This window comes from Staphylococcus sp. SUC_1.2, from assembly GCF_026222585.1.
In genome coordinates this window covers 1-50,103 of sequence record NZ_JANJPM010000019.1, presented here as the reverse complement: position 1 = coordinate 50,103, position 50,103 = coordinate 1, and the positions used below count along the sequence as shown (strand labels likewise).

At 30.4% G+C, this 50,103-nt stretch carries 55 protein-coding genes, 1 tRNA gene and 1 pseudogene; 14 read left to right on the top strand and 43 right to left on the bottom strand.

Going from position 1 to position 50,103, the window contains the following annotated elements; translation table 11 throughout:
- Positions 1 to 19: 19 nt before the first annotated feature.
- Genes NR218_RS07920 through NR218_RS07900 form a run of 5 tightly spaced genes read right to left on the bottom strand, consistent with a single transcriptional unit; the run spans position 20 to position 852 of the window.
- Positions 20 to 154, bottom strand: a complete 135-nt coding sequence (locus tag NR218_RS07920) for a beta-class phenol-soluble modulin (RefSeq protein ID WP_002488710.1) — start codon at positions 152 to 154, stop codon at positions 20 to 22.
- Between the two features lie 42 nt (positions 155 to 196).
- Positions 197 to 331: a beta-class phenol-soluble modulin gene (locus tag NR218_RS07915; protein ID WP_019835726.1), complete on the bottom strand. Its 135-nt coding sequence runs from the start codon at positions 329 to 331 to the stop codon at positions 197 to 199.
- Between the two features lie 34 nt (positions 332 to 365).
- Positions 366 to 500: a beta-class phenol-soluble modulin gene (locus NR218_RS07910; protein ID WP_002488682.1), complete on the bottom strand. Its 135-nt coding sequence runs from the start codon at positions 498 to 500 to the stop codon at positions 366 to 368.
- 42 nt (positions 501 to 542) lie between these two features.
- Positions 543 to 677 (bottom strand): beta-class phenol-soluble modulin, encoded by a 135-nt coding sequence (locus NR218_RS07905; RefSeq protein ID WP_002488705.1) that lies wholly within the window; start codon positions 675 to 677, stop codon positions 543 to 545.
- Positions 678 to 717: 40 nt separating this feature from the next.
- Positions 718 to 852, bottom strand: a complete 135-nt coding sequence (locus NR218_RS07900) for a beta-class phenol-soluble modulin (protein ID WP_002449997.1) — start codon at positions 850 to 852, stop codon at positions 718 to 720.
- A gap of 661 nt (positions 853 to 1,513) precedes the next feature.
- On the opposite strand from NR218_RS07900, the gene NR218_RS07895 reads away from it, so the two are divergent.
- The 4 genes and pseudogenes from NR218_RS07895 to NR218_RS07880 all read left to right on the top strand — a co-directional run bounded on the left by NR218_RS07895 (position 1,514) and on the right by NR218_RS07880 (position 5,099).
- Entirely contained in the window at positions 1,514 to 2,506 is a 993-nt protein-coding gene (locus NR218_RS07895; protein WP_265883320.1) for a thermonuclease family protein, read from the top strand.
- Positions 2,507 to 2,756: 250 nt separating this feature from the next.
- Positions 2,757 to 3,308: an Ltp family lipoprotein gene (locus tag NR218_RS07890; protein ID WP_265883319.1), complete on the top strand. Its 552-nt coding sequence runs from the start codon at positions 2,757 to 2,759 to the stop codon at positions 3,306 to 3,308.
- Positions 3,309 to 3,358: 50 nt separating this feature from the next.
- Positions 3,359 to 4,021, top strand: coding sequence for a hypothetical protein (locus tag NR218_RS07885; RefSeq protein ID WP_265883318.1), 663 nt, complete (start codon positions 3,359 to 3,361; stop codon positions 4,019 to 4,021).
- A 53-nt stretch (positions 4,022 to 4,074) separates the two neighbouring features.
- A pseudogene (locus NR218_RS07880) lies at positions 4,075 to 5,099 on the top strand (tyrosine-type recombinase/integrase).
- Between the two features lie 300 nt (positions 5,100 to 5,399).
- Here NR218_RS07880 and NR218_RS07875 read toward each other — a convergent pair.
- Complete coding sequence (locus NR218_RS07875; RefSeq protein WP_265883317.1) at positions 5,400 to 5,591, bottom strand: hypothetical protein; 192 nt, start codon at positions 5,589 to 5,591, stop codon at positions 5,400 to 5,402.
- Between the two features lie 182 nt (positions 5,592 to 5,773).
- Between NR218_RS07875 and NR218_RS07870 the strand changes: the two genes are divergently transcribed.
- Together NR218_RS07870 and NR218_RS07865 are read left to right on the top strand one after the other, a co-directional pair.
- Positions 5,774 to 6,382, top strand: coding sequence for a hypothetical protein (locus NR218_RS07870; RefSeq protein WP_265883316.1), 609 nt, complete (start codon positions 5,774 to 5,776; stop codon positions 6,380 to 6,382).
- Positions 6,383 to 6,399: 17 nt separating this feature from the next.
- A complete protein-coding gene (locus tag NR218_RS07865; protein WP_265883315.1) occupies positions 6,400 to 7,050 on the top strand; it encodes a hypothetical protein in 651 nt (216 codons plus the stop codon).
- 122 nt (positions 7,051 to 7,172) lie between these two features.
- On the opposite strand, the gene NR218_RS07860 is transcribed toward NR218_RS07865, so the two are convergent.
- The 9 genes from NR218_RS07860 to NR218_RS07820 all read right to left on the bottom strand — a co-directional run bounded on the left by NR218_RS07860 (position 7,173) and on the right by NR218_RS07820 (position 13,564).
- Positions 7,173 to 7,712, bottom strand: a complete 540-nt coding sequence (locus tag NR218_RS07860) for a hypothetical protein (RefSeq protein WP_265883314.1) — start codon at positions 7,710 to 7,712, stop codon at positions 7,173 to 7,175.
- 18 nt (positions 7,713 to 7,730) lie between these two features.
- Positions 7,731 to 8,441: a DUF6731 family protein gene (locus tag NR218_RS07855; RefSeq protein ID WP_322873965.1), complete on the bottom strand. Its 711-nt coding sequence runs from the start codon at positions 8,439 to 8,441 to the stop codon at positions 7,731 to 7,733.
- A complete protein-coding gene (locus NR218_RS07850) occupies positions 8,438 to 8,620 on the bottom strand; it encodes a hypothetical protein (RefSeq protein WP_265883312.1) in 183 nt (60 codons plus the stop codon). Before NR218_RS07850 ends, NR218_RS07855 begins: the two co-directional genes overlap by 4 nt.
- A gap of 206 nt (positions 8,621 to 8,826) precedes the next feature.
- Positions 8,827 to 9,720, bottom strand: coding sequence for a hypothetical protein (locus NR218_RS07845; RefSeq protein WP_265883311.1), 894 nt, complete (start codon positions 9,718 to 9,720; stop codon positions 8,827 to 8,829).
- Between the two features lie 1,121 nt (positions 9,721 to 10,841).
- Positions 10,842 to 11,342: a MepB family protein gene (locus NR218_RS07840; RefSeq protein ID WP_265883310.1), complete on the bottom strand. Its 501-nt coding sequence runs from the start codon at positions 11,340 to 11,342 to the stop codon at positions 10,842 to 10,844.
- A 546-nt stretch (positions 11,343 to 11,888) separates the two neighbouring features.
- A complete protein-coding gene (locus tag NR218_RS07835) occupies positions 11,889 to 12,035 on the bottom strand; it encodes a hypothetical protein (protein ID WP_265883309.1) in 147 nt (48 codons plus the stop codon).
- 99 nt (positions 12,036 to 12,134) lie between these two features.
- Positions 12,135 to 12,296, bottom strand: a complete 162-nt coding sequence (locus NR218_RS07830; protein ID WP_265883308.1) for a hypothetical protein — start codon at positions 12,294 to 12,296, stop codon at positions 12,135 to 12,137.
- A gap of 681 nt (positions 12,297 to 12,977) precedes the next feature.
- Positions 12,978 to 13,286, bottom strand: a complete 309-nt coding sequence (locus tag NR218_RS07825; protein WP_265883307.1) for a hypothetical protein — start codon at positions 13,284 to 13,286, stop codon at positions 12,978 to 12,980.
- A 32-nt stretch (positions 13,287 to 13,318) separates the two neighbouring features.
- A complete protein-coding gene (locus NR218_RS07820) occupies positions 13,319 to 13,564 on the bottom strand; it encodes a hypothetical protein (RefSeq protein WP_265883306.1) in 246 nt (81 codons plus the stop codon).
- Positions 13,565 to 13,664: 100 nt separating this feature from the next.
- On the opposite strand from NR218_RS07820, the gene NR218_RS07815 reads away from it, so the two are divergent.
- Complete coding sequence (locus tag NR218_RS07815; RefSeq protein ID WP_265883305.1) at positions 13,665 to 14,387, top strand: tyrosine-type recombinase/integrase; 723 nt, start codon at positions 13,665 to 13,667, stop codon at positions 14,385 to 14,387.
- Between the two features lie 71 nt (positions 14,388 to 14,458).
- On the opposite strand, the gene NR218_RS07810 is transcribed toward NR218_RS07815, so the two are convergent.
- The 13 genes from NR218_RS07810 to zapA all read right to left on the bottom strand — a co-directional run bounded on the left by NR218_RS07810 (position 14,459) and on the right by zapA (position 27,903).
- Positions 14,459 to 14,532 (bottom strand) — tRNA-Arg (locus NR218_RS07810).
- Positions 14,533 to 14,755: 223 nt separating this feature from the next.
- Positions 14,756 to 15,268: a YfcE family phosphodiesterase gene (locus tag NR218_RS07805; protein ID WP_017175710.1), complete on the bottom strand. Its 513-nt coding sequence runs from the start codon at positions 15,266 to 15,268 to the stop codon at positions 14,756 to 14,758.
- Positions 15,268 to 15,849, bottom strand: a complete 582-nt coding sequence (locus NR218_RS07800; RefSeq protein ID WP_019835740.1) for an XTP/dITP diphosphatase — start codon at positions 15,847 to 15,849, stop codon at positions 15,268 to 15,270. Before NR218_RS07800 ends, NR218_RS07805 begins: the two co-directional genes overlap by 1 nt.
- A gap of 30 nt (positions 15,850 to 15,879) precedes the next feature.
- Complete coding sequence (gene racE / locus NR218_RS07795) at positions 15,880 to 16,677, bottom strand: glutamate racemase (protein WP_002450014.1); 798 nt, start codon at positions 16,675 to 16,677, stop codon at positions 15,880 to 15,882.
- Positions 16,678 to 16,852: 175 nt separating this feature from the next.
- Positions 16,853 to 17,710 (bottom strand): succinate dehydrogenase iron-sulfur subunit, encoded by an 858-nt coding sequence (sdhB, locus tag NR218_RS07790; RefSeq protein ID WP_037541368.1) that lies wholly within the window; start codon positions 17,708 to 17,710, stop codon positions 16,853 to 16,855.
- On the bottom strand, positions 17,710 to 19,476 hold the full coding sequence (gene sdhA / locus NR218_RS07785; RefSeq protein WP_019835741.1) for a succinate dehydrogenase flavoprotein subunit: 1,767 nt from the start codon (positions 19,474 to 19,476) through the stop codon (positions 17,710 to 17,712). The genes sdhB and sdhA overlap by 1 nt, the downstream gene beginning before the upstream one ends.
- Before the next feature lie 80 nt (positions 19,477 to 19,556).
- The gene (locus NR218_RS07780; RefSeq protein ID WP_017175714.1) at positions 19,557 to 20,171 is read right to left on the bottom strand and encodes a succinate dehydrogenase cytochrome b558 subunit; all 615 of its coding nucleotides are present in this window, start codon (positions 20,169 to 20,171) and stop codon (positions 19,557 to 19,559) included.
- 420 nt (positions 20,172 to 20,591) lie between these two features.
- Positions 20,592 to 22,376 (bottom strand): excinuclease ABC subunit UvrC, encoded by a 1,785-nt coding sequence (gene uvrC, locus NR218_RS07775; RefSeq protein ID WP_049382514.1) that lies wholly within the window; start codon positions 22,374 to 22,376, stop codon positions 20,592 to 20,594.
- A 96-nt stretch (positions 22,377 to 22,472) separates the two neighbouring features.
- A complete protein-coding gene (trxA, locus tag NR218_RS07770) occupies positions 22,473 to 22,787 on the bottom strand; it encodes a thioredoxin (protein WP_002449989.1) in 315 nt (104 codons plus the stop codon).
- Positions 22,788 to 22,967: 180 nt separating this feature from the next.
- Entirely contained in the window at positions 22,968 to 25,319 is a 2,352-nt protein-coding gene (locus NR218_RS07765) for an endonuclease MutS2 (protein ID WP_017175716.1), read from the bottom strand.
- A 9-nt stretch (positions 25,320 to 25,328) separates the two neighbouring features.
- On the bottom strand, positions 25,329 to 27,041 hold the full coding sequence (gene polX, locus NR218_RS07760; protein ID WP_017175717.1) for a DNA polymerase/3'-5' exonuclease PolX: 1,713 nt from the start codon (positions 27,039 to 27,041) through the stop codon (positions 25,329 to 25,331).
- A gap of 73 nt (positions 27,042 to 27,114) precedes the next feature.
- Entirely contained in the window at positions 27,115 to 27,636 is a 522-nt protein-coding gene (locus NR218_RS07755; protein ID WP_017175718.1) for a CvpA family protein, read from the bottom strand.
- Positions 27,637 to 27,903: a cell division protein ZapA gene (zapA, locus tag NR218_RS07750; RefSeq protein WP_017175719.1), complete on the bottom strand. Its 267-nt coding sequence runs from the start codon at positions 27,901 to 27,903 to the stop codon at positions 27,637 to 27,639.
- Between the two features lie 213 nt (positions 27,904 to 28,116).
- On the opposite strand from zapA, the gene rnhC reads away from it, so the two are divergent.
- Positions 28,117 to 29,043, top strand: a complete 927-nt coding sequence (gene rnhC / locus NR218_RS07745; RefSeq protein ID WP_017175720.1) for a ribonuclease HIII — start codon at positions 28,117 to 28,119, stop codon at positions 29,041 to 29,043.
- A gap of 438 nt (positions 29,044 to 29,481) precedes the next feature.
- Here rnhC and pheT read toward each other — a convergent pair whose 3' ends face one another.
- The 5 genes from pheT to NR218_RS07720 form a co-directional block, all read right to left on the bottom strand.
- Positions 29,482 to 31,884, bottom strand: a complete 2,403-nt coding sequence (gene pheT, locus NR218_RS07740) for a phenylalanine--tRNA ligase subunit beta (protein WP_049416184.1) — start codon at positions 31,882 to 31,884, stop codon at positions 29,482 to 29,484.
- Positions 31,884 to 32,942 carry a phenylalanine--tRNA ligase subunit alpha gene (gene pheS, locus NR218_RS07735; protein WP_017175722.1) on the bottom strand — a complete coding sequence of 353 codons (1,059 nt, stop codon included), beginning with the start codon at positions 32,940 to 32,942 and terminating at the stop codon, positions 31,884 to 31,886. Before pheS ends, pheT begins: the two co-directional genes overlap by 1 nt.
- Positions 32,943 to 33,293: 351 nt before the next feature.
- The gene (locus NR218_RS07730) at positions 33,294 to 34,034 is read right to left on the bottom strand and encodes a TrmH family RNA methyltransferase (RefSeq protein WP_265883304.1); all 741 of its coding nucleotides are present in this window, start codon (positions 34,032 to 34,034) and stop codon (positions 33,294 to 33,296) included.
- Positions 34,035 to 34,149: 115 nt separating this feature from the next.
- Complete coding sequence (gene rpmF, locus NR218_RS07725; RefSeq protein ID WP_001830121.1) at positions 34,150 to 34,323, bottom strand: 50S ribosomal protein L32; 174 nt, start codon at positions 34,321 to 34,323, stop codon at positions 34,150 to 34,152.
- 84 nt (positions 34,324 to 34,407) lie between these two features.
- Positions 34,408 to 34,962 carry a YceD family protein gene (locus NR218_RS07720; protein ID WP_017175724.1) on the bottom strand — a complete coding sequence of 185 codons (555 nt, stop codon included), beginning with the start codon at positions 34,960 to 34,962 and terminating at the stop codon, positions 34,408 to 34,410.
- Positions 34,963 to 35,088: 126 nt separating this feature from the next.
- On the opposite strand from NR218_RS07720, the gene NR218_RS07715 reads away from it, so the two are divergent.
- Entirely contained in the window at positions 35,089 to 36,228 is a 1,140-nt protein-coding gene (locus tag NR218_RS07715) for a nucleotidyltransferase (RefSeq protein ID WP_265883301.1), read from the top strand.
- A 46-nt stretch (positions 36,229 to 36,274) separates the two neighbouring features.
- Here NR218_RS07715 and coaD read toward each other — a convergent pair whose 3' ends face one another.
- Together coaD and rsmD are read right to left on the bottom strand one after the other, a co-directional pair.
- A complete protein-coding gene (gene coaD, locus NR218_RS07710; RefSeq protein WP_017175726.1) occupies positions 36,275 to 36,760 on the bottom strand; it encodes a pantetheine-phosphate adenylyltransferase in 486 nt (161 codons plus the stop codon).
- Complete coding sequence (gene rsmD / locus NR218_RS07705; RefSeq protein ID WP_172473727.1) at positions 36,753 to 37,304, bottom strand: 16S rRNA (guanine(966)-N(2))-methyltransferase RsmD; 552 nt, start codon at positions 37,302 to 37,304, stop codon at positions 36,753 to 36,755. The genes coaD and rsmD overlap by 8 nt, the downstream gene beginning before the upstream one ends.
- A 70-nt stretch (positions 37,305 to 37,374) precedes the next feature.
- Here rsmD and NR218_RS07700 point away from each other — a divergent pair, with 70 nt between their 5' ends.
- Positions 37,375 to 37,764, top strand: coding sequence for a hypothetical protein (locus NR218_RS07700; RefSeq protein WP_172473728.1), 390 nt, complete (start codon positions 37,375 to 37,377; stop codon positions 37,762 to 37,764).
- Positions 37,765 to 37,781: 17 nt separating this feature from the next.
- On the opposite strand, the gene NR218_RS07695 is transcribed toward NR218_RS07700, so the two are convergent.
- Positions 37,782 to 38,033, bottom strand: a complete 252-nt coding sequence (locus NR218_RS07695; protein ID WP_049335442.1) for a DUF2129 domain-containing protein — start codon at positions 38,031 to 38,033, stop codon at positions 37,782 to 37,784.
- 144 nt (positions 38,034 to 38,177) lie between these two features.
- On the opposite strand from NR218_RS07695, the gene NR218_RS07690 reads away from it, so the two are divergent.
- Positions 38,178 to 39,113, top strand: a complete 936-nt coding sequence (locus NR218_RS07690; protein ID WP_172473729.1) for a glycerophosphodiester phosphodiesterase — start codon at positions 38,178 to 38,180, stop codon at positions 39,111 to 39,113.
- Between the two features lie 167 nt (positions 39,114 to 39,280).
- Here NR218_RS07690 and NR218_RS07685 read toward each other — a convergent pair whose 3' ends face one another.
- The 4 genes from NR218_RS07685 to cyoE form a co-directional block, all read right to left on the bottom strand.
- Positions 39,281 to 39,715: a YlbF family regulator gene (locus NR218_RS07685; protein ID WP_017175730.1), complete on the bottom strand. Its 435-nt coding sequence runs from the start codon at positions 39,713 to 39,715 to the stop codon at positions 39,281 to 39,283.
- Between the two features lie 18 nt (positions 39,716 to 39,733).
- Positions 39,734 to 40,795, bottom strand: coding sequence for a CAP-associated domain-containing protein (locus tag NR218_RS07680; protein ID WP_172473731.1), 1,062 nt, complete (start codon positions 40,793 to 40,795; stop codon positions 39,734 to 39,736).
- 245 nt (positions 40,796 to 41,040) lie between these two features.
- Positions 41,041 to 41,502 carry a DUF420 domain-containing protein gene (locus NR218_RS07675; RefSeq protein WP_172473732.1) on the bottom strand — a complete coding sequence of 154 codons (462 nt, stop codon included), beginning with the start codon at positions 41,500 to 41,502 and terminating at the stop codon, positions 41,041 to 41,043.
- Positions 41,503 to 41,531: 29 nt separating this feature from the next.
- Positions 41,532 to 42,443 carry a heme o synthase gene (cyoE, locus tag NR218_RS07670; protein WP_017175733.1) on the bottom strand — a complete coding sequence of 304 codons (912 nt, stop codon included), beginning with the start codon at positions 42,441 to 42,443 and terminating at the stop codon, positions 41,532 to 41,534.
- Positions 42,444 to 42,681: 238 nt separating this feature from the next.
- Here cyoE and NR218_RS07665 point away from each other — a divergent pair, with 238 nt between their 5' ends.
- Positions 42,682 to 43,602, top strand: a complete 921-nt coding sequence (locus NR218_RS07665; protein WP_172473733.1) for a COX15/CtaA family protein — start codon at positions 42,682 to 42,684, stop codon at positions 43,600 to 43,602.
- A gap of 123 nt (positions 43,603 to 43,725) precedes the next feature.
- Here NR218_RS07665 and NR218_RS07660 read toward each other — a convergent pair whose 3' ends face one another.
- The 3 genes from NR218_RS07660 to NR218_RS07650 form a co-directional block, all read right to left on the bottom strand.
- Positions 43,726 to 47,175: a pyruvate carboxylase gene (locus NR218_RS07660; protein ID WP_265883298.1), complete on the bottom strand. Its 3,450-nt coding sequence runs from the start codon at positions 47,173 to 47,175 to the stop codon at positions 43,726 to 43,728.
- A gap of 335 nt (positions 47,176 to 47,510) precedes the next feature.
- Positions 47,511 to 48,743, bottom strand: coding sequence for a cell division peptidoglycan polymerase FtsW (gene ftsW / locus NR218_RS07655; RefSeq protein ID WP_049420385.1), 1,233 nt, complete (start codon positions 48,741 to 48,743; stop codon positions 47,511 to 47,513).
- 244 nt (positions 48,744 to 48,987) lie between these two features.
- Complete coding sequence (locus NR218_RS07650) at positions 48,988 to 49,263, bottom strand: YlaN family protein (RefSeq protein WP_017175737.1); 276 nt, start codon at positions 49,261 to 49,263, stop codon at positions 48,988 to 48,990.
- A gap of 138 nt (positions 49,264 to 49,401) precedes the next feature.
- Here NR218_RS07650 and NR218_RS07645 point away from each other — a divergent pair, with 138 nt between their 5' ends.
- A complete protein-coding gene (locus tag NR218_RS07645) occupies positions 49,402 to 49,887 on the top strand; it encodes a hypothetical protein (RefSeq protein ID WP_048681495.1) in 486 nt (161 codons plus the stop codon).
- Position 49,888: 1 nt separating this feature from the next.
- A complete protein-coding gene (locus tag NR218_RS07640) occupies positions 49,889 to 50,083 on the top strand; it encodes a DUF2197 domain-containing protein (RefSeq protein ID WP_002449988.1) in 195 nt (64 codons plus the stop codon).
- Positions 50,084 to 50,103 lie beyond the last annotated feature (20 nt).

The following is a 50,103-nucleotide window of genomic DNA, read 5'->3' as shown; positions in this document are numbered from 1 at the left end:
GAATACTTGCTATTAAGTATTAGAAACCAAATACTTTACCTAATACACTTGCACCACTTGATACAATGTCAACAATACTTGTACCTAATTTTGTCCAGTCTTGATTTTGTGCTGCTGTTACAGTATTTGCAATTGCTTCTGCTAATTTAGTCATTTGAATTTCCCCATTCTGTTTTTATTTTTAAATATTATTACGTTAGAATCCTAAGTATTTACCTAGAATGCTTACGCCACTTGATACGATGTCAACAATGCTTGTACCTAATTTTGTCCAGTCTTGGTTAATTCCTGCGTCTACTGTATTTCTGATTGCGTCGAATAATTTATCCATATTAATAACTCCTTTATACGTAATTAATAATTAATTAAAATCCGAATACTTTACTTAAGATACCTACACCACTTGATACGATGTCAACAATACTTGTACCTAATTTTGTCCAATCTTGGTTTTGTGCTGCGTCTACTGTATTTTTAATTGCTTCTACTAATTTAGTCATTTGAATTTCTCCATTCTGTTTTTATTTTTAAATATTATTATATTAGAATCCTAAGTATTTACCTAGAATGCTTACGCCACTTGATACGATATCAACAATACTTGTACCTAATTTTGTCCAATCTTGGTTAATTCCTGCGTCTACTGTATTTTTGATTGCGTCGAATAATTTATCCATGTTTGTTATCTCCTTTGTACTATTTATAATTATCTTTAAATTAGAAACCTAAATATTTACTCACTAAACCTACACCGTTTTCTACGATACTAACAATACTTGTACCTAATTTTGTCCAATCACCATTAATACCTGCAGTTACTGTATCTTTAATTGCGTTAAATAAACCTTCCATTTCATACACTCCTTAGAAATTAATTGGTAAAATTCTAAAACGATAGGTTACTGTATTGCTTGCTTTGTTTTGTTTAACTATCGTTTTGTTATCTTTACTATAAAGGGTTTATTTAGATACTTGTGTCATTTTCCGTAACTTATACTTAAATCATCAAAACTGTAAAATTTAAAAATTTATATTCACAGTTAGGAATTCAAATATGTCTATCTCGTCAAAGTTTTTTAGATTATAAAAATAAAATAATTAAAAATATTTAATACATAAATATATGATATAATCCAAAAGTGTATATTTTCATTATATTTATTCTAGTAAATTTAATTAAATGGTTATAAGGTGGTGATGTTAAAAGTAATTCCTACGTAAAATATGAGGATGCATCAATTGAATTAAAAAAAGTAAACAATAAAAGTTAGAACGTATATTATATATATTCTTTTTTACATGTTAAACATAATTAATTTAACTTATATATTTTATTTACCATTTGAACATGATCTTTTATTTACTTATTCAACAAATAAATGCATACCTTCCGATATTCAAAATCTATAATTAATAAATCTTTATTCTTAATAATAGTGTTTAATGAATACTAAAACACATAACTTAATAGTATTGTTATTTTAATAATTTAACTAATTGAGGAGTACTCATGATGGAAGTAAATCAAAATAAAAAAGAAACTAATGGCTGTTTAAGCTGCCTAGGCTGTTTTGGTATCATCTTTTTAATTTTATTATTGATTGGTGGCTGTTCTGCTATATTTTCAGATGATAATAACAACGATAATACAGATAAAATAAGTGAAGAAAAAAATAAGCCTAAAAAAACTGAAGATACAAATAAAAATAATGCTTCAAAAGAAAGTAAGAAAAATTATAAAGAAAATGAACGATCTGTATCACAAAATAATAGTATTGAGAGATCTGAAGAAAAAGATAAAGATAATGATGAAACCGACATAGGTACAACGAATAAGATACCAGTAAAATTAAGTTCTACTGTTGATGGTGATACGGCAAAGTTTATCTATAATGGAAAAACCGAAACATTTAGATTTTTACTTATAGATACACCTGAAACTAAACATCCAAGAGTTGGTAAGCAACCATTTGGTCAAGAAGCATCTGATAGAACAGCTAAATTATTAAATAAAGCTAAAAATATAGAAATAGAGTTTGACGTTGGTCAAAAAGAAGATAAATATAATCGAAAATTAGCATATATATATGTTGACGGGGAAATGCTAAATAATATTTTAATCAGAGAAGGTTTAGCAAAAGTCGCTTATGTTTATCCACCTAATACAAGATATTTAGAAACTCTAGAATCATCTCAAGAACAAGCAAAAGCTGAAAAAATTGGTATATGGAGCCTAGATTCAGCATTTAAAGAGGATAATGATGATAATAAAGAAGTGAATACATCAAACAACAACGAAAATAACACTATTGAAAATCAAGTCGATAACTCTTTATCAAATGATAGTCAATCTAACGATACTGAACAATCAACTAGCAACGTTGAAACTTTCCCTAATTGCACTGCATTAAGAAAAGTTCACCCTAATGGCGTTCCTGCTAACCACCCTGCCTATACATCAAAATTTGATAGAGATGGGGATAATTACGCATGTGAAGTTAATTAATCTTTCTATATTTTTTAGTAAGATAATTCTCAATATAAAATAATCATTATAGGAAATTGTAGTGTAAATAAATTTGGATATTGGAACTAGTTACTCTAATTATGATATTCAATTTGAGTCATTACGAGTATTTGAATATAAAGATATATGAATATTACATATTAAAGATGGTGGTTTTATAATCAATTGAGCGATGCACTTTAGAATATGAATGAATATAAAGGCTTAATCTACATATAGAAGAAAAATCATGGAAGAAAAATTTAATAACGAACAAGAAGAAAGAAAATTTAGACAGTTTCAGGAATATCAAAAACAGCAAGAAGAAGAGAAAAAGAAAAAACGTAAAAAAGGTTGGCTTTGGGGCTGTGGTGGTTGTTTAGTTTTATTAATATTATTAATTATAAGTCTTACATCATGTACTGGAGCCTTTGTCAACGAAGTAGATAAACAAATGAATGAAGATAGTTCAGAAATCAAAGAAGATAAAAATGCTTCTAAAGAACAAACTGCAGCATTAAATTCAGCTAAAAACTACGCAGATGGAATGCATATGTCTAAAGATGGAATTTATGAACAGTTAACTTCTAGTGCTAGAGACAAATTCTCAGAAGAAGATGCACAATATGCGATTGATCACTTGAAAGCCAATTACAAGGAAAACGCATTAGAAAGTGCAAAATCTTATAAAGAAGACATGAATATGTCTAAAGATACAATTTATGATCAATTAATTTCTAGTTCTGGCGATAAGTTTACAGAAGAAGAAGCACAATATGCAGTGGATCATTTAGACGATTAATTTATGGGGTAGCTTGTCTACCCTTAATTTATAAATAAGGAGAAACATATATGAAAAAGTTTTTAGTTTTAATTTTTAGTAGTGCTTTAATCTTAGGTGCGTGTGGTAATGATGACACATCTAACAAAAATTCTGATACTAAGTCGGAAAGTAAAACCGAAAAGAAATCAGAAGATTATAAATCCAAAGAGGATAAAAAAACTAAAGAAGAAAAGAAAACTCAAGAAAATGAAGATAACAAATCTACACAAGAAAATAATTCTACTGAAGAACAAAACACACAAGAAACTGCGACAAGTGAACAAGTTCAATCTCAACAACAAACACAAGAAACTGCAACTCAAGAGCAACAGCAAACACAACAAACTAATAACGGTCAGCAACAGTCTGATAATCATGAACCTACAAAAGAAGAAATATATGAATGGGATAAAGAAAATATTCCTGGAGGAACAGATTATGGTTTGATTGATCCAGAAGATGTAAACGAACAATCTGATAACTCTCAATCTAATGATTCAAATACTAATTACGATCCAAATAATCCTTACATGAATATGCCAGACCAAGAGTGGAGAAATAACACTGGTGATGGATTATCCTCAGGTGAGAAACAACTTCAATATCAAATCGAACAAGGAGAATATGATGGTAATGATGGTCAACAAATACTTGACGCTTTAGACTATTATCAAGATAAATATGGAAATTAATAACTAGGGTAGTCCACCTACCCTTATTATTTTTTACTTTTTGAGGTGATTATATGAAAACACGTTGTTATGACGATAAAAAATGGTAGTATGAATTTAAATATGAAGGTAAACGGTCTCGTAAAAAGGATTTAGAACAAAAAGAGAAGCTGATGCTGCTAGACTAGAAAGAATGAGTGAATTAAATAATGGTATTGACTACCAACCTAATCTAACTTTGAATGAATATTTTAAAACATGGTGTGAAACGTTCAAATTATCCACTGTAATCCCTAGAACATACAAATCTTATGCTTCAGCTATAAAATATATAAGTGAGCATAGTATCGGTAAAAAGTCTTTAAAAAATATTTCTAGGTATCACTATCAAAATTTCATAAATGATTTTTCTAAATCTCATTCTAAAGAGTCGATAAGAAAATCAAACGGTTATATTAGAACATCATTAGATGATGCAGTGTATGAAGGCATAATAACTAAAAACCCTACATTCAAAGTGAATTATAAAGCAAGCAACCCTAACAAAAGTGAAGATAGCAAATTTATCAACCTAGAAGATTATGAGAAATTGAAACAATACTTAAAAACTAAAGATAATGCATCTTCATTAGTTTTATATATTATGATTTGCACAGGTTGTCGTGTTAGTGGTGCGTTAAATTTAAAAAGAGAATATCTTAATCAAGTTAAAAATGAAATATATACAGACGAACACAAAACAGACTCATCACCTAGATACGTAGAAGTGAGTAAAGATGATATGAAATTTATCGTACAATCTGTTTCAAAGTTACCAGCAACGATTGACGGTAGCATTTTTGGTAATTTGACTATTAATGCAGTTAATAAAAGATTAAAAGCATATTGTAATGATCTAGGAGTAAAAGAAATAACTTTTCATACGTTAAAACATACACATTGCTCTTATCTTTTAGCAAAATGTGTATCTATTTATTACATTTCAAAAAGATTAGGTCATAAAAACATTTCAGTTACAACAGATGTATATTAACATTTACTAGAAGAACAATATAAAGAAGAAAATCAAAAAGCGGTAGAAATAATCAATGCAATGTAGTTGGGGACTTGGGTCCCTGAAAAGTCCCTAAAAATTAATAGACTATGATATTTAATTAATAGGCAAAATAAAAAGAACGCCGTCATTACAGCGTTCTTGAAATGAAAATATGCTTAATTAAAAGCTATTAGCGTCCTGGGAGGGATTTATTAACCTTTTATAACATTTGATAGTCTTTTAAAAACCTATAATATTAGTATTTTTACCTAATTCCTTTTCATAACTTTTAATATATTTTCAAATTATTTTCCCCAAATTTTCCCCAAATAATATTAAATATTTAAATTATGATTCAAAAAGTTATACATACTGAATTTCATTACCTCTAATTACCATAGTTGAATTACCAACAAATACATAATTTGCTGCATCATAGATTTCCAATTCATCTATATTATCTACTTTAATACTTGTTACTCTTTCAGAATTTGAATAAGAATATTTAACTTCTTTTACTTCTTTAGTATCAATATCCGTCTTTTTATTTCTCACTGCAACACAGAGCTTCTCTCAGCGTCTTAAAATAATTAACAACTTAATATTTTTTATACATTATACATTTTAAATTAGTAAAATGATAAAATTATTTATATATTCGACATGGTAATTAAGTTATTCAGTTTGAGCCACTACGAGTGTTTGAATATAAGGATATAGAATAAGGAGGAAGATGAATGATTTCATTTAAAGACCAGACTAAAATTAGTTGGAACGAAAGTAAATATAAGAAATCTTTAGACAAAGATGAGTTGAAAATTTTTAAATCTTTATCTAGAAAAGAAAAAGATTATTTAATTTTATTTTACATAAACGAAGAACCTGTCGATTTATCGGAAAGTGATGCTATAGAGATTTTGAGAGATAGAATAAGTAAAATTGAATTTGAAGATAAACAATTAAAAAGAGATGAAGAAATAGAAGCTAGCAATAAAAAAATTGAAAATAATAAAGAAAATGAACAGAAAAAAGATGAAAAGTTAATTAGATTCTTTAAGACACAAGGTATTAATGAGCCTACAAGTACTACTAAAAACGCTTTTGATAAACAGTCAATATTCGCTAATTTTGACAATTTTTATCACGCTCTAGGTACTTTTACTTTTAACATGGAAAAACAAGCTACATATAATTATTATATGTCTCAACAAAAACAAAACTTTGTTCAAATTGCACAACTAGATACTCTTATTAAACAACACAACGATCTATTAAATCAAAATCACAAAGTAATGCAACAAAATGATGAAATTATTGAGCTGTTAAGACAAATAGCGAATAAATAAATTAAAGGGGAATACATATGAAAAAGTTATTAGGAACATTATTTGCAGCTACACTTGTATTAAGCGCTTGTAGTCAAGATGATACAAAGGAAGATGAAAATAAAAAATCAGAAAGCACTACCGAAAAGAAAACTGACGATAAAAAAGATAAGAACACTAAAGAGGATAAAAAGTCTAAAGAAGAAAAGAAAACTCAAGAAAATGAAGATAACAAATCTACACAAGAAGATAATTCTACTGAAGAACAAAACACACAAGAAACTGCTACAAATGAACAAGTTCAATCTCAACAACCTGCAACTCAAGAGCAACAACAAGCTCAACAAAATGGCGAATACGATAGTACTAAACACAGTGATGAATATAATGCTAGCCATCCGGTTTCAACTGATGATGATTGGACGCCTGAAGAACAACAAAGATACGATGAAGGCATGAAAGAAATTGAACGATTAGAACAAAAAAACCAAGAATTATCAGATCCTACTTACGATCCAAATAATCCATATATGAATATGCCTAACCAAGAGTGGCGCAATAATGCTGGCGGTTTGTCTTCGGGTGAAATCCAAACAAGAAACGAAATATTAAAAGGCACTTATGAAGGTGAAGATGCACAACAAAAACTTGATGCAATCAATTATTACGAAGAAAAATATTCAAATTAAATAATTTTTAGGGTAGTCCACCTACCCTTATTATTTTTTACTTTCTAATTGTCAAAAAAACGCCACTCGAAAGTGACGTTTAAAATGAGATATTTAACTTGTCCGTGTGCTAATAATTCATTCTAATTAGTGTTCCTTTTTTTAATATCAGGCATTTCTTTTTCTTTCATTTCCTTATCAGGATTTTGAAATACCATATTCAATAATAATAATAAATATGTTCCGAAAAATAAAAAAAATATAAACGTCATTGAGAGTACGAAATTAAAAAAAACATGAGTTACATTAAAAGTTACATACTGACTTAAATAACTAGATATAGACTTTTGATCAGCCGTTTTCATTGTTAATAAAAGAATAGTTATGAATGCGAAAATAATTTGTAAGAAACCTAATGTTATTATACAACCATTTAAAAATTTATATTGTCTTTTTTTAGAGGTAGATTTCATGATTTCGTTATGAATATTATTATCTTTTAACCCAAAAATAAAAGTAAATACTGTAGCAAAAAAACCCATTGTTATACTAGATGTATTTAAAATTATTTCTACAGTTTTCTGTATATTATCATTACTTGTTTCCACGCACATCTCTAAAGTGACGAATACAACAATACCGATTATAAAGTATATTAAAAAAAAGAAATCAGTTATTTTCATTATTAATCTCACCGTTTTTTATTTTAATAACAAAGATAACGCATCATCGTTATCTCTATAAATTCTTAGCATATCTAAAAATATATTATTTGCATTTAGTTCTCCAGCATCTCTATATTCATAAATGATGGATCTTTTAATATTTTGCTTTAACAAATCAACTGTTTCTACATTAGAAAATTCTTTTTCTATAGCCCTCACCTTTAGCTTTTCTACCTCATCGTCATCTATCCATTCATCTAATAAATCTTTAGTAGTTTTACTGTTTAACTCTGCCTTGCGAGAACGCTCAGTTGTTACCGTTATTTCAACTGTACTAACTCCCTTATATTTTCTACCTTTCATTAAACCCGTAAGTAAATCATCGCTTTTGTCACCTTTTACTTTCAAAACTAATTGTTTAAAAGTATTAGAATTTTTTGCTTTATCAAAAGCATCATTATCAACAGCTGGAACAAGTTTAAAATTCATAATTTTCTCATAGTAATCAAATAATACACTATCTATATATTTTTCAATTCCAGATGGACTTAAAGAACTTATATTTCTTTGAATTAACATAGTATGGTTTGCTGGATCGTACAAAATGCTTATCTCATGGCCTATGTATTCATTTTTTTCTAAATCGATGTCTATTGAATCACCATATATGGTAGTTTTTTGATATCTCGTATCGTCTAATCTTTCCATAACTATATGATAATAACCACTTTTATTAGGTGGCTCTATTTTTTTATTCTTATTGGATCAAAATTATAATTTTTTACAACTTTGTAATTAGTATCGTTTTCATAGTCAATTCTTATTGCTTCAAATAAATCACTTAAAGGTAAATAAGAAGCTTCTTGTTCATTCTCTAATGAACAAGTAAAAAATAAATTAAAATTCACTATTTTTTGCTTAGGCATTTCCCCATAACCTCTTTCATGTGTAGTTATTTTTTATTATATATTTAGTTGTACAAAATAAAAAGAGTGTAAATTAAAAAAACAGCTAATATCGGGGAAAGACATTAGCTGTAACTACACACTTTAATTATACCCTATTTTAATACTAGATACTAATATAAGTTACTTAATATATTTTAAAACACATTGCTAAATTAACAAGCTTATTATTTATTGCTCTTATACTGTCCTTTCAATATTGTTTTACAGCCTTTTTTATCTAAAGTTAAATTTTTAACAATTATTTTATTATTACTTTTACAGTCTGAGATATATTTTGCTATATTTTCATCTATTTTTTTCACTGTAATTTCAAATGTTTTATATCCTGTTACCTCATCACTTATAGTTTCATATCCAAATTTAAAAAGATTTTCAAATTTTTCATCTTCAGTAATTTCATCTATTTGATCTATTACTTTAAAAAACTCCTTCCTCTCTTTTTTCATAAAATCTTCCTTATCTTTTTCACTTTGATTATATTCCCAGTGATGTTTAAGTAAAAATTTCACATACTGTCGTATTTCTTCACTATTTAAAATATTAAAGTTATAACATGAAATTTCTTTTTCTGATTTTTCTTTTTCTAATGTCTTGTTTATATTTATATTATTATTGAAATAAAAATCACTAATTTTCTTAATTAACTCTTTATAGATATAATTAGAAATCTCATCAAAATCTTTTTGCTCAGATTCTTTTATATTTTTTTTCTTATTACCCTCCACTTCATCTTTGCTTTTAGGCAAAAATCTAAGCGAAGCTAAAATTCTATATACATCTTCTAATTGTATTACTGGCTTAGCAGCAATATTCATTAATTCTTTACGCCATTCTGATTTTTGATCTAACTCATTTAATAGTTCTTTATTTTTAAGTTTTTGACTATTAAAAATAGTAAAACAAACTCCTGTTATAGCTAATATTCCTGTGTACAATGTACAAAGACCTACAAATACATCGTCGTTACTATTATTAAATCCAATAAATAAACCTATAACTGTGAAAGCAATAACGCCTAATGAGATTAGAACTAATATTGCCCAAAAAGTTTTTTTCATTCTATTTAAACTCCTTCAATCAATGATATATTTTTATTTAATATATCATTGCAAATAATTTATTTGTAGTCCTAAATTAGGACTGCACCCGTGTATTAACATATGCTTAAATTGGAAATGTGTCTATGTATCGAAGCGGTTGTTACGTTATATCTCATCTATGGGGTAGCGTTTCACGACCCCATGAATAAGGGGATAATGTTTCGTTCACTCCTTACTTAGATCAACTAACAAAGGGCGTCGTGTTTCCCTACTCCCTTTTATACATGACTGAACGAATTGTTCATGCAGCTACCGTCACGAATGGTTACGGCAGCGTATAAATAAAAAAAGAAGCTAACCAATTAAGGCTAGCTCCTATGTAGTAGAGGTAGAGTAAAAACTCTATATGTAACATAAAGACTTTAGAGGTCATCAAACCTCTTTCGCTATTATCTCATTATTTATATATTTGTCTACAACGTTTACAGTATCTGTAAAATATTTACAATCTCATTCCCAATATTTTGGGAATGAAATTCGCTATTAGATCATTTTGTTGCTGCGTACTCAATTTAGGTACGTAGATAATCTATATAAATCGTCATTTAGTTAAGAAATAGCTGCGTTGCCATTTTGACTACGCAGAGAAGCCACAAACGGCTTTTCAGAATTAGATAACCGACATTTCGGTTTTCTAATGCACTAACTTAGTGCGTTAGCTTTTTATTGATTAATAAGCTCGCTTTTGTTTTTTCTAATACGGTAACTTAACGTATCAGCTTTCTAAGGTAGCCTTAATTTGAGGCGTCCTTTATTGTCTTATCTAACCACTTCCCTAATTTAAGGTACTGGTTTACAAGCGTACTTTTAAGTCCGTTTGTAACTTTATGAAATGTAAAGTTTTGACAAGTTATAAATAAAAAGACTGCACCCAACGGATACAGTCAGTTTATTAAAGGATAATCGATTTTGAGTAGTAAGTTTAGTAGCTACATGCATTATCTTATAAACAGTTCTAAATATAAATAGAAAACGCTTACTTTTATGTTAGTAAAAAAGTTTATACATCACACTTACATTTATTTTTCATCTTAAGTATTAACATCAATACATGAATAAACTCATTTTTAAAACCAAACTCAACCTAAATATAATTTCTTAATTTTTTTCTTATCAAAACCCTTACTAAAATCTAAAAAATACGGGATTTGCCATTTTTGAGTACTAACTGCTGTTTTATTCGAATTCTGTTCCCAACTAGGATAAACACGAATAGCCATTTTTCCTTTATGGTTTTCCGAACTAATAATCCCTTTTTTAACTAATAGCTCTTTAGGAAATATAAATTGACCTTTTTTAGATCCATCTAAAATGTTAATAATTAACTTATCTTTTGATTCATCAAAATTAAAAGGTCTGTTTTTATTAATATCATTCTTGCACCAAAACGCAACAAAATAACCTGATTTTTTAGGAGTTTTTTTAGCTAATCGACTTTTAAATTCAACTCCACTAAATTCAAAATTAAAAGCCTCATATTCTTGATTCCATTGCTCAAATTCATGAGTTATCAAAGAAAATTTATAATCAAACAACGGTATTTCATTTAAAAAATCGATAGAATCATAATTACTATTCATAAAAAACTCCTTTCTAAGCAGATTAAATTATAAAGTAATAACGCTTTAATCCAGTTGTTTTATTAACTTTGAGTCTCTGAATCCTTATTAAACCAAAATCAACGAATTAATTGTCGTATAAGGCATGCTATGTCACTACACATCTGTGAATTTAGTTAAAAGTTCTTCTCAACATCAATAAATTTTCTCGTCATAAATGCGCGTTTTACTTTTTATTTTTACTCCTCCTGATAGCCAAAAATGCCATTCCAATACAAAACCACATACCTATAATCGATATCAACATAGCAGTCATAAAACCATTCCTTTTTACCAAATATTATCATGAGAGTTTTTTAAATCTAAAATACCCTTATTTGCAATTTTAAGGTATTTTTTTGAGCATTTAGGGTATTTTATACAGTTTATGAACTATTTAACGTCTCTTAAAATGTAAAAAAGCAAAGAGAAACATTGATATATCAGTATCTATTCATATTTTTAAAAAGTTATTTCTACATAGTATCAAGACAAGAAGAAACTCGTTTCAAAAAGCAAAATCAAAAATTAACCCTTTTTATCAACTTTTTCTAAACCAATAATCAATAAGACAAGAACAGACAAAAGCATAAATGGAAAAAATAAAGAAGTAACTAAAAAACCTATAATCATAATTAAGTAAAACGAATCAATTTTGTAATTTCCGAATTTCATGTAAAAACTCCTTTTGTTTTCTTCTCAAAAAATAAAATTGCTTTATTCCAAAATAGTTCCACTCAACATCAATAAATTTTCTCGACATATATGCATGACTTACATTTTTCGTCTAGCATTCCAACCTATTAACGCATTACCAATAAAACCAACAACTCCACATAATAAAGCCACAGAGAATGAGTTATTCCCTATAAAAAAAACAACTAAAAATATCAAAATTCCAACTACTAAACTTATTATCCACTGACTTATTTTCATGATTTAAATCTCTCCTTTTAAATACCCTTATTTGCAATTTTAAGATACTTTTTAGAGCATTTAGAGGAATTCATATATATTTTTATTTAATAGCTCTGAGAACGCAAATAAAAGCTAAAATTAAAAAATAGAAAAACAAATCTTTACTTTAGATACTAACAAATTAAACTCTTATTTAATACTAAATACAGAATAAAGAGTACTGCAAAATATCAATACCTTAATTATTTATTAATGAAAATAGACTCATGCTCTTCTATGAGAAATAATTTTGGTCACAAAAAAAGTCTAATCAAATAAGCTGCTACTCAAAAGGATAGACGGACTACCCGTAATATTACACAAAAAAGACCAGACGAATTAACATCTGGCCACAGGTTATCTCATCTCACAAAGTATTGCCTAGTCTTAATTATAAGCTATAAATAATCATGAAGTTACTAATACTCAATTAAATATACGCTTTTTACAAATTCAAGCTATTGCTAAAACTTCCTAAAATATAAGGTTTTGACATGTTGTAAATAAAAAAGACCGCACCTAATGAATACAGTCTTAAAATAAATACTTTGTAAAAAATATTCTCAATTGTTACTGGTTAGATCACTCATATTATGTTGTTATTTGAATAGCCTTTTTTATACCCGTCGTTCGTGTCGTTCTTTTTTATTATAAAACTGTTCAATAAAATAACTTCTCTATTGTTTCATCGAATATTTGTCTTATTCTTTGAACAGTTAGATTAAATATTTTTTCCATATCATTTAATTCCCTACCACTAATGATTAACCAAAAAACACTAACTTCTCTATCTGTTGCTATCAAATTAACTTCATCTATTAAGTTATTGATATATACATGGTTTTCTACATTTAAATTTTGCACTTCATCACTCACATTAGTATCAAGAGAGAAAAAGTCTTCTATTGATGTATCTACAACTTCTATATTACTTTGCCTTTTATTTTTCCGGTATTCTTCAATATTCATTTAACCGTTGCTATGTCATGCAGCAATAGTAGTCACGCACCTTTTGGTTTATTCATTGTGTTAATAGGCTTTCTCATACTCATAATGTTCAATATTCTTTTTCTTTCTTGTTTTTTAAAACGTTGACCTCGTTTTTGATTTGTTCTTTCAAAAATTTCTTCACATAATCTATCTATTAATTTTGTTGGTCTAAGTCGACCGTTAGAATTCATATAAGTCATTATAGCTATTTGATCTGATTTTGAGTATTTACTAATAATTTCCTTAAAAATATTCATATTAACTTTAGATCTATCTTTATACTTTTGTAAATTTTCTCTACTCTCAATAATCCATTCTACAGATAGGATACAGCAATTACACCTTTTACCTCATCACATGTCAAATAGATATGAATATGGTAAAAATCACAATAGAGAAACTGCAAGAAAATTAAATAGTTATGTAAGGAATGTATGTGACCAGGCAATACATGAAGGCTTAATTATGCGTAATCCTACATATAAAGCGACTGTCACAGGTGGTAATCCTAGCAAAAGTGAAGATTTGAAGTTTATTAGCCATACTGAATATGTGAAACTTAAGCATTATTTAGAACAAAAAGATACTACATCATCATTAGTATTGTTAATGGCATTAGTGACTGGAGGACGCTTTTCTGAAATAGCAAACATGCAGCGTGATGATTTTTACTTAGGTGACAATAAAATCCATTTACCTGGGACAAAAACAGAAACATCAGATCGTATTATCTCTATTGATACGAATACACTAAATAAAGTGAAAAAGTTTATTGAGAAAAAATCAGCCAATATTAATGGCTATGTATTTACAGTAAATGGCCATGTTATATCAAATACTGCTGTAAATAAGGTATTAAAAAAAGCATGTGTACACTTAGGCATTAAATCTATTACGATAAACGCCTTGAGGCATACACATGCGTCTGTGTTAATTCATAATGGTTATAGTCTACATTATATATCAAAAAGATTAGGTCATGCTTCTACATTGGTCACACAATCTGTTTACCTACACTTATTAGAAGAAACTTATGAACGTGAAGATAAAAATATGATTGAGTTTTTGAATAAACTTTAAATTGTTTTCACCAAATTTTCCCCAAACATAGCAAAAACCCCGTAACCACAACGGTTAACGGGGCTTATTAGCGTCCTGGGAGGGATTCGAACCCCCGACCGATGGCTTAGAAGGCCATTGCTCTATCCAGCTGAGCTACCAGGACATTATTTTTTAACACAAGTATTATTATATCTAAAGAAATCTTATTTAGCAATAGCTTTAATATAAAAAAAGTTTATATTTTCCACTAATTACGTATAATTGCAACTAATCACATACTTTCTTCGTTGCTATTTAGTTAAACTAAATAACTAAATGTTTGGTATCAAATTTGAAATTAGCTAGGACTAGACTATCTTGCATTGTAGTCCTAGCCCTTTTAATAGTTAATTAATTTCAAATTCTATTGATTGTATGACTTGATGATCTCTATTTCTAAAATTCAGCGTAGCTTTTTTACTTTCATCCTCTATAAGTAGTTCTGCGTATGTTTCTTCTATATTACTACGCGACTGTGAAATACTACCAGGATTTATAATATGGACGTCGCCTAATTTTTCATATTTAGCTATATGTGTATGCCCATAAAACGCAAATTGACAACCAAGAGATTGTGCTTTTTCAGCCAAACGCATACGTGTTTGATTTACACCATAAAGATGACCGTGGGTGTATAATGCTTTAACACTGTTCTTTTCAATGATGTCTTCATTTGGAAATTCAGGATAAAAGTCACAATTACCTTTTACACGTTGATACAAGCTTAATTCAGTATCATTATATTTAAATTCAGAATCTCCTAAATGTAAGCATATATCTGCGTCTTTATGATAGTCGTATAATTGATACAGAATTCCAGATTCTGTGTGATTATCACTTACAATTAACCATTTAGACATTATTTTTCACGCTCCAAAAATTCATTTAAAGCTTTAATTGCATTTCCACGATGACTCACATCGCTTTTTTCTTCTGTAGTTAATTCAGCCATTGTTTTGTTCTTCTCTGGAAGATAAAAAATAGGATCATATCCGAATCCATGATTTCCTTTACGTTCTGTTGTAATTTCTCCTGATACAGTTCCTTTGAACATATGTGTTGGTTCATTTGGCGCACTCATGCTAATGACACATACAAATTGTGCCTTTCTATTTGTCTCACCTTCTAACTTTTTAAGTACTTTATCAATATTTGACTCATCATTTTTCTCAAGACCAGCATAACGTGCAGAATATACACCAGGCTCACCATTTAGAGCATATACTTCTAAACCACTATCATCGGCAATCACTCTTTTATTGAGTGCTTTAGCTGCCGCTTCAGATTTTAATCGTGCATTTTCTTCAAAGGTAGTGCCTGTTTCTTCAACATCAAAGTCCTTTATAATTTCTGAAATGCCAATAACATTATCATTTGGAAAAATAGCTTTAAAATCATTTATTTTACCTTTGTTGTTAGAAGCTATAACAATGTCTGCCACTTAAATCTTCCTTTCACTTCTGTTTTAAATTTAATCTACTTTTATACGTTCAACTTCTACATCTAATTTCAGCCATTGAGAAATGATATGTTTAATATGAACCGTATCACCTGTTGCAAAAAATCGATGTTTTGGATGTTGCGTATAGCTTGCATGTTCATTACTAAACGTAAGTAATGCACTTACTTCACGTGCAGTTTCAAGCCCAGAAGAAATAACTTTTTTATTTCCACCAAAATAATCATTAATAGGTTTATATAATAATGGATAATGCGTACAGCCTAAAATAACAGTATCGGCATCTGTGTTACGCCAATGTTTTAAAGTCTGATGTATTACAATACTAGTTATTGTAGGGTCATCATAACGCATTTGTTCAACGAGTGGTACGAAACCTGGACATGCTACCCCATATACTTCGACATTTGGGTTTATTCTTTTAATATGATGGCGGTAAGCTTCTGATTTAATCGTGCCCTCAGTACCTAAAATTAAAACTTTTTGATTTTTTGTAGTCATAATAGCGGTTCTAGCACCAGGTTCAATGACTCCAATAACTGGAATTGGTAATAACTGCTGTAAATGTTCTAACGCCACTGCAGTTGCAGTATTACAAGCAATGACTAACATTTTTATATCAAATTCCATCAGTTTATTAGCAAGTTGCGTCGTAAAAGTTTTTACTTCTTCTCCAGGTCTTGGACCGTATGGACACCTTGCGATATCGCCTAAATAATATATTGTCTCATTAGGAAGTTGTCGCATAATTTCTTTAGCTACAGTTAGTCCTCCAACTCCTGAGTCTATGACACCAATGGGTTTATTCATTTACATTCATCCTTATAATACATAATACGTTTATTTTACCATAGACAAACCTAATCATTCATTAATTGATATTTTTGCGCATTTTTATTTTACTCAATAAACATTTATATCCGTATTGAATTCCCCATTAATAAAAACCAGCAAAGTATTTACTTTGCTGGCAAATATGTCATGTTTAATTTACTTGATGATCAGAACCAAAGAATGATTTAAACATATGGAATGATGTTTCACGGTTCATTGCTGCAATTGACGTTGTTAACGGAATACCTTTTGGACATGCATTAACACAGTTTTGAGAATTACCACATTCTTGTAAACCACCTTCACCCATTAAAGCATTCAGCCGTTCATCTTTAGTCATTGAACCAGTTGGATGTAGATCAAATAAACGTACTTGTGAAATAGCTTGTGCACCAATAAATTTATTATTACGTGTTACATTAGGACACACTTCTAAACATACACCGCACGTCATACATTTTGATAATTCATATGCTGTTTGACGTTTCTTTTCTGGAATACGTGGACCTGGTCCTAAATCATACGTACCATCAATTGGAATCCAAGCCTTCATACGTTTTAAGTTATCAAACATTCTTGTACGATCGACTTGTAAATCACGAATGACTGGGAATGTACTCATAGGTTCCAAACGAATCGGCTGTTCTAATTGGTCAACAATTGCTGAACAGGCTTGACGTGCACGACCATTAATAACCATTGAACAAGCACCACATACTTCTTCTAAGCAGTTCATATCCCATACTACTGGCGTTGTTTTTTCTCCTTTACTATTCACAGGGTTGCGTCTTATTTCCATTAAACAAGCAATCACGTTTAAATTCTCTTTATAAGGAATTTCAAATGTTTCTTCATACGATTTTGCTTCTTGGTTATCTTGACGTTTAACAATTAATTTAACTGTTTTTTGCGTGTCTTTTTCTTCTTTATGTGTTGTTTCTTGATTATGTTGTTCATCTGTATGACGTAATTCTTCTGGAGTTTCTTTTACTGATTGATTGTTAGCCATCATTTTTTACCTCCTTTAGATTTACTTGTATAGTCACGTTTACGTGGTGGAATTAAACTGATATCGACAGGTTCATATGTGAATTTAGGTGCTTCATATTCACCTTGATATTCAGCTAAAGTTGTTTTTAACCATTCATCGTCATTACGTTCTGGGAATTCTGGTTTATAATGTGCGCCACGAGATTCATTACGGTTATACGCACCAATTGTTATAACACGTGCTAGCTGCAACATGTTCCATAATTGACGTGTAAAGAATACAGCTTGGTTACTCCAAGTTTGTGTATCTTCCATATCAATATTTTGATAACGTTCCATTAACTCAACAATTTTTTTATCCGTTTCTAATAATTTGTCATTTTCACGTACTACTGTAACGTTAGCTGTCATAATTTCGCCTAATTCACGGTGAAGTTTATAAGCATTTTCAGTACCACGCATATTAAGTAATTCGTCGAAACGTTTTTGTTCTTCATCTACACGTTTTTGATAAATACTGTCATCTAACTCAGTATATGATGTTTCGATATTTTCAACGTATTTAATTGCATTTGGACCTGCTACTGTACCGCCGTAAATCGCTGATAATAACGAGTTAGCACCTAAACGGTTACCGCCATGTTGAGAGAAATCACATTCTCCTGCAGCAAATAACCCTTTAATAGTTGTCATTTGATCATAATCTACATATAATCCACCCATTGAATAATGTACTGCTGGGAATATTTTCATAGGTACTTTACGTGGATCATCACCAGTGAATTTTTCATAAATCTCAATAATACCACCTAATTTAACATCTAATTCATGTGGATCTTTATGAGATAAATCAAGATACACCATATTTTCACCATTAATACCTAATTTTTGATTGATACATACATCAAAGATTTCACGTGTTGCAATATCACGTGGTACTAAGTTACCATAATCAGGATACTTTTCTTCTAAGAAGTACCATGGTTTTCCATCTTTATAAGTCCAAATTCGACCACCTTCACCACGTGCTGATTCACTCATTAAACGTAATTTATCATCACCAGGAATTGCCGTAGGGTGTATTTGAATAAATTCTCCATTTGCATATTTAGCGCCTTGTTGATATACGATAGATGCAGCTGATCCAGTATTAATCATTGAATTCGTTGTTTTACCAAAAATAATACCGGGACCACCTGAAGCCATAATAACAGCATCAGAACCGAAAGATTTAATTTCAGAAGTAGTTAAATTTTGAGCAACAATACCCCTTGCTGCATTTTCATCATCTTTAACTAATCCTAAAAATTCCCATCCTTCATACTTAGTAACTAAACCATCAACTTCAAAAGAACGAACTTGTTCATCTAAAGCGTAAAGTAATTGTTGTCCTGTAGTTGCACCAGCATATGCTGTTCTATGATGAAGTGTACCTCCGAAACGTCTAAAGTCTAACAATCCTTCATTTGTTCTATTAAACATAACGCCCATACGATCTAATAAATGGATAATTTTTGGTGCAGCTTCAGTCATTGCTTTGACTGGTGGTTGGTTCGCTAAGAAATCTCCACCGTATACTGTATCGTCAAAATGAATCCATGGTGAATCTCCTTCACCTTTAGTATTTACCGCACCATTAATACCACCTTGGGCACATACAGAGTGCGAACGTTTAACAGGTACAATTGAGAATAAGTCCACATGTGCACCTTGTTCTGCAGCTTTAATTGTTGACATCAGACCCGCGAGGCCACCTCCGACAACAATAATTTTTTTCTCTGCCATAGAATTGTCACTCCCCTAAAATATATCTGAAACTAACCTATTGATTCCTTTTATAACTATGCTTTTATTACTTTCATTTTTTATGCAAAAGCTAAAATTGCAGTCACACCTATGTATGACAGAATTAAGAAAATAATTAATGAAACCCATGTGAAAATACGTTGTGATTTTTTAGATTGTAAAAATCCCCATGTTACTAAGAATGACCAAATACCATTAGAAAAATGGAAAATGACAGCAATAACACAAATAATGTACACGATAACCCAAATTGGATTTTGTAACGTTTGATGCATCATGTCATAACTGATTTCTTTACCAAAGAAAAGTTTTTGTAAACGTGTTTGCCATAGGTGTACAAAGATGAATACGAAAGCAATAATCCCTGTTAACCTTTGTAGCGCAAACATCCAGTTTCTAAATAATGAATAATGGCCGATATTTTCTTTAGCAGTAAAAGCAATATGAATACCATATAGTCCATGATATAAAATTGGAATGTAAATCAAAATAAGTTCAGTTACTAATAAAAATGGTAAAGATTCCATAAAGCCTGCAGCCTTATTAAAAGCCTCAGCTCCTTGAGTCGCTTGGTGGTTAATCATTAAATGAACAATTAAAAACGCACCAATCGGAATAATCCCTAGTAGTGAATGAAGACGTCTAAGATAAAATTCATTTTTAGACTTAGCCAAAAGGAGTCCCCCCTGTTATAAAACATAATAAATTTAAATAGCTTCTTTTTAAGATAGTACTATAAACGCATTTACTATTTTATTTAGTACTCGTATGCATAAAAATATAATAGTTATAATGATTGTAAATTTTCTGAAAATTAAACAAATCAAACATCTACTTTTTATTAGATTGAGTATTATTATTTTTCATAACTACAAGTATGTCTTAAAAAAGTAAATATAATTAAAAACAAGACGAATAAATGAGATATACAAGTATTACATGATAATTGTGTAAATACTATAAAATGATAATATTTCTCATTTAGAAAACGCTTCCATACTTTCTTAAAAAAATAAGCCTTTTGTTAACTATATTGTAACATTCTTTCTATATGTATGGGGTATGAAATTCAAAGTCATACCCCTTTTTTGAAATTAATCTTCTTTTAAAGCATATTGTAGATTTTCAGCTACCTTTTTAGGTAATCCTGCAGCTTTTAAATCTTCTATACTAGCTTCTTTCATTTTTTTAATGGAACCAAATGTTCTTAATAATTTTGTTTTTCGTTTACTTCCTATACCCTCTACTGTATCAAGAACAGATTGTAATCCAGTTTTTTGTCTAGTTTGACGATGGAAAGTTATCGCAAAACGATGTACTTCATCTTGAATTCTATGGAGCAAATAAAAGGCTTGACTATTTTTCTTTAGAGGTACAACCTCAGCATTTGTACCGTATAATAATTCAGATGTTTGGTGTTTATCATTTTTTCTTAATCCAGCAACAGGAATATCTAAACCTAGTTCATTTTCTAGTACATCTATGACACCAGACATATGTCCTTTACCACCATCAACGATAATAAGATCTGGTAATGGAAGACCTTCATTAAGTACACGCGTATAACGACGGCGTACAACTTCTCTCATCGACTTATAATCATCAGGACCTTTCACAGTCTTAATTTTGTATTTACGATATCCTTTTTTATCCGGTTTACCATCCACAAATGTTACCATTGCCGAAACAGGATCAACACCTTGGATATTTGAGTTATCAAATGCTTCAATTCTTATCGGTGTTTGAATGCCCATTCTTTCACCAAGTTCTTCGATAGCTTTTATCGTTCTAGATTCGTCTTTAGCGATTAATTGAAATTTATTTTCTAGTGCAACTTCAGCATTATGATTAGCTAAATCAACCATTTCTTTCTTTGTTCCACGCGCAGGTAGAACAATTTTTGTATCAACTACAGAGTGAATGATATCTTTATCTAAATTTTTCGGTACATGTACTTCTTTAGGTAAAATATGTTGATTTAAGCTGTAGAATTGTCCAATGAATGTATAAAATTCTTCTTCTTCTGTTTGTTGTAGAGGAATCATTGTTGCATCACGTTGAATCATATTTCCTTGTCTAATAAAGAATACTTGAATACACATCCAACCTTTAGAAACACTATATCCAAAAACATCTCTAATTGTATTATCTGAAGACATAATTTTTTGTTTTTTAGTTAAATTATGAATATGTTGAATTAAATCTCTATATTCTTTAGCACGTTCAAAATCTAACTTCTCACTAGCATCTAGCATGCGTGTTTCAAGATTATGAAGAATTGTTTTATCTTCTCCATTTAAAAAGTCAGTAATTTCACGCGTCATTTGTGCATATTTTTGTTGATCTACATCATACACACATGGTCCCATACACTGACCGATATGATAATATAGACACAATTTATCAGGCATTTTATCACATTTTCTAAAAGGATAAATACGATCTAATAATTTTTTAGTTTCCTGTGCTGAATATGCATTAGGATAAGGTCCAAAATATTTTCCTGTACCTTTTTTTACTGTACGTGTCACAAGTAAACGAGGATGTTTTTCTTTAGTAATCTTTATAAAAGGATAACTTTTATCATCTTTTAATAAAATATTGTAGCGAGGTTGATATTGTTTGATCAAATTCAACTCAAGTAATAATGATTCTGTCTCACTTGAAGTTACAATAAATTCGAAGTTACGAATTTCACTAACAAGACGTGTAGTTTTTGCATCATGTGCACCAGTAAAATAAGAACGTAGTCGATTTCGTAATCGTTTTGCTTTACCTACATAAATAATTTGGTCATTTCGATCTTTCATTAAATAACAGCCTGGTTCAAATGGGACGACACTTAATTTATCTCTAATTTTTTCTTCGTAGTCGGTCATCCGTCTCCTCCTTTCTATTAACTTGACGTTCACATAAAAAAGACGGAGCGATTACATAACATGTAATGCCCCATTCTTTTATAATTGTACTAAATATTATAGATGTTTATCTAAAACTTCTGCTAAGTTTTCTTTAGGTTGGAAACCTACTACTTTATCTACTGCTTCTCCATCTTTAAATACGATTAAAGTTGGGATGCTCATTACTTCATATTTAGCAGCAGTAGATGGATTTTCATCTACATCTAATTTTAAGATGTCTGCTTTACCATCATAGTCTCCAGCTAATTCTTCTAACACAGGGGCGATCATTTTACAAGGTCCACACCAAGTTGCCCAAAAATCTACTAATTTAACACCTGATTGAATGTTTTCATCAAAATTTGAATCTGTAACTTTTACGATTGCCATAATTGCCAATCCTCCTTAAATATTAAATGATGAGCAAATTATAACAGACTTTCCATATATCTGCATTGCTCTTGCTCATCTTTATCACTATTTATTAATCTTGTCATAAACTTGTGTTAAGATTAAACGCTTGCTTTATTGTACGTCAAATTTTAAAAAAATCAACATTCTAGTTTTATATTATTTAAGTTCTGCTACTGTAACACCAAATCCGCCTTCACTTGGCAGTCCACCACGAAAAGATTGAACACTTTTATGTTTTTTTAAATGATTTTGAACTGCTTTTTGAAGTGCACCTGTACCTTTACCATGAATAATATAAACCTGTTCATAGTTACTTAATACAGCTTGGTCAATATATTGATCTAAAGCTCCAACCGCTTCTTCATAACGATAGCCTCTTAAGTCTAATTCTGTTTTAATAGTTTGACGATTTTGGCGTGTCACCATTTTCGTTGGTTTTTCTTTTTTCTTTTTCGTTTTTTCTAAATCTTCAATAGGTAACTTCATTTTGATAATACCCATTTGAACTACAGCTTCATTTTCTCCGCTTAATTCTAATACTTCGCCTTTTTGGCCATAAGATAATACTTTAACTTCATCGCCAGCATGAATATCATCCCATTTTTGTTTTTTTACATTTTGTTTTAAGGATTTAGCTTCATATTGATCTTCTAAATGTTTTTTCTTATCTATTAATTCATGTTCTTTTACGTCGGCCCCTTTTTTATCTCGCATTTCTCTTAAATCTTTTAGAATGTCATCTGCTTCTTTTGTAGCTGATTTAATGCGCTGATTTGCTTTATCTTTAGCTTCATCCATTAATTTTTGTTCATAATTTTTATATTGTTGATACTGACGTTCCAAATCATCATGCGTCGTTCGTGCTTCTCTCAATAATTTTTCAAGCTCAATACGTTGTTCATCCACACGTTTAGAGTTTTTCTCTAATGATTCTATCATTGAATTAATTTCTTGTTCGTCTGTACCAATCATTGTTTTAGCCTTATTAATGATGTTTAATCCTAAACCTAATTTTTTAGAAATATCAAAGGCATTGGAACGTCCAGGAACACCCATTAATAATTTGTAAGTTGGACTTAATGTATTCACATCAAACTCAACACTTGCATTCATAACGCCTTCACGATTATAACTATAAGCTTTAAGCTCTGGATAATGTGTCGTTGCCATAACTAGTGAACCAATCTCCCTCACATGATCGAGAATACTCATAGCTAAAGCTGCACCTTCACTCGGATCGGTTCCAGCACCTAATTCATCAAATAAAACAAGACTATTTTTATCCGTTTCTTTCAAAATTTCTACAATATTTTTCATATGTGATGAAAACGTAGATAGCGATTGTTCAATCGATTGTTCATCACCTATATCACAATATACGTTTTCAAATACACTCAATTGACTACCATCTAATGTAGGAATGAGTAACCCGGATTGAGCCATCACAATGATAAGTCCCAACGTTTTTAAAGTGACAGTTTTACCACCTGTGTTAGGTCCCGTAATAATAACCGTTTCAATATCATCAATAAATTCAATTGTATTTGCTACGACTGTATCTTTATTCAATAAAGGATGATAAGCATTAGGTAAATAAACCGTTCTTTCCTTATAAAAAGTAGGTTTTGTCCCTTTAATTGATCGTGCATAGCGCGCTTTAGCCGTTAAGAAATCAATTTGACCCATAACCGACTCTGCCACTAAACAATTATCATCATCGGCAGCTACGAAACCTGTTAATTCTGTTAATATACGTTCACGTTCTACTGCTTCATCATTTCTTAATCGACTAATTTGATTATTCATTTCAACAATAGAAGATGGTTCAATATAAAGGGTTTGTCCAGAAGCTGATTGATCATGCACAATCCCTTTAAAATCTTGTCGATATTCTGCTTTTACCGGTATCACATTGCGATCATTTCGCACTGTAATAATGGCATCTGAAAGTTTCTTTTGATTAGCTTGACTTTTAACAATACGATCTAAATTTTGTCTAATGCGTTGAGTCGTACTTGATATTTTGCTTCGAATACCTTGCAATTCATAACTTGCATTATCATATAAATCGTAAGCATCACATTTTTCATTTATTTCTTGATATAAATCAGTAAGTACAGGTAGTTGATTCATTCTTTCATTTAAAATTGGATACTTTACGACGCCTTCATCTTCTTCAAGCAGTTGATTATAAAATGTTTTAAATTGATTTTGTACTTGTATCAACCGCTTAATTACATTTAATTCGGTAACATTAAGCACTCCACCAATTTTAGCACGGTGAATTAATGGTGATACTTTTGATAAACCACTTAAACTAGGTAAACGATGTTTATTATAAATTTGTGATATTTCATCTGTCTCATTCATTTGAAATTCTACAGTTTCAAAATCAGTTGCTGGAGACATTTTAGACACTTTTTCACGTCCTAAATCACTTATCGTTTCAGAAGCTACAAATGATTTGATTTTATCAAACTCTAAGACGTCTAATGTTTTTTGTCTCATACAATCCCTCTATTTCTGTAATTTAATATTATTATTAATAAAGTTTTTAAAAGCGTCACGCGTCATTGTATTAATCACTCTATCTTTATTTACAAATCCTTTTTGCGCAGTAGCTACGCCATATTTCATAAAATCAAGATGATCCACATGATGAGCATCTGTATTAATTGTTAATTTAATATTTGGATATTTTTTTACAGTGGCAGCATTTAAATCTAATCGTTTTGGATTAGCATTAATTTCCATTACCGTTTGTGTTTCTTCTGCAAGTTGCATCAACTGTTCTATATTAGGTTGATACCCTTCACGTCGCTCAATAATACGACCAGTTGGATGTGCAATATGTCTAACATAAGGATTACGACATGCATGTTCTAGGCGCTTCATAATCTCTTCTTCAGATTGATTGAAACTTTGATGAATAGCTGCAATAACATAGTCAAGTTGCGATAGTATATCATCCTCATAATCTAATGATCCATCAGGTAAAATATCCATCTCTGTACCTGAGTAAATATCTATTTCTGTGTATTCTTCATTCAAATTTTTTATTTCTTCATTTTGACGTAATAATCGTTCAACTTGTAATCCATGCGCAACTTTTAAACTCTTTGAATGATCCGTAATGACCATGTATTCATAGCCTTTTTTAATGTTTGCTTCAATCATCTCTCGTATAGAAAAAGCGCCGTCACTATACGTTGTATGCATATGAAGATCACCTTTAATATCATCTAATGTAATGATTGAATTTAAATCACGATCAAACTCACTGCCATCTTCACGCATTGCTGGAGCAATCCAATGTCTACCGAAGTGTTGGTAAATTTCAGCTTCACTTTGGAATTGGAGTAACGTTCCATCTTGTTGTTCGATACCATACTCACTCACTTTTTCATTTTGTGCTTTAGCAAGTTGTCTAATGCGAATGTTATGATCTTTGGAACCTGTAAAGTGCTGTAAGGTATGATAAAAGGCTTCTGGTTCAACAAGTCTAAAATCTACACCAATCGTTTCATCATCATATTCCAATTCAAGTGACACTTTCGTTTCTCCAACTGCGACTTCTTTCACTTTATTTGGAATATTTAAAAGGTGTTGTTGTACATGAAGAGGGTGTCGTGTACTAATAATATAGTCTAAATCTTTACTTACTTCTTTATAACGACGGAAACTACCTGCTTCAGAATAATGTTCAACTTCTTCTAATTGTTCTAGATAAGTCATAATATCTTTATTTAAATGTCGCATCAAATCAATAGGATAATGATCTTTTTTAGCTCCTAGTGCTTTTACTGCTTCAAGTATGTTTTGTTCCGTTTTTTTAGCAAATCCACTTAGTTCACTAACTTTTCCCGCTTCACAAGCTTCTTGAAGATGTTCTTTATCTGTAATATTTAACTCTTTATACAACTTTGCAATTTTTTTACTACCTAAACCTTGAATTTTCATTAAAGGAATTAATCCTTCAGGAACTAAACGTTGCAATTCTTTTAAAGTTGATGAGGTACCTGTTTCTCGATATTCGCTAATGACCTCTCCTACCCCTTTTCCAATTCCTTTTAATTCAGTAACATCTTTTATTTCATCTAAAGAACGTTCATCTATTTCAAGACTTTGTGCTGCTTTACGATAAGCAGATACTTTAAACGTATTTTCTCCATTCAATTCCATATATATAGCAATTTTTTCTAGTAGTTGAATTACATCTTTCTTTGTCATTACATTCACTCCATAAAAAGAGACCAGGAGGTTTATATCCATCACCTAGTCCTGACCTTTTATCTTTTTTTATTTATAAATTTAGTATATAAGATGATAAAAACGGCATCTTAAATAGAATAATATGGCTTAAATAACCGTGTTTTAAACTTTCTTGAATCCATTCATTAGGATATAAAGATACTAAATATAAAACAAGTTGCAGTACAATCACACTGGCAATACTACCTAATAAGCTTCCCAATATTCGACTTGTAACATGAATATTATGATATGACACTATATTATCAAAAGTTACAATAATAAGATATAAAAGCAACTTACTTATAAAAGCAATACATAAAAATGCCACAATAGTATCAAAACGTTGTTGTACATCATGATATTGAAATGCGAAGTGCGTATCAAAAGCAACTGTTTTAGGAAATGGAACAAAAACAATCATTTGTTTTGATATATATTGGTAAAAACGATGCGCAATGAATAGTGAGACAAGCGTAGACGACAAATGAAGACTATTCAGCCAAAGGCCTCTTCTAAAACCAATTATCATATACATCAAAATAATAAGTATCATTACTAAATCTATAGTCATTTAGCTATCCTGTTGTTTTAATTCATAAATCATTTGTTTTAATATTTCGTTTTCTTCTTCCAATTTCACTTTTTCGTCCATGATATTCACTGCAGTTAAAATTGCTTTTCTTGTTGTATCTAATCCTGCTGATTTACGTCCTAATAATCTTAGCTGTTCATCTACTAAATGTGCTACATAACGTATGTGTTCAGGATCATCGTCACCGATAATCGTAAAATTTTGATCATTGATCGATACATTAATACGATTTTTAAATTCTCCCATTGTATTAACTCCTGACTTTTGATAATATTTTAAATTTCTTTGACTAATGTTTTGTTGAGTGAATAAGTAGATTATTATTATTATACATGAGCGTCTCTTATTTGTAATTATAGATTTAAAATACTATTTATTTATACCACTAAACCTACGTTTTTATCTTCATTATGTTAAAGTATATCTATTAGAATTTTAAAAGAGAGGTTTAAACATTTTATGGGAAATGTAGTACATAAATTAACTAATCAAGATATTGAGCAACTTTTGAACCAAATTAACTTTAGTACATCCAATTTACCTAATGGAATGAAAGCAAGAACCAAATATCATGACACTGTCATTAGTATTTACAATTCTGGTAAAGTTATGTTTCAAGGAAAACATGCTGAACATATAGCGCGTCAATTTTGTACTACTGATTCTGTAACTAATTCAAAATCTTCAAAGGCAGATGATTTACATAATATAACATATAATGATTATAACTGTATTGGTAGTGATGAAGCGGGAAGTGGCGATTATTTTGGTCCATTAACGGTTTGTGCTGCTTTTGTATCTAAAGAGCATATAGATATTTTAAGAACGCTAGGCGTAGATGATTCGAAAAAATTAACAGACACTAAAATTATAGAACTTGCAGAACAACTGATTACCTTTATTCCTCATTCATTACTTACATTAAACAATACTAAATATAATGAAAGACAAGCACTAGGTTGGTCTCAAGTAAAAATGAAAGCAGTCCTTCATAATGAAGCGATAAAAAATGTAACTAACAAGATAGATACTAAAGCATTAGACTACATTGTCATTGACCAATTTGCAGAACGTAACGTCTACAAGCGTTATGCTCTAAGCGACTTACCTTTTCCAAATCAAACAAAATTTGAAACAAAGGGAGAATCTAAATCCCTTGCTATTGCAGCAGCAAGTATCATTTCTCGCTATGCTTTTATTAAGCACATGGATTCAATATCAAAAATGATGCATTTTGATATTCCAAAAGGCGCGAGTCATAAAGTAGATTTAATCGCTGCTCAAATTATTGAAAAATATAATATTAGTAAGTTAGATTCTATTTCAAAAAAACATTTTAAAAATCGTGATAAAGCATGGACGTTGGTTAATAAAAAGTATCAATAAAGAACATTTTAGAATGCTATACGATGATGTCTAAATTCATCAAATTCAGTATCGAGAATTGTTTCAACACTTTTATTTACATATCGTGACACATCGTTTGCGGGAACAAGTGCTGAAGTTTCTATCGGTCAAGTAAGTTGAGTCATGTTAGAATCTTTATACATAAGGTACCTCGTTAATTTAATGAAGTTTATTAAATTATACGAAAGGACCTTATTTTTTAAAAGTATTTCAATGTAAAATTACATAAAAAAAGCATTTTAGCGCGACTCTTGATAAAATAGGATACGCTAAAGACTACAGACTAAATTTATTCCCTAATAAAGCGAACCAACTATACAAAGTATTGTAAATAATGAAACCAGTAAATGACTTTATAATAAACTCATTTACTGGCTATTTTTTTAGGATGTATATCCCAATCTCTTCTTTAATTTATTATCGAATTGTAGCGCCTTTAGCTTTTAATGCTTCTAAAATTTTATCATGCACTTTAGAAACACGTTCATCTGTAAGTGTATTTTCAGTATCTAAATAATTTAAACGAATGGCTACTGATTTTTTACCTTCTTCCAAGTGTTCACCTTCATACACATCAAATACAAGTGTATTTTTTAGAATGTCTTCACCATTCTCATGAATAATGTCTAATAATTCTGATGAAGGCATGTCACGTTTTACTTCCATAGCGATATCTCTTGACACACCAGGGAATTTTGGAATTGGTTCATAATTAATGTAACCTACAGCTACTTGCATCATTGCATCATAGTCTAATTCAAATACATATGTGCGTTTAAGATCATTTTCAGCTGCTAATTGAGGATGTAATTCTCCTACAAATCCTATCTCTTTACCTTCTAATGAAACAATCGCAGTTCTACCTGGATGAAGGCCTTTTATTTCGCCAGCTTTATAAGTGAAACCTAAATTTAATTTTTCAGCAATTCGATCGACTACACCTTTAGCAATAAAGAAATCAATCTCTTCTTTTTTACCTTGCCAAGTATTAACTACATATTCTCCAGTTAGAATACCACTTAAATATTCGATTTCATCCGGTAATTCATCTTTTCCGTTACCAAAGAACACACGTCCAATTTCATATAATCTTACATTTTTATTTTTACGTGCTACGTTATAAGTTGTTGCTTCGATTAAATGTGGTAATAAGCTTTGACGTAATGTAGAATGCGCTTCACTCATTGGCATAAGTAGACTAATTGTAGGACGTTCTTGTAATGCAAAATCTTTGGCATGGTCTTTAGACACAAGTGAATATGTGATGGCTTGATTTAATCCTGCACCTTCGAGTGTTTCTTTTACCGTACGCGTTTTATATTGACGATCTGTCAATTTTCCACTAGTTACATCATCAAACACTGGTAAAGTTGAAGGAATATTATCATATCCGTATATTCTTGCTATTTCTTCAATTAAATCTTCCTTAATTGAAATATCTTTACGACGTGAAGGTACATATACTGTTAAAGTATCGGCATTTTGAATCGTTTTAAATCCTAATTGTTCGAAAATAGCTTTAATCTCATCATTTGATAAATTAAAACCAATTGTTTGATTTACTTTTTCCGCAGTAATATCAATTGGCGTAACAAGTGAACCTAAATCCCCTTGTGCCACTCTATCTTTTAATACTTCACCAGAAGCATAATGTTCAAGTAAATAACAAGCTCTATCGACTGCTTCATTAACAAATTCTGTTGCAATACCTTTTTCAAAACGACTTGAAGACTCACTACGTAAATTCAAACGACGTGATGTGTGACGGATAGATACAGGGTCAAAAATCGCACCTTCTACTACGACATTCATTGTTTGATCAGTCACTTCTGAAAAATCTCCACCCATAACACCAGCTAATGCAATAGGTTCTTTACCATTTGTGATAACGATATCTGTATCAATAAGCGTTCTTTCAGTATCGTCTAATGTTGTCATTGTTTCATTTTCATTCGCTTGACGTACAACGATATCTTTAGAACCCATATGGTCTTGATCAAACATATGAAGTGGTTGACCATATTCAAGTAATACATAGTTAGAAATATCAACTACATTATTAATTGGACGGATACCAGCTTTAATTAAACGTGCTTGCATCCAGATAGGTGATGGTGCAATTCTCACATTTTTAACAACTCTTGCACTGTAATAAGGAACTTTTTCAGGATTATCAACTGTCACTGATAACTCATCTGTTGCTGAAGTTTCAGTTTCGTTAAGCGTTGTGTTTGGTTTAGTCATTTCAGTTTGATATAATGCTGCAACTTCATATGCAGTTCCCACCATACTTAAAGCGTCTGCACGGTTAGGTGTTAAATCAAATTCCATAATTTGATCATTAAGATATAATGCGTCTAATGCATCAGTTCCCGGTGTCACTTCACTAGGAAATACGAAAATTCCATTTTCATAGTCTTTTGGTACAACATTACTTGAGACACCAATTTCTTGTAAGGAACAAATCATACCTTCCGAACGTTCTCCGCGTAATTTGGCACGTTTTATTTTAATACCTCCAGGTAAACGTCCACCTACTTTAGCCACAATCACATATTGATTTTCATCAACATTAGGTGCCCCACAAACAATTTGAACAAGTTCTTCTTCACCTATATCAACTTGACAGATATTCAATTTATCTGCATCTGGATGTTTTTCTTTAGATGTTACATATCCTACTACTACATTTTTAATATCTTTTGAGTAATCTATAATATCTGCTACTTCAATACCCGTACGTGTAATACGCTCAGCTAAGTCTTTAGCAGGTACACCAGCATCTACGTAATCTTTTAACCATTCATTTGAAATCAACATTATGCTTCACCTCTATCTTCTACAGCTTTAAATTGATTAAGGAATCTCACATCATTTGTATAGAAATGACGAATGTCTTCGATTCCGTATTTTAACATTGCTATACGATCTGGCCCCATACCGAATGCAAAGCCAGAATATTCATTTGAATCAAAACCGGCCATTTCTAGAACATTAGGATGTACCATACCTGCACCTAAGATTTCAATCCATCCAGTATGTTTACATACATTACATCCTTTACCTTTACATTTGAAACAAGAGACGTCTACTTCCACTGATGGCTCTGTGAATGGGAAATAACTTGGTCGTAATCGAATTTCACGATCAGCACCAAATAATTTTTTAGCTACTAACTCTAACGTTCCTTTCAAATCACTCATTTTGATATGTTTATCTACTACTAAACCTTCAATTTGTGTAAATTGATGACTATGTGTAGCATCATCTGAATCTCGTCGATACACTTTCCCAGGACAAATAATTTTTACTGGTCCTTGACCGTGACGTTTTTCCATTGTACGTGCTTGCACTGGAGACGTGTGCGTACGCATTAAAATCTCATCTGTAATATAAAAACTATCTTGCATATCTCGGGCTGGATGTGATTTAGGAAGGTTTAAAGCTTCAAAATTATAATAATCTTGTTCTACTTCGTATCCATCAACAATTTCATATCCTAATCCTAGGAATAAATCTTCAATTTCTTCAACCGTTCTAGTTAATGGATGTTTTGAGCCAATATTAATTTGGCGACTAGGTAATGTAACATCAATTGTTTCCTCAGCAAGTTGTTGGTTTAACTTTTCATTTTTTAATAATTCTTGTTTTTCTTCAAGTTCATTTTGAATTGCTTGTCTTAACTCATTTACTTTTTGTCCATAAGCTGGCTTTTCTTCATTTGGTAAATCTTTCATATTTTTCATTAAACCACTTACAGAGCCTTTTTTTCCTAGATACTTTACTTTGACATCTTGTAAAGCACGTTCATCTTGCGCTTCGTTAATGTCTACTAAAGCTTGTTGTCTTAATTCTGTCATTGAATCATTTTGAGTCATGACTTACACCTCATACTTTCTATTTATCATAAAATTTACTTTATTAAATTAAAAAAAGACTTTCATCCCTAAATAACTGGGACGAAAGCCTTCCGTGGTACCACCCAAATTTATGCCTAAGCATACACTTGTTAGCATTGTTAACGAAGATGCACTCCGACTTAAATTTCTTTAAGTAACCAAAAAGGTGAAAAAAACTAATGTAAATTGAAGTAAGTTTCAGTCACGCTTACTTTCCCTGTGCAATTAATCATTTAGTTTACGTCTTTTTATCGGTTTATATTTATCTTTAATAAACATATTATTTTAATTTTGTATACAATTAAGTATAGTCGATTTTAAATCAAAAGGTCAACCTTTCAAATGATAAAGCAAAATACTTCCAGCAATCGCCACGTTTAAACTTTCCGCTTTGCCGTATATAGGTATAATAAGATTCTGCGAGGTATGTGCTAATAATTCTTTATTAACACCTTCTCCTTCATTACCAAGTAATAAGGCAAATGTGTCTTGCGATTCGATGTTTTTATAGGACACAGCATTTTCTAAGGCTGTACCATATACTGGGCCATCAAATTGTTCAATAAATTTATTTAATTCTGTCGTGACAATAGGAATATGAAATACACTTCCTTGACTGGCTCTCATTACTTTATCTTGGTATGCGTCTGCTGTACCTTTTTCCATTACAATCATATCTATACCCGCAGAATCTGCTGTACGAATTAACGTGCCTAAGTTACCAGGATCTTGTATACGATCAAGTAATAACACTTGTTTCGCTTTTGAGATATCATGTTTAGGTTTTTCAATGACTGCAAAAAAACCTTGCGGTGTAATAGTCCCTGATAATGATTCAGCCACTTTCATATTAATTTCGTAAGCTTCTTTTGCATACTCTAAAAGTCTAGAATCTGTTCTTTCTGGCTCAATTACAAATAATTGTTTAATCATCATATTACTTTTAAATGCTTCATCAATTAAATGTATGCCTTCGATGAGAGCTAATCCTGTTTTATCGCGTTCTTTTTTCTTTTTAAGTTTATTTGCTAATTTAATTTTATTATTTTGTGTTGAAGTAATTTGTTCCATAATAGTCTCTCCAAATTATTTTTGATAGCAATGGTATAAATTGAGATAATATAAAAAAAGAGTGGGATAGAATTCATAATGAATTCGTATTCCACCTTTTTTAAATAGATATAAATTATTTAGAAACGACTTCTTCACCATTGTAAGAACCACAGTTTTTACATACGCGGTGAGATAATTTGTACTCGCCACAGTTTGGGCATTCAGTCATACCAGGTACTGAAATTTTGAAATGAGTACGACGTTTATTTTTTCTAGTTTTAGACGTTCTTCTTTTTGGTACTGCCATGATATATCCTCCTTAATATTAAAACACATAATCTCAAGTATTCGGTCATTTAATTATTATACTATAAATTAAATTAACCTGCTATTACTCTTTATCATATAACTGTTGTAATTTTTGAAGCCTAGGATCAACTTGGCGTGTTTGGGAATCGTCGTTATCTTTAGAGTGCTCAAGCTCAAGCGCTTGTTCTTCATCAATAACTTCCCAACCGTTACCTTCTGTAAGCATTTGATCACTATTCTCAGAAAATGCACGCATTGGCTTCTCAATAATAACCAATTCTTTAGCAATATCTCGGATATTAATCATACCATCTGTAGCAAGATGATAATGTTCATCTTCATCTACTTCTTCATCGGTATAACTATTATAACCTTCTAAATCAAATATTTCGGAAGTTCTGACATCAAGTGGCACATCTACAGGCACTAATGTACGAGCACAAGGCATAGTATACGTACCAGTAACATGCATATCTGCTATCACTTCATTTGATTTTATGGTTAATTCACCTTCGATATTCATCTCTGATAAATCAATCAGACCTAAAGGTTCTATTAAATCGTCAAAGTTCGCCTTTTCATTGAATTCAAAAGGTTTACCTTGATATTTTCTCAATTGCGTTATTGACCATTTCATATGGCTTCACCTCTAACAAACACAAAATTTATTTTAACTTTACTATTATAAGTTGTCAAGATTTTTTCTTAACATCTTATTATCTGTTACAATACTAATAATGAATACTGAAAGGACGAATTGCAAATGAAAAGTGTTGGATTGATTACCGAGTATAATCCATTTCATAACGGTCATGCTTATCATGCGCAACAAGCTAAAGTACAGTCCGATGCAGAGATCTCTATTGCAATCATGAGTGGTAATTTCGTTATGAGAGGTGAACCTGCTATTTATAACAAATTTCTACGTACACAAATGGCACTTTCCAATGTCGATTTAGTTGTTGAGTTACCCCTTATCGCTAGTCTTTCTTCAAGTGATTATTTTGCACAAATAGCTGTTCAAGTTGCTCGTTATCTAGATGTTGATACTATTGCTTTTGGAAGTGAAACGCCTGATATAACTCGCCTTAAAAACGTTGCAAATGAAATAATCAATTTAGAACATAGTTCAACTTTTAATCAAAAAGTAAAAGAAGGTAGTAATTATGCAAAAATTATAAATGATTTAATTAGCGATAATACTTTACTGAAAATGCCTAATAATATTTTAGCAATCACTTACTTAAAAGCTATACAACAATTTGCACCTCACATGAAAGGACTTGCTATCCAACGTGTGCATGCTCATCATCATGATGCGACAATTGAAACATCATCCTTTGCAAGTGGTTCTGCAATTAGGCAGTCGTTAATCACTCAAGAAACTCAGTGGACTACAGTTGTTCCCTCTTCAATTCAATCACTGTATACAACACCTCATTTAACTAAAGAGGATACATTTAGCTTGATTAAATATCATATCTTAAGTCATTCAATTCATGAAATGGCTCATATATACACTATATCTGAAGGACTAGAACATCGATTAAAAAAATATATCAATCAAGCCACTTCTTTTGAATCCTTTATGTCTTTACTGAAGACAAAACGCTTTACCTATACTCATTTACAACGCATACTTATGCAAATTCTTTTAAATGTAAAAAAAGAAGATTCTATTCAATCCATTTCAGCTGTAAGAATTTTAGGAATGAATCGTCGCGGACAAAGTTATCTCAAACAATTAAAAACCAAATTTCCAGAGCGTCAATTCATCACTAATATTAATAAAACATCTGCTCATTTTTTTAAAAATGAAATTAAATCTACCGATATTTATAACTTATTATCAGGTCAACAGAAAAATGATTTTAATACCCCTGTAATTAGATTAAATAATTGAATTAAAGCGTATGGAACATTTCATTTCTGTTCTATACGCTCATTTTTTAATCTTCAAATTTTTCTTTTAATGCTCTTTCAACATGCCTAGGTACGAAATCTGAAATATCTGCCTTATATTGAGCCACTTCTTTCACAACACTTGAACTGATAAATGAATAGTTTGTACTTGTCATCATATACATTGTTTCTACATTACTATTTAATTTTTTATTCATTGAAGTTAAACGTAATTCATATTCAAAATCACTCACTGCTCTTAAGCCACGAATAATTGTTTTAGCACCTATTTTATCACAAAAATCGACAAGTAATCCATTAAAATTATGTACTTTCACATTTGGCAAATGTTTTACAGATTCACGTATTAATTCCATACGTTCTTCAATAGAAAATGTACCTGCTTTACTACTATTTTTTAATATACATACATGAAGTTCATCAAATCGATCAGAACTTCTTTCAATAATATCTAAATGTCCATAAGTAATAGGATCAAAGCTACCTGGAATGACTGCTTTTGTCTTAGTCATTGTGTTCTCCTTTTTTTAATAACAAAGTATCTGTTAAACCGTAATGATATTGCTTAATTACTTCAAAATCATATGTATTGATTTTTTCTTGATTACTAAACTCACAAATGATAATACCATGTTCTTTTAATAAATTAAACTTAGAAATTTGGTCTAGAGCCTTATCTATTAGCCCTTTATTATAAGGAGGGTCTAAAAAAATAAAATCAAATTGAATGTCTCTTTTATTGATAGCCTTTAACGCTCTATCTGCATTATTTTTATATACTTCAGATTGTTCCTCTAAATTTAATTGTTTCAAGTTAGCTTGAATCACTTTAACTGCTTTAAAGTTTTGGTCTACAAATATAACTTTATCCATACCTCTAGAAAGTGCTTCAATTCCTAAAGCACCACTACCAGCAAATAAGTCTAAACCTAAGCCGTATACTTCATGTAAACTGTTAAAAATACCTTCTTTAACTTTACCCATTGTTGGACGTGTATTACGTCCTTCTAAACTCTCTAGTGGTTTACTTTTATGTTTTCCAGCAATGACTCTCATTTTGACTTACACTTCCATTTCATTCATTTATTTACTATAATTTGTTTTGAAAAAGGAGAATTAAATATTTATGAAACAATCATTTATTATTTTAGGAGAAGGACTTACAGATTTATTCGAATTTCTTACTCTTATTGAATATAATCATGCAAGAATAGACAAGATTGTCTATTTCCATACACCACAGTCAGACAAACAATTATCATCAGTCGCAATTATTATGAATCCTACGACGGGTAAACAATTTCAAGCCATGTATATGATGTTAAACGCTTTAAAATATCCCTACCCAAATAGTAATAAAAAATTTGAGATGATTAATGAACAAGCTCAATCGTATGATATTCCTATTGTCGGCATTGATGTTCAACCGCCAAATGCATTTCATACGAATGATTTATATTTTAAATATTTAATTAGCGTACTTCGTTTACAAAATTGGATCCCACCGATGCAATAACAATTTTTAAATACATCTTAAAGCATTTCATGCTTTTCTTTATCATATGTTTTTTTCAAGTTTTTATAGGGGGATCCATCAATATGTAAAACATATTTTAATTTCATTAATTTCTGGAGAATATCGTCTACTTCATGTTCATTAACATACATTACTACATACTTTCGAGGTTTATTAGTATAAACGATATGTCCATATTTACGTATCTGTCTTTCATGTTTAATATGCTTTAAGTAAATAATTAAGCTAACTCTTGGAATCAATTCCATATTATTTCACTCACTCCATTTATTATGCATAATTACTATACCATGACTAATAATTTTATAAAATACATTCAATATCTCAATACTTAACTTTCAAAAAATATTTCTTTCATTATTAATTTTAAATGGACTTTAGGAGGTTATACTTTGAAACACATTAAGAAGAATTTTTTTAATTTGGGTATCACTAGTATGGGGATACTAAGCAGTTTATTACTTTTAAAAAGAAATCAAAAGCCTAAAATGCTTAAAGACATACCTTACTTTTTTAATGGACCAGCACCTTATATTTTTGCACATAGAGGTGGAATGTCAGTTCGACCAGAACAAACACAATTAGCTTTCGATAATGCTGTTGATTATGGTTTAGATGGCTTTGAAACAGATGTGAGACTAACTAAAGATGAAGAATTGATTGTTTTTCACGATGCTACAGTCGACCGTACTACTAATGGTTCAGGAAAAGTATGTGATTACACATTAAAAGAATTAAAAAAATTAGATGCAGGATTTCATTTTACTGATATCAATGGTCGCCATATTTACAGAGGTCATCAACAAGCTAAAATTTTAACTTTCGATGAACTTTTAGAAATGTATCCTAACAAATATATCAATGTAGATTTAAAAGATATTCCAAGTAGTTATGAAGGATCTATTGCGCCTAAAAAAATGTATGATATTATAAAGCATCATCATGCTGAGAAACGTGTACTTGTAACAAGTTTTCATAAAGAACAAAATGAACGTTTTAGAGCAATAAGCAATGGAGAAATAGCTACTGGTGCAAGTCAACATGAAGTGACTGAAGGTGTTATTAAGTTTATTTTAGGACTAGGTTATCATTATCATCCTCAAGCTGACACATTTCAAATGCCTATAAAATTCAAAGGTATCCCATTATCATCAACTCATTTTATTCAATGGCTTAACTTATTAAATATTGTGCCAGGTTATTATGGCATCAATAGTGTTGACTTAATGTATGATTTGTATCAAAAAGGTGTCCACACCATTGTTACTGACCGTCCTGATTTAGGTAAACAATTTAAATCACTACTAAAACAACATACTTCAAATTAAATACACTCATTCTATATAAAATTAAAATATATACATAAAAGAATCTGGGACATACATCATAGTTGTCTCAGATTCTTTTAATATATTAATCTTCAATAGTTAAAGTAAAAATATGCTTACATCTAATTTTGCAACTCAACCTCTGATTTACTAGATTTTATTCTTAATTATAAACGACAATTACATGTACCTCCTGAGGCGCAGCCTTTAGAATCCGTTTTAAAAAATGGATTACCTACTTCAATCTTTACATTTTCTGACACAGATAATGCGATTTTAGTCAACACTTCATCTATTAAATTTTGTAATTGTACTTCCTTAGATTTGTAATCCATTACATTAGGCAACATTTCATAAGCTCGTTTACGTCGACGTGTATCTAACATTACATTTTGATAATCTGGGTGATATCTACCAAAGCGCATCACTTCATCATAACGTTCTTTTGATTTTAAAAAAGCTTGATACAATAAATGTGCTTCATCATCTTGTTTAAGTGTTTTTTGAGCTTCTCTATAATTAAAATACACTTTTGATTGTACAATCATGTCTGATAAATCTTCAATTTCATCTAAAATTGATAATGTTTCCTCTGTATACATTATCGGTCACCTCACAACCTATTTTTGTACAAAAATAAGTGAATAATAATTTCTCATTACTTCTCCACCCATTTCATTATACTTTTTATTTAACATTCTTGAACGGTGTATATCCGAATTCATCCAACTATGAATTAATGTAGGCACGTCATCAAAACCATAGCCCACATTTTGACTTGTAGCTATAAAGTCAATGTTTTCGTTACCAAGTTGGCTCTTAAGTGCATCTTCTGTAAATTCAACATCTTCTGTACCAGTTGCTTCATATAAATTTGCTGAAGCAATATGTGATATGTCTGAATTTACTTTCAATGGTGGAATATGTTTTAAATCTCTCATTTGATTAGTAATTTCATAGAGTGTTATCAATTGATTTGGGCTTTGTTCATATGGTAATGAATCTTTATTATTTCTGTCATTATTAAATTTATCATCTGAAATATCTTCTTCATCTGTTAATTGATAAGGTTTTATAAATGCTAATAGTTCTTTATCTAGATATCGAATACCTATAATTCGATTTGATTGTTGATCTACATAAACTTGAGCATAAATATTACCATATTTAATTAGCGTTTGAGTTTTAATATCTTCATCTGATAACTCAAAATTATATTGTTTTCCATTCACTTTAAAAGAGGGGTCAGGATTAATACTAGTTTTTTCAAATATATGTGAAGCATTTTCATTGATTTTTAATGATCCGGTTTGAGCTTTTTCTCCAGTAGCATAAACAGATTTAATTTCATCATGTTTTGTAGTGACAATATAATATTGTTGTTTGCTCTTAAATATATAATCAGTATATCCGCCTTTAACAGGATATGTACGATTTGCTTGTCCATATTTATTTGTAAGATAATTAATATCTTTACCTATCCAAGTACCTATCCCATTTTTGGGAGCAGGATTTTCAGTCTGTTTTTTCACGGAATGTGATACTTGATTTGAATGACTTATTTTATTGTTGTTATTAGGATTTTCAAGGACATCAAATTTTAATCTTGGTGAGTAAAATAAATAAATTAAAAATGTAATTAAAAATACGACTCCTAAAACTTTGATTACTAACTTAGTCATTGCTCCCCCACCTCTTTAGAATTACATATATTGTACAAAATAACTATTTTAACAATCAAGCCATTCTTTTTTTCTAAACTCCAAATTTATTAATTAAACTACATTATACCTATTTACAAATAAAATAAACAATTAATATTAAAACATAACTTATGCTAAACAATTTGATCATCGACTGCCCAAATATTAAAAATACCTGAGACACTCATTATGTCCCAGGCTATTCTTTAAAATATTCAATATTGTTATAAACCTAGTGTGGCTTTAATCACCGATGTAGTTTCTCCACCTGGATAAATTACATATAGTAATAAGTATACTGCCACACCTGTAATACCAGTAAAGAACCATATAATTGAAGCGACAGGTCCGATTCTTCTATGCCATTTAAATTTATCTTTAAATGCAGTAATAATTTGAACTAATCCTAATATGCCACCAATCGTAGCAAGATTAATGTGGAAGATTAAGAATATCTTATAATATGTTCTAACAGAATCTGGACCACCAAAATCTGTATTACCTATAAATATCGTTCGAGTTGCGTAAATTATAAAAAACGTTAATGCGAAAAATGCTGCCCATAACATAACTTTTTTGTGAGTATTAACATGACGATGAGCAATTTGCCACCATCCTATCGCTACTAAAATAGCACTAATTACGATACAGCTTGTACTAATAGTTGGTAGAATTGGTAAACTCATATGTTCCATCCTTATTTAACTTAGAAATTTTAAATCATTTTTATTAAAGAGATGACAACAACTAATGCAAAGAATACTACTAAATAATTTAGTGAATAGATAAACATTTTTGTTGCCCACTTAGTTTGATCAGTATTTTTCTTAAATGTTGTTAAACCTATAAAAATCCATCCAAGATTTAATAAAGTTGCTAATACAACAAACGTAGTGCCTAAACTAGATAATAAGAAAGGTAATGGTAATAAAAATACTAACCAAATAAACATACTTACTCTTGTACGTTTAAAGCCTTTTACTGAAGGTAACATAGGAATATTTGCTAATGAATATTCATCACTACGTTTAATAGCTAAAGCATAGAAATGAATAGGCTGCCAGCAAAAGACAACTAAAAATAAAGCAAAAGCTACAAGACTTATTTGTCCATCAATAGCTGTCCATCCAATTAAAGGTGGCACAGCACCTGGAAAACTTCCTACTACTGTGTTCCAAGTCGTATGTCTTTTAGACCAGATTGAATAATATGATACATATCCTACTATACCAAAAAGTCCTAAAACACCTGAGGGCACATTTAATAAGAATAAACATGCTTCTCCTACTAACATCATACCAAAACTTAACATTAATAAATGTTTATCTGAAATTCTATCGTTTACTGTTGGTCTACTTTGTTTACTTGGCATAATTTTATCGATATCTTGGTCATAATAATTATTTAATGCACAAGCACCACCCATAATTAATGTCGAACCTATCAACATTAATAAGATTTGAGGTATTGACGATAGGAAGGAATGATTTGTCATTACAATAGCTAACCAAGCGCCTGCAAAAGCAGGAATTAGGTTACCCTGTACCAAGCCCATTTTAATAATTTGTTGTAGTTCTTTAAAAGACACTCTACTTGACGGCTGTGATAAAGTGTGTTCTTTACTCATGGTTCCCCTCCTTAAAATTTTCATATAGTACTATGATATAATAATTACTTATAAAAGGCTAGGTTATATCTATTTAAATTGTGACACTTTAACGACTTCCTGTTTCACCAATTTTTTGTCTTTAATTATTGTAGTATAATAGTTGTAATATTTATAATTATATCTTTTATATTAAAATCAGAGCATAAATGGATATCATATTACAAAATATTTTAACTTAATGATGGGGTGTTTAAACTTGTTTAACAAACGAAACCTTAAATGGTTATCAATCGTAGCAACAATTATTATGGCAATGGTACAACTTGGGGGCGCCTTAGTAACTAAGACGGGCTCTGAAGATGGCTGTGGTGCTTCATGGCCTTTATGTCACGGCGCTTTATTACCTCAGAATTTGCCAATTGCTACAATCATTGAATTGAGTCACCGAGCTGTATCAGGTTTATCATTAATTGTTGTGTTATGGTTGGCCATCACAGCTTGGAAAAATATAGGATACATAAAAGAGGTTAAACCTTTAGCAATTATTAGTGTCGCTTTCCTATTAATTCAAGCCTTAATTGGTGCAGCAGCTGTTATTTGGCAACAAAATTCTTACGTTTTAGCCTTACATTTTGGAATTTCATTAATTAGTTTTTCTTCTGTGTTCGTATTAATGCTTATTATTTTTGAAGTGGATAAAAAATATGAGGCTGATGAATTATTTATAAAAAAACCATTGCGCAATCTTACTTGGATTATGACGGGCGTTGTTTATGTCACTATTTATACTGGTGCTTTGGTTCGCCACGCTAAAGCAAGTTTAGCATATGGAAGCTGGCCATTACCGTTTAATAATTTAGTACCCCATACTGAGCAAGATTGGGTACAATTTGCACATCGCGGTATGGCATTTATCACTTTTTGTTGGATTATGATTACATTTATTCATGCCATCAAAAATTATTCTGAAAACCGTACAATTAGATATGGCTATACTGCTGCATTTATTTTAATTATTTTACAAGTGATTACGGGTGCATTGTCTGTAATCACGCATGTTAATTTAATTATTGCATTGCTACATGCACTTTGTATTACTATACTTTTTGGCTTAATCGCTTACTTTATTTTACTCATGCTTCGTTCAATTAGAAGTGAAAAATCAAAAATCAAATAAAGTTTTAAAAGACACGTTAGAGTTATTGTAGAACATGTAATCTCTAACGTGTCTTTTATGCAAAAAAGCATAAGATAGAATGTCATTTAACCTTCTATCTTATGCTTTTAAACTTTTTAATACCTACTCAGATTTTTCAATTTCGATTAATAAATCTCCCGTTGCAATAGCATCACCATTTACAACAGTAACTTTTTTAATCACTCCATTAAACGGAGCTTGAATTGTTGTTTCCATTTTCATGGCTTCAGTAATTAATAGTGGTTGATTTACTTTAACCTCATCACCTACTGAAACTTTAACTTCAGTCACACTTCCTGGCATTTGAGCTCCTATATGATTTGGATTTGTTTTATCTGCTTTAGGTTTTACATTCGCATTTGTTTTTATGTTTTCATCTTTAATCGTAATACGACGAGCTTGACCATTCATCACGTAATAAATTGTTCGGTTACCCTTTTCATCTGCTTCACTAATTGTTTCAAGTTTAATAATTAAACGTTTTCCGTTTTCAATTTCAATTTCTACAGTCTCACCGTTACGCATACCAAAGAAGAATGTCGGTGTATCAAGTAATGATAAGTTACCATATTGTTGTCTAGTTTGAATAAATTGATCAAATACTTTTGGATAAAGTACATAACTTATAATATCTTGCTCAGTCACTTCACCATAATTTTTATCTTGTAATTGTTCTCGTATTTCATCAAAATCTACTGGTTTTAAATATTCTCCTGGACGTTCAGTTAGCGGTTGTTGACCTTTTAAAATAATATCCTGCAATTGTTTATTAAAGCCATTTACTGGTTGACCAATCTCACCTTTAAAGTATGACACTACTGATTCAGGAAAATCTAATTTATAACCTTGTTCAATAATAGATTGTTCATCTAAATCATTTTGTACCATATATAACGCCATATCTCCTACCACTTTTGAAGATGGTGTCACTTTAACAATATCTCCAAACAAGAAATTAACACGACGATACATATCTTTGACTTCATTAAAACGTTCACCAAGACCTAAACTTTTAGCTTGTTGACTTAAATTAGAGTATTGACCACCTGGCATTTCATGTTGATAAATTTCTGTATTAGGTGACTTAATATCACTTTCAAAGTCAACGTAGTATGGGCGAACAGTACTCCAATAGTGACTTAATTCTTCTAAACCTTGAATATCTGTACGCATATTTCGTTTAAACCCATCTAATGCATAATATAAGGAGTTCACACTTGGCTGACTTGTTAAGCCACTCATCGATGCAATAGCTGTATCGATAATATCTACACCAGCATCGATGGCTTGTTTGTAGGTTAATAAACCATTTCCACTTGTATCATGTGTATGTAAATGTATTGGTAAATTAACTGCAGCTTTTAATTCTCCAACCAGTTCATATGCTGCTCTAGGTTTTAATAAGCCAGCCATATCTTTAATTGATAAAATATGGAAACCTTCACGTTCTAATTCCTTAGCTAATTTAACGTAGTAATCTAAAGTGAACACATTTGAACGTTCTGGGTTTAAAATATCCCCTGTGTAACAAATAGTACCCTCTGAAATTTTACCTGCTTTTTGTACCGCTTCATTTGCCACTTTCATTTGATCTATCCAGTTTAATGAGTCGAAAATACGGAAAACATCTACACCTGCTTTAGCACTTTCATCTACAAATTTTTGAATCACATTATCAGGATAATTCTTATAACCCACAGCATTTGAAGCTCTTAATAACATTTGGAATAATACATTTGGAATTGCTTTTCTAAGTTTTTCTAAACGCTCCCAAGGATTTTCTTTTAAGAAGTTGTATGCCACATCAAAAGTAGCGCCTCCCCACATTTCTAAAGAAAAACTATCTTTAAATACTTCAGCAGTTTTAGAAGCTATATTTAACATATCTTTTGTACGTACACGCGTAGCAAGTAAAGATTGATGCGCATCACGGAATGTCGTATCAGTAATTAAAACATCATCTTGTGCTTTAACCCAATCTGCAACTCCACTAGGGCCTTTTTCATCTAGTAATTGTTTTGTACCATATAGATGTTGAATTTTCTTTTTTGAAACTTGCGGAATCGAAGTTGACTCATAGTCTGGCTTCGTACGTTTTTCGACATTCGGAAAACCATTAATGGTTACATTCCCAATGTATTCTAATGTTTTAGTACCACGGTCTAATGTAGGTGCAATATCGAATAATTCCGGTGTTTCTTCAATAAATTTTGTTGTATAATCTCCACTTCGGAATTTTTCATTACGCATAACGTTAACTAAAAACGGAATATTTGTTTTTACACCACGAATACGCATTTCTCGTAAAGAGCGTTCCATTTTTTCTTCAGCTTGTTTAAAAGTAATGGCATGAGTAGATAATTTCACTAATAGTGAGTCATAGTAAGGCGAAATTTCAGCGCCTTGGAAACCATCTCCTGCATCTAAACGTACACCAAAACCACCACTTGAACGATAAGCAATAATCGTACCAGAATCTGGCATAAAATCATTTGTAGGATCTTCGGTAGTGATACGACATTGAATAGCATAACCAAGTGTTTGGATTTCTTCTTGAGGAGGTAAAGCGATACGTTTGTCAAATAGACTTGCTCCATCTGCTACTAAAATTTGAGTTTTAACGATATCAATTCCTGTAATCATTTCTGTAATCGTATGCTCTACCTGAACACGTGGATTGACTTCAATGAAAAAGAATTCATCGCCAGATACTAAAAATTCCACTGTTCCAGCGTTAACATATTTGATATTTTTCATTAATTGTAATGCAGACTGACAAATACGTTCTCTTAATTCATCAGGTAAGCCTACAGATGGTGCTACCTCAACTACCTTTTGATGACGACGTTGTACAGAACAATCACGCTCATATAGATGAACAATATTACCATATTCATCGCCAATAACTTGAACTTCAATATGTTTGGGATTATCGATGTATCTTTCGATATATACTTCACTATTACCAAATGATTTTTGTGCTTCAGATTTCGCACGATGAAACGCATCTTCTAATTCACTTTCTTCGCGAACAATACGCATACCTTTTCCACCACCACCACTTGTGGCTTTAATCATCAGTGGGAATCCTGCTTCTTTAGCAAATGCCTTTGCTGCATCAAAATTTTCAATTGGTCCATCTGTTCCTGGTATAACTGGTAAATTTGCTTTAATTGCAGTTGTTCTTGCTTTTACTTTATCACCAAACATATCTAAATGGTCTAGGTGAGGACCAATAAATGTTATGCCCTCTTCATTACAACGTCTTGCAAATTCTTCATTTTCACTTAAAAAGCCATAACCAGGATGTATTGCATCTACATTCGCACGTTTTGCTACTTCAATAATACGTTCAATATTTAAATAACTTTCGGCTGGTCCTAAATCTTTTCCCACTAAATATGATTCATCGGCTTTATATCTATGTAATGAATTTTTGTCTTCGTTTGAATAAATTGCTACTGTTTGAATATTTAATTCCGTTGCTGCTCTAAAAATTCTAATTGCAATTTCACCACGATTGGCTACTAATAATTTTTTTATATGATTCAAACAAGAAACACCCCTTTATATTTTGAATATTCTAACTAATTAGATAATAAAATTTTATCTTAAAATACATGAGAAAGCTAATACTTTTTTACATACAATTTATAAAATGAAAATATAGTAACTAGGTTAGCTTAATCACTATTTTAAAATGTAATCATTAATAATTATTATACTTAATAACTTTATATTATCATTTATAGTTTGAAGACGCTACTGTAGACTAGTAATCCTTTAACTTGTCACATAAATGTAAAAAGAGTGGAAGCAAATTTTTTAATTCTTGCTTCCACTCTTAATAATGTTAGTTACATATTTACATCTATCATTAAATGATTTTAATATTGTCTAGGAATATCCACTTTTGTTTTTTTATTTTTTATTGCTCTTTTTTCTTCAACTTTAATTTGTCTTGCTACTAACAATAATAATCCCATAGCAATACTTAAGCTGATCATTGATGAACCACCAAAACTTATAAATGGAAGAGGAACCCCTGTAAGAGGAATCGTAGCTGATATACCTCCTAAATTTACGAACGTTTGACTACCAATATAACTCGCTACACCAACACATATTAATTTATAAAAATATGAAGATGTTTTAGTGGCTAATATAAATGCACGGAATACAATAAAAAATAATAATCCTATTACTAATAAGGCACCAATCAGTCCTAATTCTTCACAAATTACTGCGAAAATAAAATCTGTATGCGCTTCTGGAAGATAGCCAAGTTTCATGATTCCATTACCTAATCCTCGACCAAATAATCCTCCATTTCCGATTGCCATTAATGAATTGGATAAATGATACCCAGTTCCAGAAGAAGAACTAAAAGGATCGTAAATTGTACTAAAACGTGCCTTTAAATATTCTGGCATCATTCCAGTGAAAATAAAGAATCCAGCAATAAGAATAAATCCAAGAATAATATATAAAATAGGTCCTTTTACTATTTTCTTAGCACCTATACCTACGAATAAAAACATTGCTAATATAATAATTAATGTTAATAATGTTTGTCCAATATCTCCTTGTAAAAGTACTAAACCTAAACAAAGGATAATTAAAATAATTGGCCCTTTGATAATTCTTAAATTACCTCTTAACTGCGGTAATTTTTTACTTAATACATAAGAAATATAAAGAATTAAAGCAATTTTTAGCAACTCTGAAGCTTGTAAATTCATAAATCCTAAGTCAAGCCAACTTTTTGAACCATTAATATTTTTACCTACCAATAATGTTAAAAATAAAAGGACAAAGATGATAATCATAATCCACTGTTGAACTTTTGATTGTTTAAAGACTTTTATATTCATCATAAATGAAATAAAAAAAACAATAATGAAACTCATGATAACATAAATTAATTGTCTGTTATAAAAATATGTACCTGAAACCTCAACGCCACCTGTTAACGTTCCTTTAGTAGCTGCCACCATACTGGCACTATAAACCATCACTAAACCTATAAAACACAAAATAACATATGAAATTAATAATGGATAATCGATAAACTTAGAGATTCTACCTATGTATCGAAATATATTTTTTAAATTATTCATAAAAAAGATCATCCAATTCTAAAAATTTAAACTATATATGCTCATTAAAACGATTTATCAAATTAAATTCTGTCTAAACTATTATATACTTTGTAATTATTAATTAACAAACATAAACGTAAAAAATAAAATAAAAGGACTGAAAATATTATTTACATAACATTTCAGTCACTATCATAAATTATTACATCTATTAATTCTTGCTCATTATAACACTTTCATATTCAAAGCATTAGACTTAGAGTTATACGTTTGTGAATGCTTCATGCAATTTAGATAATTCTTTTTCTAAACGAAGCATTAAATTTTTACCGTCTTCTTTATCAACTAAACCAAGTTTCACAGCAAAGTCTACTTCTTTTTGTAAACCAAACATTTGTGTGTCGAGAACCTCTTCATATAGTGGGCAAGATGGCATAGTTAAATTATCCATTTGAACCTTAATTAAATGCAAGATTCGGTCAGCATCTTGATTTAATTGCTCATAAGCTGCACTATTTATGTTCATTTGCTTCGGCATCACATTCTCCCCCTATCATTAAATATCTTCATATCAGAAGTTTATCCTACTACCTTTTAAAAAGCAAGTTTATTCAATAAACCCTTCATTTTAAATATGATAAAATAATAGTTAGATTGAAACTAGGGAGTGGGCAAGATGATTCAAATTAAAGGAGACGTCAAATTTCCTATTACTTTAGATAGTACAACATGGATTTTTGATGATAGAAAAGTAAAAATAGAAGATATTGAAAACGGTATTTTTGAAGGAACTAAACCTATTAAATTTGAAGATAACCGCGAATGGAATAGGGCTATTTTAGAAGGACAAACCAATCCTCCTACATTAAACTCTGAAATTAAATATCGTAAACGTGCTGTATTAGAAGATTCATTTGCAATAAATATGACACCATTTTTTAAAAATGCAGAGCCTTTAGAAAGTGCAACTACAATTAAACTTTCAAATGATACATCTTCAATTGAAATTCCATTAGAATTATTACCTTATCTATTTTTCCAATTTGCTAAAGATGGTAAGCGATTGTACGATGATAATTCAGTAGATAGCTTTGTTTATAATCCCGAGGAGAACGCTTATTCATATCAATTTAAATATGTAACTCGTATTGAGGTGATTTAAGTTGCGAGAAGTACAATGTATTATTTGTGATACTAAGGTCTTAATTGATGAACGTACAGTTGAAGCTAAACGTCTACGTAATAATCCAATTAAAACATTCATGTGTAGTGACTGTAAAAGTCGATTAGACACACCTAGACAACGACCAAATGAGAATCGTAAATTTAATCTCCATTTTCCAAATGAAAACTTATAATATCCTTTTCAATAATAAAA

Excerpts from the sequence above, each read along its gene's own strand:
- uvrC (WP_049382514.1), bottom strand. The coding sequence starts at position 22,376 with ATGACCGACTACGAAGAAAAAATTAGAGATAAATTAAGTGTCGTCCCA.
- NR218_RS07650 (WP_017175737.1), bottom strand. The coding sequence starts at position 49,263 with ATGCCGAAGCAAATGAACATAAATAGTGCAGCTTATGAGCAATTAAAT.
- NR218_RS07755 (WP_017175718.1), bottom strand. The coding sequence starts at position 27,636 with ATGACTATAGATTTAGTAATGATACTTATTATTTTGATGTATATGATA.
- NR218_RS07910 (WP_002488682.1), bottom strand. The coding sequence starts at position 500 with ATGACTAAATTAGTAGAAGCAATTAAAAATACAGTAGACGCAGCACAA.
- NR218_RS07730 (WP_265883304.1), bottom strand. The coding sequence starts at position 34,034 with ATGGAACAAATTACTTCAACACAAAATAATAAAATTAAATTAGCAAAT.
- NR218_RS07825 (WP_265883307.1), bottom strand. The coding sequence starts at position 13,286 with ATGAATATTGAAGAATACCGGAAAAATAAAAGGCAAAGTAATATAGAA.
- NR218_RS07715 (WP_265883301.1), top strand. The coding sequence starts at position 35,089 with ATGAAAAGTGTTGGATTGATTACCGAGTATAATCCATTTCATAACGGT.
- cyoE (WP_017175733.1), bottom strand. The coding sequence starts at position 42,443 with ATGAGTAAAGAACACACTTTATCACAGCCGTCAAGTAGAGTGTCTTTT.
- ftsW (WP_049420385.1), bottom strand. The coding sequence starts at position 48,743 with ATGAATAATTTAAAAAATATATTTCGATACATAGGTAGAATCTCTAAG.
- NR218_RS07870 (WP_265883316.1), top strand. The coding sequence starts at position 5,774 with ATGATTTCATTTAAAGACCAGACTAAAATTAGTTGGAACGAAAGTAAA.
- sdhB (WP_037541368.1), bottom strand. The coding sequence starts at position 17,710 with ATGGCTAACAATCAATCAGTAAAAGAAACTCCAGAAGAATTACGTCAT.
- racE (WP_002450014.1), bottom strand. The coding sequence starts at position 16,677 with ATGAATAAACCCATTGGTGTCATAGACTCAGGAGTTGGAGGACTAACT.
- NR218_RS07865 (WP_265883315.1), top strand. The coding sequence starts at position 6,400 with ATGAAAAAGTTATTAGGAACATTATTTGCAGCTACACTTGTATTAAGC.
- NR218_RS07840 (WP_265883310.1), bottom strand. The coding sequence starts at position 11,342 with ATGAATAGTAATTATGATTCTATCGATTTTTTAAATGAAATACCGTTG.
- NR218_RS07685 (WP_017175730.1), bottom strand. The coding sequence starts at position 39,715 with ATGTATACAGAGGAAACATTATCAATTTTAGATGAAATTGAAGATTTA.
- NR218_RS07835 (WP_265883309.1), bottom strand. The coding sequence starts at position 12,035 with ATGAAATTCGGAAATTACAAAATTGATTCGTTTTACTTAATTATGATT.
- NR218_RS07765 (WP_017175716.1), bottom strand. The coding sequence starts at position 25,319 with ATGAGACAAAAAACATTAGACGTCTTAGAGTTTGATAAAATCAAATCA.
- zapA (WP_017175719.1), bottom strand. The coding sequence starts at position 27,903 with ATGGGAGAATTTAAAAATCGTATTAATGTATCGATCAATGATCAAAAT.
- pheT (WP_049416184.1), bottom strand. The coding sequence starts at position 31,884 with ATGTTGATTTCAAATGAATGGTTAAAAGATTACGTAGATGCTGGTGTA.
- NR218_RS07890 (WP_265883319.1), top strand. The coding sequence starts at position 2,757 with ATGGAAGAAAAATTTAATAACGAACAAGAAGAAAGAAAATTTAGACAG.
- NR218_RS07830 (WP_265883308.1), bottom strand. The coding sequence starts at position 12,296 with ATGAAAATAAGTCAGTGGATAATAAGTTTAGTAGTTGGAATTTTGATA.
- NR218_RS07885 (WP_265883318.1), top strand. The coding sequence starts at position 3,359 with ATGAAAAAGTTTTTAGTTTTAATTTTTAGTAGTGCTTTAATCTTAGGT.
- NR218_RS07675 (WP_172473732.1), bottom strand. The coding sequence starts at position 41,502 with ATGAGTTTACCAATTCTACCAACTATTAGTACAAGCTGTATCGTAATT.
- NR218_RS07900 (WP_002449997.1), bottom strand. The coding sequence starts at position 852 with ATGGAAGGTTTATTTAACGCAATTAAAGATACAGTAACTGCAGGTATT.
- trxA (WP_002449989.1), bottom strand. The coding sequence starts at position 22,787 with ATGGCAATCGTAAAAGTTACAGATTCAAATTTTGATGAAAACATTCAA.
- NR218_RS07680 (WP_172473731.1), bottom strand. The coding sequence starts at position 40,795 with ATGACTAAGTTAGTAATCAAAGTTTTAGGAGTCGTATTTTTAATTACA.
- NR218_RS07860 (WP_265883314.1), bottom strand. The coding sequence starts at position 7,712 with ATGAAAATAACTGATTTCTTTTTTTTAATATACTTTATAATCGGTATT.
- NR218_RS07895 (WP_265883320.1), top strand. The coding sequence starts at position 1,514 with ATGGAAGTAAATCAAAATAAAAAAGAAACTAATGGCTGTTTAAGCTGC.
- NR218_RS07695 (WP_049335442.1), bottom strand. The coding sequence starts at position 38,033 with ATGGAATTGATTCCAAGAGTTAGCTTAATTATTTACTTAAAGCATATT.
- NR218_RS07805 (WP_017175710.1), bottom strand. The coding sequence starts at position 15,268 with ATGTCTAAATGGTTAATTGTAAGTGATAATCACACAGAATCTGGAATT.
- NR218_RS07700 (WP_172473728.1), top strand. The coding sequence starts at position 37,375 with ATGAAACAATCATTTATTATTTTAGGAGAAGGACTTACAGATTTATTC.
- NR218_RS07820 (WP_265883306.1), bottom strand. The coding sequence starts at position 13,564 with ATGAATATTTTTAAGGAAATTATTAGTAAATACTCAAAATCAGATCAA.
- rsmD (WP_172473727.1), bottom strand. The coding sequence starts at position 37,304 with ATGAGAGTCATTGCTGGAAAACATAAAAGTAAACCACTAGAGAGTTTA.
- rpmF (WP_001830121.1), bottom strand. The coding sequence starts at position 34,323 with ATGGCAGTACCAAAAAGAAGAACGTCTAAAACTAGAAAAAATAAACGT.
- NR218_RS07920 (WP_002488710.1), bottom strand. The coding sequence starts at position 154 with ATGACTAAATTAGCAGAAGCAATTGCAAATACTGTAACAGCAGCACAA.
- NR218_RS07850 (WP_265883312.1), bottom strand. The coding sequence starts at position 8,620 with ATGCCTAAGCAAAAAATAGTGAATTTTAATTTATTTTTTACTTGTTCA.
- NR218_RS07645 (WP_048681495.1), top strand. The coding sequence starts at position 49,402 with ATGATTCAAATTAAAGGAGACGTCAAATTTCCTATTACTTTAGATAGT.
- polX (WP_017175717.1), bottom strand. The coding sequence starts at position 27,041 with ATGACAAAGAAAGATGTAATTCAACTACTAGAAAAAATTGCTATATAT.
- NR218_RS07815 (WP_265883305.1), top strand. The coding sequence starts at position 13,665 with ATGTCAAATAGATATGAATATGGTAAAAATCACAATAGAGAAACTGCA.
- NR218_RS07915 (WP_019835726.1), bottom strand. The coding sequence starts at position 331 with ATGGATAAATTATTCGACGCAATCAGAAATACAGTAGACGCAGGAATT.
- coaD (WP_017175726.1), bottom strand. The coding sequence starts at position 36,760 with ATGACTAAGACAAAAGCAGTCATTCCAGGTAGCTTTGATCCTATTACT.
- rnhC (WP_017175720.1), top strand. The coding sequence starts at position 28,117 with ATGGGAAATGTAGTACATAAATTAACTAATCAAGATATTGAGCAACTT.
- NR218_RS07720 (WP_017175724.1), bottom strand. The coding sequence starts at position 34,962 with ATGAAATGGTCAATAACGCAATTGAGAAAATATCAAGGTAAACCTTTT.
- sdhA (WP_019835741.1), bottom strand. The coding sequence starts at position 19,476 with ATGGCAGAGAAAAAAATTATTGTTGTCGGAGGTGGCCTCGCGGGTCTG.
- NR218_RS07845 (WP_265883311.1), bottom strand. The coding sequence starts at position 9,720 with ATGAAAAAAACTTTTTGGGCAATATTAGTTCTAATCTCATTAGGCGTT.
- NR218_RS07905 (WP_002488705.1), bottom strand. The coding sequence starts at position 677 with ATGGATAAATTATTCGACGCAATCAAAAATACAGTAGACGCAGGAATT.
- pheS (WP_017175722.1), bottom strand. The coding sequence starts at position 32,942 with ATGACTCAAAATGATTCAATGACAGAATTAAGACAACAAGCTTTAGTA.